Raw genomic sequence first — 55,866 nt, forward strand, 5'->3', positions numbered from 1 at the left:
CCACCGCGTCCCCTCCTCCGATGAGCGCGCGGATGGGCGCCATCGCCTCGGACACGGGGCGTTCGGAGAGGGCGTCCAGCGCGGCACCGCGCACGATGGGGCTCACGTGATTCAGATAGGGCACCGCGAACGCGGCGCCGGTGGGCTGCCCCTTGAACTGCGCCACCTCGTGCAGGCCCAGCGCGAGCCAGCGGGCTTCGGGGACGCGGCCGTAGCCGCACTGGCGCACCTGCTCCAGCGTGCCCTGCTGCCGGTCCATGGCCGCCGCGAAACGGCAGTCCAGCCAGGCGAGGTCCGCGTGGGCTTCCTCGGACACGGCCGCGCGGTCTGCTTCCGCCAGCGCACTCCTCAGGCGCGCCAACACCGGCCGGCCCTGGAGCGGAAGTCCCTGCTGCGCCAGCGCCAGCAACGCGTGGCCCTCCGCCGCCTTCCCCTCCGCCACCCGCTTCGCCCGGTGCGCCTGGCCTTCCAGTGAGAGCAGCGGTGCACAGGGCGAGTTGGCCTCGCACTTCGCGGCGAGCTTCGCCATCGCACGCGCCGCCTCCGCCGACACGCGGGGCGTGGGGTCGCCCATCAACAGGTGCAGCCCCATCGTGTCCCTCGGGCTGCCCACGTCGCCCAGGCCCTTCCCGCAGAGGGCCCTCACGTCCGGATGCGCATTGGCCATGCAGGAGCGGAGCGCATCCGCGGCATCCGGCCGCTTCGACGCAGCCAGCAGGTATGCCCCGGCGAGGTTCACCTCGATTCGTACGCGGGACTTCAGCAGCTCGCGAATCGTCTCCAGCGGGATGTTCGCCACGGCCGCTGCTCCGGCCTTGCGCGCGGCCACGCCCAGCGCCGTCGCCGCGGCCTCGGACCAGGGGCCATTGGCTGGAGACAGGCGGGCCGTCAGCACCTCCACCGCGCCAGGCGTCGCCAGCTTGCCCAGGGCCTCCAGCAGCGTGATGCGCACCCAACCGTCGGCTTCCGAGGCCTCCGCTCGCACCAATGCCTCGGTGAGCGTCGCGCGTGCGTCGTCCGGCAGCGGCTCCCACGATTGAGCCAGCTCGCCCGCGGCGAAGGCGGCCTCGTCGCGCACGGCCTTGTCCGGCGCCGTCAGCCCGGAGAGGACTGTGTCCAAGGTCGCCACGTCCTGGATGCGCGCCAGGGCCCGGAAGGCACGCACGCGCACGGCCACTTCCGGCGCGGAGGTGGCGAGCCGCACCAGCTCACCGCCTCCCAGCGAGCGGCGGTCCTCCCAGTCCTGGATTTGGGTGATGACCTGGGAGGGCTCGACCGGGGGCGGAGGCACGTCGGGCGTCGGCACCGAGCGGACACAGGCGCTCACGAGGAGGAAACCGGCGGACACGGCGGCGGGCAGGCGGGCCATGTCCGAATGGGCTAGGTCAATTCCCCGCGAAAATCCAGGGGTTATGGCGCTGAACGGGTTTGACAGCCCCGCGCCGGGGCCGGGAAGATGTCGGGCCGTTTCCCCCCTCCCGGAGCACCGGCCCTGAACTGCCCAGGCTGCAATCGCAAGGTCGCGGAAGACACCGCCATCTGCCCCCACTGCGACCACATCATCGACGAGTCCTTCCTTGGGGGAACCGGGGATGAGGGGGACTCCGGCGGCGATGACGAGAGCACCGGCATCCGTCCTCCGCCGCGCTCGCGGCCCCCTCCGGCCCGCGCCGCTCCGGAGCCTCGCGCACGCCCCGCTCCGGCCCGCGCCAGGACGGGCGCCCGCCCCGCCGCGCCGCCGCCGAGCGACGACGCCACCAACGTGCGGAGCATGGACGACATCGCCCGGGAGAAGGCCCAGCGCGCCGCGCCTCCCGCCCGGGGAGGTGGCGCCGCCAAGGCCGCTCCCGCCCGAGCGCCGGCCCGCCGCGCCCCGGCTCCCGCGCCCGTCGAGGAGGAAGAGGACGACGGGGGCGACGCGGTGGCGGACCCCTGGTCCCGCGAGGCCCGGGAGCTGGAGTCGCCCCGCTCGCCCATCGACGATCCGGAGGTCCTGCTGGACGACGCGCGCTCGTTCCTGCGCGAGCTGCAGGGCGGCGACCGCATCGCGTTCTGGGGCGCGACGCTGGTGGTGCTCTCCTGCTTCATTCCGTGGAAGGAGACGGCGGAGGGCGGCGATTTCCTGGGCCTCATCAGCCTGGGGTTCGTGTCCTTCATCTTCGCCGTCGCGACCATGGTCTTCGTGGGCCTGCGGGCGCGTGAGGTGATGACCTGGGTGAACCCCATGCTGCCGTGGGGCGCGCAGATGGTCTGCAGCGTGGTGACGCTCATCTGGTCGCTGGTGTTCTTGAAGCTCTCCTCGGACACCACCCTGGTGCCGTCGCCCATGGGCAACGCGGAGATGATGAACTCGTCGCCGAGCATCGGCTGTTTCCTGGGCATCCTCGGCGGCGTCATCGCGGTGCTGGGCACCTTGATGGGCCTGAAGCGCCAGGAGTAGGCCCGAGGATTTCGCTGCCGCGCCGGACGTGAGGCGGGCTACCGTCGCCCGCCACCATGTCCGACGCCACGCCCCTCTCCCGCCTCCTCGACGCGCTGGGCTCGGCCGTCGTGGGCCAGCCCCGCGTGCTGGCCGACCTGGTGACGGCCTTCCTCGCGCGCGGCCACGTGCTGCTGGAGGGCGTGCCCGGGGTCGCCAAGACGCTCACCGCGCGCAGCATGGCAGGGGCGCTGGGCCTGTCCTTCTCCCGCGTGCAGTTCACCCCGGACCTGATGCCCGCGGACATCCTGGGCACCAACGTCTTCCAGCCGCAGTCGCAGACCTTCCGTCTGATGAAGGGCCCCGTCTTCACGGAGGTCCTGGTCGCGGATGAGATCAACCGCACGCCGCCCAAGACGCAGGCCGCGCTGCTGGAGGCCATGGAGGAGCGGCAGGTCACCATCGACGGCGTCACCCACGCGCTGCCGCCGCACTTCTTCGTCGTGGCCACGCAGAACCCGCTGGAGCTGGAGGGCACCTATCCCCTCCCCGAGGCGCAGCTGGACCGCTTCATCATGCGCGTGCGCGTGGGCTACCCGGATGGCGACGCGGAGACGTCCCTCCTGCGCGCCTTCCACCAGCGCGAGGGCCGCCCGCCCGGCGTGTCCCGCGTGCTGGACGCCGCGACGCTGACGGAGTTGCAGGACCGCGCCGCGCGCGTCGCGTGTGACGACTCCATCCTCCAGTACGTGGTGCAGCTCGTGCGCGACACCCGCGCCCATCCCCGCGTGCGGCTGGGCGCGAGCCCCCGCGCCGCGCAGGCCCTGCTCGCGGCGGCCAAGGCGCACGCGGCGCTCCGGGGCACCGACTTCGTCACCCCGGACGACGTGAAGGCCGTCACGCCCAGCGTCCTCAACCACCGCCTCCTGCTCAAGGCCGAGGCGGAGGTGGAGGGCGTCACCGCGGACGACGTGCTGAAGCAGATGCTCGAACGGGTGCGAGTGCCCCGGTGAGCCTCGGGCGCCCCGTCCCCAGCGGCCTCGCCGTGGCGCTGTTCGCCGGAGCGCTGGTGCCCGCCGCGCTCGCGGTGGCGAGCCCCGCCTTCGGGTGGCTGGCGCTCGCGGTGGACGTGGCCGTCCTGCTCCTGTGCGCGGTGGACTTCCTGCGCGCGCCCCATGCCCATGACGTCGAGGCGCGCCGCGAGGTGGAGCCCATCCTCTCCTCCGGCGTGGACAACACCGTGCGCTGGGAATTGCGTTCGCGCACGGACCAGACCGTGCGCGGGGAACTGCGCGACGAGCCGCCCCTGGACGTGGAGAGCCACGGCCACCGTCAGCCCTTCACGCTGGAGCCGAAAGACGCCACGCGCCTGACGTACCGCGTGCACCCTCCTTCCCGGGGCGATGCGCGCTTTGGCGACGTGAACCTGCGCCTGATGGGGCCCCTGGGCCTGTGCTCGCGGCAGGTGCGGCTGCCCGCGGGCCAGGACGTGAAGGTGTATCCGGACCTGCGCGCCCTGTCGCGGGAAGCGCTGACGCTGGCGCGCGCTTCGGAGGCCGTGTCCGCGCGCACGCTCTTGCGCAAGTCCGTGGAGGGGCGCGAGTTCGAGTCGCTGCGCGAGTACCGCCCTGGCGACGACTACCGGCACATCGACTGGAAGTCCTCCGCGCGCCACGGCCACACGCTGGTGCGCACGTGGCAGCCGGAGCGAAACCAGCCGGTGCTGCTGCTGCTGGACTGCGGCCGTCACATGGCGGGCCGGGTGCAGGGCCGCCGGAAGCTGGACCACGCGGTGGACGCGGCGCTGCGGTTGGCGCGCGTGAGCCTGGACGCGGGCGACGTGGTGGGCGTGCTCGCGTTCGCCAGCGACGTGCGCGCCTTCCTGCCCCCGCGCAAGGGCGCGGAGCACCTGCGCCTCATCACCGAGTCCCTCTACCGCACGGAGGCCGGCCTGGAGGAGAGCGACTACGGCCGCGCGTTCGACTTCGCCTTCGCCCGCCAGACGCGCCGCGCGCTGGTGGTGCTCTTCACGGACCTGGTGGATCCGGACGCGTCCTCGGCGCTGCTCACGCGCACGCTGGCACTGCGTCCCCGGCACCTGCCCGTCGTCGCGTCACTGCTGGACGAGGACCTGGAGGCCGCCGCCACGGACGTGCCCGGCGACGCGACGTCCGCCTATGCGCGGCAGGCCGCCTCCCGCATGGAGTCCGAGTACCGCCGCACCGCCACCACGCTGCGCGACGCGGGGGCGCTGGTGGTGCGCGCACCGGCACGCGGCTTCGGCGCTGCTGCACTCAACGTGTACCTGGACGTGAAGGCGCGCGGGCGGCTCTGAGCGCTCGCGATGCATTCGTCAAGCCCTTTGAAACATTCCACCGCTCGCGCGCGCATGCGTCGTTCCGCCGAACACCACGCTTGCCAATCGCGCGGAGGCCGAGTTTTCGGCCTCCGGGAGGACCCCCTTTACAGATGCCGATCGCTGCCCAGAATGGCGCGCCTCAACTGTTCGCGCGCACGCGCGCACGCTCCAAACCGGACGGGAGGCGGGACTTGGCGGAGGTCGCGAGGGGTTTGAAGCTGGAAGTGGAGGCGGACGCCGCGGCCATCGCGGCCCGTGCCGCGGAGGAGCTCGTGGAGGCGGGGCTGACGCCCTTCCACGAGCGGCTCCTCGCCGAGGAACTGCTCGCGCGCAGCGGTGACACGCAGCAGCGGCTGGCGAACGCGCTGGCCGAGGCGAAGGTGGACCTCAACCCCCATCAGGTCGAAGCCGCGATGTTCGCGCTGGACGCCCTGTCGCGCGGCGGCTGCATGCTCGCGGACGAGGTGGGCCTGGGGAAGACCATCGAGGCGGGCCTCGTCGTCGCCCAGCTCATGGCGGAGGGCAAGAACCGCATCCTCATCCTGGTCCCCGCGGTGCTGCGCGCGCAGTGGAACGCGGAGCTGCGCGAGAAGTTCGACCTGGACAGCGTCCTCGTCGACGGCCGCGACGTGAAGAAGCACAACAACTGCTTCGACCAGCCCTTCCCCGTCATCTGCTCGCACCCGTTCGCGGCGAACAAGTCCGCGCTCGTGTCGGAGATCCCCTGGGACCTGGTCATCATCGACGAGGCCCACCGCCTGCGGAACGCGCACCGGGCCAACAACAAGACGGGCCAGGCGCTGCGCGCGTCGCTGGCGGGCCGCCCCAAGCTGCTGCTCACCGCCACCCCGCTCCAGAACGACCTGATGGAGCTGTTCGGCCTGATGTCGCTGCTGGACGAGCAGATCCTGGGCCCGGAGCACGCCTTCCGCAGCCGCTACCGCGCCGACGAGGGCGGCGGCATGACGGAGGCCGCCGCCTGCGAGCTGAAGGAGCGGCTGGCCCCGGTGGTGCAGCGCACGCTGCGCCGGCAGGTGCGCGAGTACGTCCGCTACACCAACCGCCGCAGCATCGTGGAGGACTTCCACCCGTCCCCCCAGGAGCACGACCTCTACGAGAAGGTCAGCGAGTACCTGCAGCGCTCGGAGGCCGCGGCCATCGAGCCGGGCAAGAAGACGCTCCTGACGCTGTGCTACCGCAAGCTCTTGGCCTCCTCCACGTTCGCCATCGCGCCCACGCTGCGGCGGCTGTCGGAGAACCTGGAGAAGCGCCTGACGGCCGCGCGGCTGGGACAGCAGGCCCTGTCGCTCTTCGAGCCGGAAGAGGCCAAGCAGTTCGTGGAGGAAGGCGAGGAGTGGTCCGACGACCCCGCCAAGGCGCCCCAGGTCCGCACGCTGGAGCAGGAGGTCTGGGAGCTGCGCCAGTACGCGGACCTCGCGGACTCCATCCGCATCAACGCCAAGGGTGAGGCGCTCAAGCGCGCGCTGGACCGCACCTTCGCGGTGATGCGCACGCACTCCTGGCCGGAGAAGGCGCTCATCTTCACGGAGTCCAAGCGCACGCAGCAGTACCTCTTCAACCTGCTGTCGGAGCACGGCTACAAGGACAAGATCTCGCTCCTGTCCGGCGACGCCGGCGGCACGCCCGAGGAGCGCCGCGCGCTGGTGGAGGAGTTCCGCCACAAGACGCAGATCCTCATCTGCACGGAGGCCGGTGCCGAAGGCCTCAACCTCCAGTTCTGCAACCTGGTGGTGAACTACGACCTGCCGTGGAACCCGCAGCGCGTGGAGCAGAGAATCGGCCGGTGCCACCGCTACGGCCAGCAGCGCGACGTGCTGGTGGTGAACTTCCTCAACCGGCAGAACGCGGCGGACGCGCGCCTGTTCGAGCTGCTGGAGAAGAAGCTCAACCTCTTCGACGGCGTGTTCGGCGCGTCCGACGAGATCCTGGGCGCGCTGGAGAGCGGCGTCGACTTCGAGCGGCGCGTGCTGGACATCTACCAGTCCTGCCGCGACCCGAAGGACATCAACGTCGCCTTCGACAAGCTGCGCGAGGAGCTGGAGGGCAGCATCAACCAGCGCATGACGTCCATGCGCTCGGTGGTGCTGGAGCGCTTCGACGGCGACGTACGCCGCCGGTTGCGCGTGGCGGGAGACGCGGCCAAGGAGGTCGTGGCCAAGCGCCAGCAGGAGGCGAAGGCGCTCACCGGCTCCGTGCTGGGCAGCCGCACCTCCGGACGGCTCCAGGTGGCCAAGGCCGCCTACGCGGTGCGCGACCGCACCCAGGACACCGTCAGCTACCTGCAGCTGGACGCGGCGGGTCTTCCCTCCCGGCTGGCGCGGCTGGCCGGCAGCGAGGGCTGGTGGTTCGTCTACAAGTTCGAAACCACGGGCCTGAAGCCGGAGGAGAAGCTGGTCCACCTGGTCCTGGTGAAGGACCGGGACGGCGGCTTCCGCGCGCTGCCGCTGACGGACGGTGTCCACTTCACGAAGCTCGACGCCAAGGAAGAGAAGCGCCGGCAGCCCGCGCCGGTGTCGGTCCAGCTCATGCAAGAGCAGTCGCTCATGACCGCCAAGGATGAGCTGATTCGGGCCGCGGAACGGCGCAACGCGTTGGAGCTGGACAAGGCCAAGGAGCGCGCGGACCGCTACGTCGAGGACTGCCTGATGGAGTCGCGCGAGGTGGTGGAGTCCGCCCGCCAGGCGTGGTTCGACGCGCGCAAGGAAGTGGCCGGCATCGAGGACGTCGCGGAGCGCGCGAAGGCCCGGGCGCACTCGGACCGGATGGAGCGCGACTACCGCCGCAAGCTGGCGTCGCTGCGCAACGAGGAGGAGAAGCGCTACGCCTCCAAGGACCGGCAGATGGCGGAGCTGGCGAACAAGGCGCGCGTGACGGAGAAGCGCACCCTCATCGCCTCCGCGTACTTCTGGCTGTCTTGAGGAGCGCGAGCCCCGTCACAGGGGCTTGAGCCGCACCCAGGTCGCGCCCCAGCCTCCGTCCGACTCGGAGGCGGTCTGGAAGCTTTCGACCTCCGGCAGCGTGGGCAGCAGGGACTGCACGGTGCGCCTCAGCGCGCCGGTGCCCTTGCCGTGGATGATGCGCACGTCGAGCACGCCCTTCTGGCGGCAGGCCCAGAGGTACTCGGTGACGAGGTCCTTCACCTCGCGAGGCTGGAAGAGATGCAGGTCGAGGTTTCCATCGACCGGAATTTCTACCGCTTCCAGCTCGCCTCCGAGCTCATCTGGCGGCGGCTCCGGACCCTCCGGCGGCAGGGGTGGGAGTGGCTTTCGGCGTGACACCGTAGCGGGCCTCCTCCTGGCGCTGCTTCTCCTCGGCCGCCAGGCGCTGACGCTCGCGCGCCAGCCGGAACTGTTCCTTGAGGCTGGTGATCTCCCCCTTGAGCGAGGCGACGTCCTCCTTCACCGCTCGCGGGTGGCTTTCGCCAGGCAGGTCCACGTGATTGCCCGCACGCTTGCCCTCCGAGCCGGCTCCACCGGCGGAGGTCATCTGCATCAACAGCGCGGCCAGGGTCATCACCTTCATGCCCATTCACGTAAGCAAGCGCCGTGCTCGCGCGCAAGTCATGTTGCGTGGACGGCGCCTCTCTGGCCGCCCTCCTCCTTGTGTGACACGACGCGTTCGGCGAGCCGGACGGCGGACAGGGGGGCGCTCCCTTCCGCCTTGTTGTTGATGGTCACGAAGACGGGGCGGTCGCGCCGCACGGCGGCCATGCACACGCGGGCCAGCACGTCGCGGGTGCCCACGTCCTCGTCCACCAGCCGGTTGAAGGGCGCGTAGCGGGCGTAGGCCTCCTCGTAGCCCAGGTTCGGCGGCAGCATCCAGCGCACCACCACGGCGCGGACCTCGAAGGCGCGCGTGAGCCTGGCCTGCCGCGCGACGGGCGGCATGTGGGCCCACACCGCGAGCACCGGGCTCACGCCCGTGTCCGCGAGCGCCTGGGCGAAGCCCTCCGTGAGCAGCTCCTCGTTGCGCACCTCCACCGCGTACAGCGGCCCTTTGGGCAGCGCGGAGAAGAACGCGTGCAGCCGCTCCACGAAGCGGCCCGCGCCGCCCAACGCCGCGGGGTCCTGCGGCGGGAACTGGAAGACGAGCGGCCCGGCCTTGTCGCCCAACCCCTCCAGGAACGGCGCCACCACGTGGTCCACGGCGTAGGCCGCCTGGAGGAAGCGGTCGTTCACCTGCCCCCGGTGCGCGCCGTACCGCTCGTGCACGGGGAAGCGCGCCAGCGTGCAGGCCTCGTGCGCCTTCACCAGGAAGCGGAAGCCGTCCGGCACCTGCTGGGCGTACTCGGCGAAGGTGGTGGCCGGCACCGGCGCGTAGAACGTCCGGTCGATTCCCACCGTGCGCAGCACCGGATGGTGCGCGTAGGCGGCCAGGCCCTCGCGCGCCAGCTGGGTCGTGCTGGCTTCGTGGTCGTAGACGAGCCCGTTCCAACCCGGGAAGGTCCACGACGACGTGCCCAGGTAGACGCCCCGAGGGAGCTGTTCGCCCAGCATGCGCAGGCTGTCCGACGGCTCGGCGGGCCCCACCGGCTGGGTCCTGCGCCGCGACGACGCGGGTGGCTCCTCCGCCGCGCCGGTGAAGAGGTCGAACTGCGCGGGTCGTCGCGGTGCGCTCATGCGTGCAGCTCCTCTCCCACGGAGGGGACGGCGGGGAAGCCCTGGGAGTAATCCCCGGGCCCAGACGATGCAGCAGGTTGCCTCGATTCGAGGAGACGTTCCAGGTTTCCGGCACGCCCCCCAGGCGGACGACCACGGACGGACAGTCCTCTTCCCAGCACCACGGTATGTGATTGGACCTCTGTCCAAATGCAAACGCAGTCGCGTCGCGGTAAGCTGCTTAAACCGAGGAATTCAGCACTACCCGCGTAAAGGTTGAGCGGGATTGCAACGGCCGGGGGGCCTCATGGACTGGTCGTTGACCGCATCGCTGCTCGCGGAGCGGGACACGCGTCCCATCGTCGTGATGGACCGGCGCGGCCGTATCGAGCTGGCGAACGGCGCGTTCACGTCGCTGCTGGGCCGGCCCCGTGAGGAGTTGTTGGGGCGCCGCTGGACGGATGTCTGCACGCCCCGTGAGCACGGACGCGAGGTGGGACAGGCGCTGCGGGCCATCTTCACCAGCGCGGAGACCCGGCTGGAGACGGAGGTGCTCACGCGCGATGGCGAGCGGCTGTCGGTGGAACTGGACGTGGCCGCCGTGGGCCGCCCTCCCCTGCGGCTGGTGGCCATCATCACGCGCGCCTCCGCGCCCCGCTCCGTCCCCGAGCGCACCGCCGCGCCGGAGGCCGCCCGGATCCAGGGAGCCCCCCGGGACCTGAGCTACGAAATCTCCACCGAGCTGTCGTCGTTCGGCACGCTCAAGGCGGTGTGGACGTCCGGAGAGGCGCGGCAGGAGGAGATGGTGGGCCGGCATTGCTTCGGCGCCTTCGCGCACCGCGACGCACCCTGTCTGGATTGTCCGTTGACGGTGGCGGCGCCGGCCACCTGGCCGCACACCATCGTGCGGCAGTCCTCCGAGCACGCCGAGGGCTACGAGGTCGTCACCGCCACGCCCACCGGTGCCGGCACCGCGCGCGTCAGCGTGCACACCATCGGGGATGAGACCCTCAGCGGCCTCTTCGAGGCGAAGGTGCGGCGCATGGCCAGCGCCGCGCGGCTGTCCGAACGGGAAGGCGATGTGTTGCGATATCTCGCGCTCGGCCGCTCCCCCACCGACATCTCGACCGTGTTAGGAATTACCGAGCGCACTGTGAAATTCCACCAGGCCAACCTGCTCCGGAAGCTGGGAGCGGAGACGCGCTACGACCTGCTCCGCCTGTTCTTCTGACCAGGGCGCCTTCCCTCTGGGACAGCTTTCAGTCCGTTGACTTTGGAGGATGCTGGACCTTCGACTCCGGAGTCTTGTGGGTCGGGGGGGCCGTTGCCCATGGGCAGCGCCAGTCAATTCCGTCTCATCAAACACATACAGTCTGTTTGGACTTTTGTCCAAGGGCGTCCTGTCCGTGGGTGACACTCCGGGCTGGGACGACGTGATGCGGGAGTTCCTCCTCGAGTCCCGCGAGCACGTGCAGAGCATTGAATCGACGGTGCTGGAGCTGGAGGCGCAGCCGGGCTCGCAGCCGTTGCTGGCGCAGCTGTTCCGGGCCCTGCACACCGTGAAGGGCACCTGCGGCTTCCTGGGCTTCAGTCGCCTGGAGGCGCTGATGCACGCCGCCGAGGAGATGCTCGGCCTGGCGCGCGACCGGCGCCTGGTGCTGGACCGCGAGCGCGTGTCCACGCTGCTGGCGCTGGCGGACGCGGCGCGCGCGACGCTGGAGCACATCGAGGCGACGGGGCTGGAGCCCGCGGTGGACCACTCCGCGCTGCTCGCGCGCATGGCGGGCGCGGCGGCGGGCGTGGCGCCGCGGGAGGTGTCCGAGCCCCTGACGCCTCCGGGCGCCCTGCCCTGGCGCGGCGCCGCGACGGGGGTGGACTCCAAGCTGCGCGTGGACGTGGCGCTGCTGGACCGGTTGATGAACCTGATGGGCGAGCTGGTGCTGGCGCGCAACCGCATCCTCCAGTGCGCGGCCTCGCCCACGCCGGGCGCGGACCTGACGACCGCGTCGCAGCGGTTGGACGTCGTCACCACGCAGGTGCAGCAGGTGGTGATGAAGACGCGGCTCCAGTCCGTGGGCCAGGTGTGGAACCGCTTCCCCCGGCTGGTGCGGGAGCTGGCGCACGGGTGCGGCAAGCAGGTGAGGCTGCAGTTGCAGGGCGCGGACACGGAGCTGGACAAGACGCTGGTGGAGGCGCTGCATGATCCGCTCACCCACCTGTTGCGCAACGCCGTGGACCACGGCGTGGAGACGCCCGAGCAGCGCCGCGCCGCGGGCAAGCCGCCCGTGGGGTGCCTGACGCTGAGCGCGTCGCATGAGGGCGGGCTGGTGCACCTGGGCATGTCCGACGACGGCGCGGGCATCGACGTGCAGCGCGTGCGGCAGGTCGCGGTGCAGCGGGGCCTGCTCACGGCCGACCAGGCGGCGCGGATGCCGGACGCGGACGCGCTGATGCTCATCTTCATGCCGGGCTTCAGCACCGCGGAGCGCGTCACGTCGCTGTCCGGCCGGGGCGTGGGCATGGACGTGGTGCGCTCGCAGGTGGAGCACATTGGCGGCACCGTGGAGGTGCACAGCCGGCCCGGTCAGGGCACGACCTTCACCCTCAAGATTCCCCTCACGCTGGCCATCATCCCGGCGCTGCTCGTCACCTGCCGGGGAGACCGCTACGCGCTGCCGCAGGCCTCCCTGCGGGAGGTGGTGTTCCTGGAGCCGGCCCAGGCGCGCAAGGACATCACCCGCATCCAGGGCGCGTGCGTCCTGCGGCTGCGTGGGGAGCTGCTCCCGCTGGTGGTGCTCGGCGCCGAGCTGGGCGTGGGTCCCGCGATGCCGGACCTGGACGAGGGCGCCACCGTCGTCGTGCTGCAGGCCGGTGAGCGCACCTTCGGGCTGTGGGTGGACGCCATCCACGACACGGAGGAGATCGTCGTCAAGCCGCTGTGGAAGCACCTGAAGGGGCTGGCCTGCTACGCGGGGGCGACGGTGCTGGGCGACGGGCGCGTGGCGCTCATCCTGGACGCCATGGGCCTGGGCCGCCGCGTGGGCACCGTCGCCGAGGCGCAGGCCCAGGTCGTCATTCCGGAGGCCGCTCTGGAAGCACCGGCCCCGGAGGAGCCGCGCGAGCGCGTGCTGCTGTGCCGCACGGGCGCGGAGGGCCGCGTGGCCATTCCGCTGTCGCGCGTGGCCCGGCTGGAGGAGCTGCCCGCGTCGAGCGTGGAGCGGCTGAGCGGCGGCATGGAGATGGCGCGCTACCACGGGCAGTTGCTGCCGCTGGTGCGCGTGGCCTCCGTGCTGGAGGCGAGGCCCGGCGCGACGGAGCGGATGGCGCGGAACCTTCAAGTTGTCCTGGGCGAGTCGCTGTCCGTCGTCGTCGCCCAGCACGCGGACACGCGCGTGGGGCTGGTGGTGGACGCCATCCTCGACGTCGCGGAGGTGGAGCTCGCGCTCCAGCGGGAGACGCGCCGTCCGGGCGTGTTGGGCTCCATGGTGGTGCAGGCCCGGGCCACCGAGTTCCTGGACGTGGAGGGCACCGTGCGCGCCGTGCACCCGGAGCTGCTGACAGGCGGTGCGCCATGAGCGGCTTCCGCCAGCTGTGCTCGTTCCAGGTGGGCGACCACCTGTTCGGCCTGGACATCGAGCGCGTGCAGGAGATCCTCCTGCCGCCTCCGCTCACGCGCGTCCCCGGCGCGCCTCCGGAGGTCGCGGGACTGCTCAACCTGCGAGGGCAGATCGTCCCCGCCATCGACCTGCGCCGCCGCCTGGACCTGCCCGAGGGCAGCGCTCCCGCGGACGCGCCCCACGTCGTGCTGCGCGGCGATGACGGCGCGGTGAGCCTTCGCGTGGATGCCATTGGCGACATCCTCCCCTTCGAGCAATCGGACCTGGCGCCGCTGCCGGACAACCTGCGCGGGCCGCTGCGCTCGCTGCTGTTGGGGGTCCATGCGCTGCCGGACCGGCTGCTGCTCGTGTTGTCCGCGGACGCGGTGGTGGACGGGCTCTCGCCCGCGTCCAGCGCCGCCGCCGCCCCTTCCTTCCCCGTGCTTCCCCAGGAGTCCCGCTGATGGCCCGCCCGACCGCGCCCGCCGTGAAAACCACCCCTTTCCAGCGCCTGGGCGGCAAGGCCCCCCTGACGGCCGCCGTGCAGAAGCTCTACGCGCGGGTGATGACGGACGCGCTGCTCAAGCCCTACTTCCGCGGCGTGGACATGGTCCAGTTGCAGCGCCAGATCGTCGCGTTCCTCACCCGGTTCCTGGGTGGGCCAGGCATCTACAAGGGCCCGTCGATGCGCGATGTTCACGCGCGCATGCAGCTCAAGCCCCATCACCTCGGGCGCGTCGTTGAACACCTGGCCACCGTGCTGGATGAGCTGGACGTGCCGGGTCCTGTCGCCCGCGAGGTGCTGGCGGCCATGGGCTCGTCGAAGGACGACAGTGTGGTGAAGGCCTCCCCCCGGACCTCCGCCGTGAAGCGCGCTCCGGCGCGCGCCTCCCGCACGGAGGGACGCCGGGTCGCCGCGGCGTCCGCTCCCGCCGCCCGTTCCTCTCGCCGCCGCGCTCCCACGCCGCTCGGAGGGGCCCTGAGCGAGGCGGTGCTGGACGCGGCGCGGGTCAACCTGTTCGTGCTGGACGCGGACCTGGCCATCGTCTTCTCGAACGCGTCCTCCTCGGAGGCCATCGAGCGCATCAGCCAGACGGCCGCCTTCCGCGACGGCGCGGGGGACGCGGGCAGCGACTTCCTCGTCCACTTCGAGCATCAGCTGCGGCTGGAGGAGGAGCGGCTGAGCGACCCGTCGTCGCTGCCGCACGAGGCCCACTTCGCGGTGGGCTCCACGCTGCTCAAGGCGCGCATCGACGGCATCTCCGGCCGGGGCGGAGCGATCACCGGCTACGTGGTGACGTGGACGGACGTCACGGACCAGCAGCGCGCGGACACGGAATTGGCGCGCCTCAGGGCCATGCTGGAGAACGCGCCCACCTGCGTGATGGTGGCCGATCTGGACCTGAAGATCGTCTACCTGAACCCCGCCTCACGCCGGCTGTTGCAGCGCGTGGAGAAGCACCTGCCCGTCGCCGCGGACCGGGTGCTGGGCTCACACATCGACGTCTTCCACCGGGACGTGACGTACCAGCGGAAGATTTTGTCCAACGACAAGAACCTGCCGGTGCGCGCGAACATCCCCATTGGCCCGGAGACCGCGGACCTGCTGGTGACGGCGGTGTACGACGGCCAGGGCCGCTACCTGGGACCCATGGTGACGTGGGAGCTGATCACGGAGAAGCTCGCCGTGCAGCAGCGCGAGAAGGAGCTGGACGCCACCCTGCGCGGCGTCTTCCAGGAGGTGACGCAGCACTCGCAGACGCTCGCCGCGTCGTCGCAGGAGCTGTCCAGCGTCAGCCAGCAGATGGTGAGCAACGCGCAGGAGACCGCGGCGCAGGCCACGCAGGTGTCCGCCGGCGCCGAACAGGTCAGCCGCAACGTGCAGAGCGTCGCGTCCGGCATGGAGGAGGTCAACGCGAACATCCGCGAGGTGGCGCGCAACGCGAGCACCGCCGCCAAGGTGGCCGCGTCCGCGGTGAAGCTCGCGGACTCCACGTCCAGCGTCGTCGGCAAGCTGGGGACGAGCAGCCAGGAGATCGGCAAGGTCATCAAGGTCATCACCTCCATCGCGCAGCAGACGAACCTGCTGGCGCTCAACGCGACCATCGAGGCGGCGCGCGCCGGTGAGGCGGGCCGGGGCTTCGCGGTGGTGGCCAACGAGGTGAAGGAGCTGGCGCGCGAGACGGCCCGCGCCACGGAGGACATCGGCCAGAAGATCGGCACCATCCAGGGCGACACCGAGGAGGTGGTCAACGCCATCCTGGAGATCGGCGCCACCATCAGCCGCATCAACGAGCTGCAGACGTCCATCGCCTCCTCCGTGGAGGAGCAGACGGCGACCGCGGGGGAGATCCTCCGCAACGTGGGCGAGGCCGCCAAGGGCAGCCAGCAGATCTCCGAGAACATGGCCGCCGTGGCGGAGGCCGCGCGCAGCACCACCGAGGGCGCGGGCAGCACGCAGCGCTCGGCGGTGGAGCTGGCCCACATGGCGCAGTCGCTGCAACGGCTGGTCGTGCAGGTGGATGCCACCGACAAGCAGGCGCGGACGAAGTAGCGCGGACGGCACCAGGCCCACGGAGCCACGGCAGATGCGAACCGGATTGAAGCAGCGGTGGGAGCTGGGCCAGGTGGCCCGTGCCTCCACGCAGGCGCGGACGAAGTAGTGCGCACGGCATCAGGCCCACGGAGCCACGGCACATGCGAACAGGATTGAAGCGGTGGTGGGAGCTGGGCCAGGTGGCCCGTGCATCCATGCGGGTGTGGACGAAGTAGCGCGAGCGGAATCAGGACCAGGGAGCCACGGCACGTGCGAACCGGATTGAAACGGTGGTGGGAGCTGGGCCAGGTGGCCCGTGCCTCCACGCGCCTGCGGCGGAAGTCCCGGCCCCAGGACGCGGAGCACGCGCGGCATGAGCTGGCCCAGCGGCTGTTGGGCCTGCGTGGGCTGCCCCAGAAGGTGGGCCAGGTGCTCACGCTCGCGGAGCTGGGCGCGGCCACGCCGGGGTTCGGTTCGCTCGCGGAGGCGCCCTCCCCGCTCGAGCCGGAGGCCGCGCTGGAGGAGGTGTCGTGCCGGTTGGGCCGTCCCTGGCGGGAGGTGTTCCAAGCGCTGGACGGCGTGGGCATCGCCGCGTCACTGGGCCAGGTGCACCGGGGTGTGCTGCATGACGGGCGCGCCGTGGCCGTGAAGCTGCGGCACCCGGGCATCGCTGAAGCCGTGCGGGATGATCTGCGCGCGCTGGGGTGGCTGGCCGCGCCGCTGGGTGGCTGGCGCGGGAAGCTGGACCTGTCCGCCTACCGCCACGAGCTGGCCCGCATGCTCCAGGGCGAGCTGGACTATCACCACGAGGCCCAGGCCCTGTGGGACGCGAACACGCGCATGGCGGACGTGCCGGGCGTCGTCGTCCCCGTGCCCGTGGACGCGCACACGCGGGAAGACCTGCTGGTGATGACCTGGGTGGAGGGCGCGTCACTCGCGGATGGCTGGCGTTGGAGCGAAGCGGACCGGCGCGCGCTGTCCACGACGCTGGTGCGGCTGTTCCTCCACGGCTGCTTCACCTGGGGCGCGCTCCACGCGGATCCGCACCCGGGCAACTACCGCGTGTCGCGGGGACCGGACGGCAAGCCCGTGCTGGGCGTGCTCGACTTCGGCTGCGTGAAGCCGCTGCCGCCGGAGCTGTCCGTGGGGCTGGGGCGGTTGATTTCGCTCCTCAAGTGTCCGGGCACGCCGCCGAGCCCGGAGCAGCTCCTGTCCGCGTGGGTGATGCTGGGCTTCGCGCCTGAGCTGCTGGAGCCCATGGCGGAAGCGCTTCCCGCCGTCAGCCGCGTGCTGCTGGAGCCCTTCCTCATGGACCGGCCCTTCCACGCGCGAAGCTGGCGCCTGGGCGAGCGGCTCACGGAAGCGCTGGGGCCGCACCGCTGGAACTTCCGCGCCGCGGGGCCCGCGTCGCTCCTGTTCGTCCTGCGCGCGTTCCACGGGCTGGTGCGCCATCTGGACGTGCTGGATGCGCCCATCGCCTGGGGACCGCTCCTGGACGAGGCCCGCGCCCCGTCACTGCCGCCTCCACCGTCGATGCCGAAGACACGGGTGGAGGGCACCGCTCGCTACTTGAAGGTCCAGGTGACGGAAGCCGGGCGCACGCGCGTCGCGCTGACCTTCCGCGCGGACGTGACGGCGCATCTGGAGGACCTGCTGCCGGAGGATCTGCCCGGCAAGCTGGCGGCTCGGGGCGTGGATCCCGCGGCCATTGGTAGCGCGGCGGTCGCGGCGGGGCTGCGGCCTTCGGAGCTGTTCCACCTGGACGAGGGCCCCCGGCGTGTCCGGGTCTGGCTCGAATGACCTACGGACAAGGAGGTGACGGATGGTCACCATCGGCATGAATTACGAAGTGCGTGAGGGCAAGGCGGACGCCTTCGAGCGGAAGTTCGCGCTCGTGCTGGAGGCGATGCGCACGCTGCCGGCGCACGTGCACACGGAGCTGTTCAAGAGCGTGGGAGCGCCAGGGCGCTACCTCATCGTCTCCGAGTGGCACAGCCGTGATGGCTTCGACGCCTTCATCGCGTCCGAGGCCTTCCACCGCGTGACGGACTGGGGCGCCAGCGCCATCCTCGCGAGCCGGCCGCGCCACGAGGTGTATGGCGAGAGTGCCTCCGGTGCCCCCATGGGCCGCTGCCCGGTCGCGCACGCGGTGCGGTGAAGCGGGTGCGAATGAACGCCATCCGGGTCCTGGTGGTGGACGACGCGGCCGTCGTGCGGCGACAGGTGTCGCTGTTGCTGGGCGCGGCGCCGGGCCTGGAGGTCGTCGCCACCGCGCCCAATGGCCGCATCGCCCTGGCGAAGGTGGAGCAGCTCCAGCCGGACGTCGTGCTGCTGGACCTGGAGATGCCAGAGCTGGACGGGCTGGAGACGCTGAAGCTCCTGCGCCAGCGCGCCCCTGAGTTGCCCGTGGTGATGTTCAGCGCGCTCACCGAACGCGGAGGTGTGCTGACCCTGGAGGCGCTCGCGCTGGGGGCCCGCGACTACGTGACGAAGCCCACGTCCGCGGGCGGAATGAACATCACCGTGGAGGCCGTGCGGGATGAGCTGGTGCGCAAGCTCAAGGCGCTGAACGTGCGCGCGCCGTCCACCACGCCGTCACCGGTGACGCGCGAACCTCCGTCCCGGCCGCGAACGCCCGCGCGGGTGGAGGCCATCGTCGTCGGTGCATCCACGGGGGGCCCGGGCGCGCTGGTGCGCCTGGTGTCCGCGCTGCCCGCGGACCTGCCGGTGCCGGTGTTCATCGTGCAGCACATGCCGCCCCTCTTCACCCGGCTGCTCGCGGAGCGGTTGCAGGGCGTGACGCCGCTCACCGTGCGCGAGGCGGTGACGGGCGCCGCCGTGCAGGCGGGCGAGGTGTGGGTCGCGCCCGGCGACTTCCACCTGGCCGTGTGCCGGGACGCGACGGGCGTGCGGCTGCTCACGCACCAGGGGCCGGCGGAGAACGCGTGCCGTCCGGCGGTGGACCTGCTCTTCCGCTCCGCGGCGGAGGTGTACGGCGCGGGGGTGCTGGCGGCGGTGCTCACCGGCATGGGCCAGGACGGGCTGCGCGGCTGCCGGCGGGTGATTGAAGCAGGCGGACAAGTGGTGGTGCAGGACCAGGCCAGCTGCGTCGTCGGCAGCATGCCGGGCGCGGTGGAACAGGCGGGGCTCGCGGATGCCGTGGTGCCCCTGGACGCGCTGGCCCTGGAGCTGGCGCGGCGCGTGGATGCGCGCGGACGGAGGACCTGATCATGCCCCTGCTTCCCGACGACTTCGCCTACCTGCGGCAGCGCGTACTGAGCCGCTCCGGGCTCGTGCTGGAGCCCGACACGTCCGCGCTGGTGGAGACGCGGCTCACGCCCCTCATGCGCGAGGAGCGGCTGCCAGACCTCTCCGCCCTGGTCGCGCGGCTGCGCTCGCAGCCCGAGGGCAGTCCGCTGCACCAGCGGCTGGCGGAGGCGCTGGCCAACCACGAGACGGCCTTCTTCCGCGACGCGCCCGTCTTCGACGCCCTGCGCACCACGGTGCTGCCAGGCCTGCTGGCCAGGCGCGCCCGCTCGCGGACGCTGCGCATCTGGTGCGCGGCGTGCGCCTACGGCCAGGAGCCCTACAGCGTCGCGATGACGCTGGCCGAGTCCGGGCTGCTCATCACCGGGTGGACGGTGCGCATCCTCGCCACCGACTTCTCCACCCGCGCGCTCGTCCGTGCCCGCGAGGCCCGCTACGACGCGAAGGAGATCCACCGCGGCCTGACGCCCGAGCTGCGCCAGCGCTACTTCCACCAGGAGCGCGACGGGTGGCGGCTGAGCGAACAGGTGCGCAAGCCGGTGGAGTTCCGGCCGCTCAACCTGATGGACGACTTCCCGCAGGAAGCGCCCGTGGACCTCGTCTTCCTGCGCAACGTGATGATCTACTGGGACGCGCCCACCCGGCGCGCGGTGCTCGCCCGCGTGCGGCGGATGCTCCACGCGGACGGCTACCTGGTGCTGGGCGCCGCGGAGGCCTCGCCCCTGATGGAGGACGGCTTCACGCGGCACCTGATTGGACAGACGAGCTGGTACCGCCCCACGCCCGCGTCACCTGGCGTCGGCGCGCCCGTGGAGGACGCGCGGCGCTCGCCCCGCTCCGGCGCTACACCTTGAGGCGGATGGCGCCCGGGAGCAGCGTCATGGTGCAGGGCAGCCGGCCCGGCGTCTCGCCGTCCACGTCCAGGAACACGTCGCCCGTCAGCGGCTCCGCGTGGAGGGTGCGGCAGCGCAGCCGCCGCGTGCCCTTCCAGGTGACGTGGTCGCCGTTGTAGACGCCCTTGGACTTGAGGACGAAGTCGGACAGGCCGTAGTTGGACCAGATGGTGACGTCGAAGAGGCCGTCGTGCGTCACCGCCTCCGGCGCCACGAACATGCCGCTGCCGAAGTAGCGGCCGTTGGCCACGGCCACCGCGGTGACGCTCACCGTCTCCGGCTCGCCGCCGTCCACCGTGAGGCGCACCTGCTGCTCCTGGTACTTGATGAGGCCCTTCACGGTGCCCCACATGAAGCTCAGGTTGCCGCCCAGCGCCTTGCTGCCCTGGTTCACCTCGCGAGCCACCACCGCGCTCACGCCGAACGAGGCGATGTTGGCGAAGAAGCGCGTGGCCGGCTTGCCGTCGTTGTCGGTGAACTCCAGCCGGCCCACGTCGAAGGGCTCCGTCGTCTCCGTGCGCAGCCGCTCCAGCGCGGACGTCAGCTCCAGGTCCCAGCCGAAGGTGCGGCGGAAGTCGCCGCCGGTGCCTCGGGGCAACAGGCCCAGCGTGGCCCGGGGGTTGATGACCTGTCCGTCGCGGAAGAAGCCGTTGGTGACCTCGTTGAGGGTGCCGTCGCCGCCCACCGCGACGATGCACTCATAGCCGTCGTCGATGGCCTGCCGCGCCAGACGCGCCGCATCCATGCCGCCGCTGGTGAAGCCGTACCCGAAGTCACCGAGCACCTTGCCCACCTGCGCGGAGATCTCCACCCATCGCTTCCCCGTCTGCCCGTTGGCGCTGCGCGGGTTGACCACGAGGAACGTCTTCATTCAGTGCCTTCTCCCTGCTGCCAGAACGGCCTGTTTACGCAATTGTGAGCCCAGGCTCCACTCCGTGACCCACGGGAGGGCCTCCGTGCCCGGGGTGTTTGTCACCCGGCACCGTCCATGCTGGGCTCTCCGCCCCCTGTTTCCGCCCCGGACCCCGAGTGAAAGCCCCGTCCCCCACCGAGCAGCTCGCACCCCACCGGGAGGCCACGAGCGCCCTGGACTGGGCGCTGCCCGCGCTCCGGGCGGACCTGGCGGCGGCGGCGCGGCAGCCCTTCCGGGAGACCGGGGCTCAGGAGGACTTCCTGTATCGCCATGACGCACCGGCCCATGAAGCCCAGGGGGCAGCGCGGACGGAGCGCTTCGAACGGGCCCTGACCCGGGTGCGCCAGCTCGCGGACGCGGGCGAGCCGCTGACCTTCGCCCGGATGGTGGAGGTCCAGTCGGAGCTCCTGGGCGGGCCCACGGGCTTCCGCAACGGGGACGCCTTCGCGTGGGGTGGCGCGCACCGCTACGCGCACGAGCCCGGCCTGGAGGCGGCCTTCCGCGACAAGGTGGAAGCGGATGCGCGGGAGGCGCGTCACCCGGTGGCACATGCCACTCGGTTGTACCTGGACCTGTGCTTCTTCCACCCCTTCCCGGACGGCAACGCCCGCGCGGCGCGGCTGTGGCTGGAATACATGCTGCGCCGGGGCCGGCTGCCCACGCCTCCGCTGGCTCCAGTGGTGCTGTGGCCCAAGCGCCCGGGAGACACGGTGAACTACACGCGGCTGGCGAGGCTGCTGGCCCGGACCATCGCGGGGCCGGACGCCCCATGCCGCAACGAGGCTCCCGAATGAGCAATGACGCTTTCACGTGGCGCCGCATCCGCGACAGCCTGGATGTCTACTCAGCGCAATCGCTGGCGTCCCGGCTGCGGGAGGCGTTGGCTCCCCTGCGGACCGGAAGCATCCACACCAGCCGGCTCAAGCAGGCGAAGAACGCCGTGCAGGACCTGCTCCAGGCCGAACTGGGGCCCTGGTACGTCGAGAGCGGCCTGCCCCTGGGCAATGAAGTGCTGGGCGGCTATTGCTGGTGCCACTCGTTCTTCAACCAGAACCCGCCGCACCGGACGATGGATGTGGATGAGAACATCCAGTTCATGCTGGACGCGCTGGAGCGGATCCGTTCGTTTCTGTACGCGCTGGACGGCGTGTTTCAGGCCTCGCGCCGTCAGCTTGAGCTGGCGGCCGACGACAAGGCTCTCCGGGCGAAGGCGCTCGCGGAAGGGCTGGTGCGGACCGTGGACCTGACGGCGGAGACAACGTCCTGCGAGGAGACCTGGTACCAGGTCGCGCAGGACGCGATGACGTGGTGCATCGAGGCGATGGGACTGCCCTTGTCGGACGCCACGCAGGAGCAGTTGGACACGGCCTTCGTCTTCACGTCCTGGATCGCGCCTCCTCCGGACGCCCTCCGGGACGCGGCGGCGCGGGTGGCGGCGGTGGCCGTATGAGCAGGTCGGCCCTCGGGCACTGGCTGCGCATCCGCGACAGCCTGGAGGGGTATGATCCGGAGAAGCTCATCCGGATGCTGCGCGAGTACCTGACGCCGCGCGTGCCCCCGGGGACGCGCAAGCTCACGGACGAGCAGCACGACACGATGGCGAAACACATCCAGCGGATGCTCAACCAGAACCTGGGGGCCTGGTACACGGAGACGGGGCTGTATCTGGGCAATGAGAGCTTCGGCGGCTACTGCTGGTGCCACCGCTTCTTCCGGCAGAAGCCCACCCCGAACATGAGCGTGGAATACAACATCCAGCTCATGATCGACGCGCTGGAGCGGTCGCGCGGATGGCTGTTCAAGCTGGATGCCCACTTCCAGGCGCTGAAGCGGGATCTGCCCTCGGGCCCGGATGACAATGACATCCGGATGCTGGCCCTGGCGGATGGACTCGTCACCACAATGAGCCTCACCATGGACGCCACGGGCTGCGAGGAGGCCTGGTACACCTTCGCGGACCAGGCGCTGTCCTGGATGTTCGACGCCATCGAGCTGCGCCCGGGCTATCAGGCCGGGAAGCTGATGCGGAAGCTGTTCGCCTTCGAGTCCTGGCACTCGCCTTCCGAGTGGGAGCTGCGCTCTTCGGCGGAGAAGGTGGCGGCGGCCGTCGTGGAGGACGAGGGCCGCCGGCACACGCACTGACGCAAGCGCCCCGCCCTCAGTGGATGGGCTTCCCGCGCGTCATCCGGCGGGCCTGCTCGCCTGAGCCGCCCTTCACCTCGATGCGCTTGCCCTGCGGCAGCGCCTCCGGGAGCTTCAGGGAGACCTCCAGTACACCGTTCTCGAAGTTCGCCTGGACCGACTCCGTGTCGATGCCTTCTGGAAGCGGAATGGCGCGGCGGAACAGCCCCGTGCTGCGCTCCAGGCTCCAGACGCCTTCGGCTTCCTCTTCCTCCTCCAGCTCGAAGGAACGTTCGCCTTCGATGATGAGCAGGTCCGGCTGCAACTCGACGTGGATGTCCTCCTGCCTCATTCCCGGCAGGTCGGCCTTCACGATGAGGTTTCCGTTCCGCTCCAGCACGTCCACCTGCGGGGACCAGAGGCCCTCGTCCAGCACGTCGCGCCGAGCGGTGAGGCCCCGGCCTCCCACGCCGGTGAAGAGCTGGTCCATGTCCTCGAGCATCCGGCGCAGCAGCCCGAACGGGCTCAGGGGCGCGGTCTCCCTTCCGATGGCCGGTGCGGATGACTCGCGGCGGGAGATGCCAGCGCCCGTCCTGGGGCCCTGTCCCTGCGAGGTGGCGCCCGGCACGTCAGCCTGGGCGTTCTTCACTGCGGGCGAGGAGGAGGGCTCCCCCTGCGCGCCTGGGTTCCTGTTGTCGGTTGCCATGACGTCCTCCCCCGGTGGAGCCGGCTGGCGCCCGGCCGCCGGACCGCACCGGTCACTAAGCGGGGATGGGATCATCCCAACCCCAAACGTGGAGGCGCGTGGCGGGGCCATCAAGGGTCCGCGGCCCGCGGTCTGGCATTCGCGGGAGCCTCGCTACGCGAGCAGCGTGGCGTCCATCACGGTGAGGGCCACCCCACCGACGCGGGCGCGCTCGATATGGCCTGGCCGGCCGGTGACCTGGATGTCGATGCGGCCCGGCTTGCCGAGCGTGTCGCCCTGCTCGATGCGGCTCGACACCGTGCCGCCGTGCTCCGGGAGGCGAAGGCTCCCGTGCTCAGCGAGCCAGGCCGCGAGCGGTCCCGCGGCGGAGCCCGTCACGGGGTCCTCCAGGATGCCGAAGCCCGGGACGAAGTAGCGCGCCTGGGCCACGCTCCCCTCCTCCTTCGCCTCACGGGTGAAGAGGTAGACGCCTCGCAAGCCGTGCGGCATCAGCAGCGCGTTCATCGCCGCGCCTCGCGGCGTCAGCGACTCCAGGTCCGCGAGCCGCCGGAGGGGCACCACCAGCCGGTGGCCCTGGCGGATCACCGGCAGCGACGGGTCCACTTGTGAGGCCGTCCCGCCCAGCGTGGCCATCAGTGCGTCCAGGGCCACGGTGTTGGGCTGCACGGGCGGTGGAGGCGTGGCAATCCACACGCGCGTCCCCTGCGTACCCTGGGGCTCCAGCTCGATGTGGAACGTGCCACCGGGGCACTCCAGCGTGTACGTCCCCGGGCTTCGCAAGAGCCCCTTCTCCGCGAGCAGGTGGAAGGTGGCCACGGTGGCGTGGCCGCAGAAGGGAATCTCGTCCACGGGTGTGAAGTAGCGCAGGCGCACGGTGGCATCGCCGGGCCGGGACAGCAGGAACGCGGTCTCCGACGCGCTGACGGCCGCGGCGGTCCGCTGCATCGTGGGGACATCCAGCGCCGAGGCGTCGAGCACCACGCCCGCGCGGTTTCCTGCACCGGCGGTGCGGGTGAAGGCATCGATGATGTGAACCTGCATGGGCGGACTCCGGAGAGCAGAAGGGCCTGGGAAACAGCGCAGGCATGCTCCGCTCCACCGTTGGCGTCAAGCGCTGGACCGACACACCGGAGCCCCCACAACGGGGTTGAACAAGGGCGCCCGAGCAGGCACAGCAAGGAAGCATGAATCTCGTGAAGTCGGGTGGGTGGGTGGTGCTGGTGGTGTTGCTCCACGCGAGCGGCGCGGCGGCACAGATCGTCAACGTGCAGGCGCTCTTCGACGAGAAGGCGGAGCCGGGGCCGGCCGCGGCCATCGAGCTGGGCGGCGACTGGCGCACGGGCAGCACGGAGCTGTTCTCCGTGCGGGGCTCCCTGGTGGGCCAACTGCGCTCCGAGCGCGACGTCTGGTTGGCCGTCATCCGCGGTGAGTATTCGTTCGCCAGTGGCGAGCGCATCGTCAGCCAGGTGCTGGAGCACGTGCGCTACCGGCGCAAGTTCACGGACACGGTGTCGGGCGAGGTCTTCGCGCAGCACGAGTACAACGAGTTCCGCCGGCTCCAGTTCCGGGCCCTGCTGGGCGCGGGTCCGCGCTTCATCCTGCTCAACGAGGAACGCATGGGGCTCACCTTCGGGGTGGCGCTGATGCTGGAGCACGAACGGCTGCGCAAGGACGGCGAGGTGGACGCGGGAGACCGCTACACGGACCCGAGAGTCTCCAGCTACCTGTTGGGCCGGGTGAAGCTGATGGAGAACATCAACCTCGTGGAGACGGTCTACTTCCAGCCGCGAGTCACCCGCCCCTCCGACCTGCGGGTCCTCAACGAGACGATCTTCGCGGTGACGCCCAATCCCCGCGTCACGGTGGGCATCGGCTTCAACCTCACCTACGACAGCGCACCGCCCGCGACGGTGCCGCCCCTGGACACGCAACTGCGCACCACGGTGGGCGTGAAGTTTTGAGTGGATGGCAAGCAGCGCGTTGACGAATCGGGCGCGCGAACAAGGCGCGGGAGGACGCATCTCCTCCAGTATCAACGACTCACCCACTGCCACCGCGCGAGTCTTGTTCCTCGGACGCTGGCCCCCAAGGCCCCGCGCAGCAAGCCACCGCAGCGCCTCGTACGCCGTGTCCCGACAAGCGTCATAGAGACGCGTCAGCTTCGCTTTCCCCATCCCCATCCCCTCCTCGTCCCAGCATCGCCATCCAACCACAGGGGTCTGACATGAGCGTGAAGGCCCACTGTCCGCATCGCCCGCCGGGCCCGCGCAGCCTCGGGCCGCATGCGGCGAAAACCTGTCCGACTGTCGGACAGGTTTTGGGGAAACCAGCCTCGGGCGAGCACCTCCGTTCGTGTCCCCACCTTGGAGTTCACGCACGCATGATGTTGCGCACCTGCAGAACCAGCGCGGCCCCGGGCCGCATGCGGCGGAAACCTGTCCGACTGTCGGACAGGTTTTGAGGGAACCGGTCCCAGGCGGGTGAATCTGTCCGAGCCCACACCTGGAGTTCACGCACGCAGGACATTGCTCGACCGACGGACCAGCACAGCCTCGAGCCGCATGCGTCGAAAAGCTGTCCGACTGTCGGACAGCTTTTGGGCAAGCCGGGACCAGGCGGCCCCTCTCCCCGTGTCACGACCTTGCGCTCGCGCACGCATGACGTCGCTGCATGGGTGGACTGGTGTGGCCTCGGACTGCTTGCCACGAATCCTGTCCGACTGTCGGACAGGTTCTGAGCGTACCGGGCCCGGGCGAGCACCTCTGTTCGTGTTCCTACCTTGGCGTTCGCGCACTCATGGCGTCGCTCACATAGGGGCCAGCGCGGCCCCGGGCTGGATGCGTCGAAACCTGTCGGACAGGTTTTGAGCGGACCGGGCGAACGACTCTGTTCGTGTCATCACCCAGGCGTCGGCACTCACGGCGTCGCGCATGGGCGGGGTGAGCGCGGGCTTGGGCCTCTGGCGGCGGAAACCTGTCCGACTGTCGGACAGGTTTTGAGGGTACCGGGCCCGACCTGCCCTCCGCTCTTGCATCCAGTCGCGCCACATTGCTGCACCCTCAAAGGCACGCGGGGGCACGGACCTTGTTGGCGAATTCCTGGCGGCCCGCTTGAGGGTAGGCTCTAGCGATGGCGTCCCATTCCATCTCTGCTCCCGTCGTCCTTCTCGGAGGCGGCAAGATCGCTGAAGCGCTCATCCTGGGACTGTTGCGCTCCGGCCACGTGCGTCCTTCAGACCTTCGCGTCACGGTGCGCCGGTCCGAACGTGGAGAGGAACTGCGCTCCCGGCACGGCGTGCACGTCCTCATGGACAATGCGCAGGCGGTGCGGGGCGCGAGGGTGATCCTGCTGGCGGTGCGGCAGGCGCAACTGCGTGACCTGATGGCGGTCATCTCGCCGGCGCTGGAGCCAGGGCAGACCGTATTGTCGCTCTCCGCGGACGTGCGGCTCGCGCAGTTGGAAGCGGCGTTGCCCTCCTGCGTCTCTGTCATTCGTGCCCTACCCCATACGCCCGTACGCGTGGGAGCGGGCGTGACGCCCCTGACGGCCGGTCCCGGGCGACAGAGGCCGCGAGACAGGTCGCCGAATCCGTCTTCGCGGCGACGGGACGGCCGATGTGGATGACCGAGGAGGCGCTCACGGTCTGCACGGGCGTGTGCGGCACGGGCCCCGCGTATGTCTTCCGCTTCGTGGAGACCCTGGCCCAGGCCGCCATGGCGCACGGGATGGACGCGGGTGAAGCGGCGGCGCTCGCGAAGGAAACGCTCATTGGCGCGGCGAAGCTCCTGGCCGAACCCGGCGCCACCACGCCTCGCCTCATCACGGAGATAGCCACCCCGGGAGGCATCACCGAAGCGGGACTGATGGCGATGGACGCCCACGGTCTCCCTCGCGCCGTGGGCGAAGCGGTCTCCGTGGCCATCCAGCGCACCCGTGAGCGCGCGGACGCGAACGCCACGGCCTACAGCATGCCGAAGTGACGCTTGAGCCCCCGCTGTCCTCCCGGCGTGACGATGAGGCCGCGCGAGTCGGGCTGACGTTCCACCCACCCCAATGAGAACACCCGGGCGGCGAGCGCCGCGCCCAGTGCCCCCGCGAGGTGATCGCGCCGCTCGCTCCAGTCCAGGCACCGGTGGGCGAAGTGGCGCCGCTGCTCGCGCACGGGTGCCAGGTCGATGCCGAAATCCTGGAACCACGCCTCGCCGCTCGGCGTGAGCGCGAACGCGCGTTTGCGAAGAGAGAGGTGCCCGGCCCGCAGCAGCGCGTCGGTGATTCCCATGCCCAAACGGCCCGCCAGATGGTCGTAGCAGTAGCGCGCGGCCCGCAGGGGCTCCGGAGTCGCTGACGCACGGGGCGCTCGGACCGCCACGGTCATCAGCGCCTCCACCATCCGCGCCACGGTGGGCGTGGCGATCCGGAACACCTTGTTGCGCCCCTGCCGGGTGGCGCGGACCAACCGGGCCTGCTCCAACCGCTGCAGGTGCGCGGTCGCCGTCGCGGGGCTCACGCCGGTGCCGAACGCGAGCTCCTTCGCGACGAGCGCCCGTCCCTCCATCAGCAACTCCAGCATCCGGATCCGAGTGGCGTCCCCGACGGCCGTGGCCAGCGTCGTGAGGTCCGGACCTGCATCCATTATTCGCTCCATGGCGAACCATCTCTAGCACACGGAAACGCCAACGGCAGCAGGGGGCCTGGCCACGCGGACCGATGACACCACCCACCGACCCGTGACCAGCGTCGTGAGGTCCGGCCCTGCATTTATCGTTCGTTCCATGGCGAACCGTTTCCTGGCGCGCGGACACGCCAGCGGCAGCAGAGTGCCTGACCACGAGGACCGATGACACCGCCCACCGACCCGTATCAGGCCGTCACACATGCCGACCCATATCCCTACTACGCAGAGCTTCGAGCCCCGTGCGGACTGCACCGCGTTCCCGGCTTCGCGCCGTGGATCGCGGCGGATGCGGCCACCGTCCGCGCGGTGCTCACCAGCGAGCACTGCCGGGTCCGGCCACGGTCGGAGCCCGTGCCTCCGCACCTGGTGGGCACCGCCGCCGGGGCCCTCTTCGGACGGCTGGTGCGGATGAACGACGGTGGCCCCTACCCCGCCGTGAAGCAGACGCTCTCACGCGCGCTGCCGGAGGCGCTGCGGGAGGTCGAAGCGGAGAGCCGCCGCCAGGTGGCACGGCTGTTCGCGACGCCGTCGCTGAAACGACTGCCGGACGCCGCACTTCAGCTCCCCGTGTTCGTGCTGGGGTCGCTGCTGGGCTTCCCGGAAAACACGCTGGAAGCGAGCGTGCGAGACGTGGATGCCTATGTCCGTTCGGTCGCCGGTCCCCCTGATGGCAGCGAGAGCGCGGCACGGCTGAACGACCGCGTGGCCGCCTGTTTCCAGTCCACGACGAGGACCGCGCTCACGGCCCGGCTCATGGAATGCCACGGTTCGGGGGACCTGCGCATCCCCAACGCCGTGGGCCTGCTCACCCAGGCGTATGAAGCGACAGCCGGTCTTCTGGCCGCGACGCTGCGGGCCTTCGCTCGCATGCCCGAGCTGCGCGAACAACTCTCACAGGGTGCGTGCACGCTGGACGACGTAGTCCAGGAAGCGGCTCGCCACGATTCCCCGGTCCAGAACACACGACGCTTCACCCATGCCGCCGCGACTGTCGCGGGTCAGGCGCTGGAAGCCGATGAGACCATCGTCGTCGTGCTCGCCGCCGCGAATCGGGATCCGCTGGTGAATCCCCAGCCCGACGCCTTCCTGTCACGGCGCGCAGCGCGCCAGACCTTCACCTTCGGCCTGGGCTCGCATGCTTGTCCCGGGCACCTGCTCGCGACCGCGATGGCCACCGCGGCGGCGGAGCGCGTGCTCGCGAGCGGTCTGGACCTGTCCCCGCTGTCGGGCCCCGTCACCTGGCGTGCTTCCACCAACACCCGCGTCCTGGGAGGACTGGAATGATTGCTGTCATCTTCGAGGTCTGGGCACACGAGTCGCATCGGCAGCGGTACCTGGACCTCGCGGCGGAGCTGCGCCCCCTGCTGGCGGACATCGACGGCTTCATCTCCATCGAGCGGTTCCAGAGCCTCAGCGAACCGGGGAAGCTTTTGTCCCTGTCCTACTGGCGCGACGAGGCAGCGGTGGCGGAATGGCGGCGACTGGAGGCCCACCGTGACGCCCAGCGCGAAGGCCGGGGAGGCGTGTTCAGCGACTACCGCCTGCGGGTGGCGCACGTCGTGAGGGATTACGGTTTGAAGGACCGGGCGGCCGTGCCCGCTGACAGTCGCACCGTGCACGGCTGAAGCGGCTGGCGCACGGCGGCTGTCTTCCCGCCCGTCCCTCCCATGCGGGCCATGACTCCCCCACCTTCTGTGGGAGGTGAACGATGAAGCGAGGCCAATGGAGACGTTGCTGGGGACTGGCTGCCGCGCTGCTCGGGCTTCCCGCGGCGGGACAACTGGAGGGCCCTCCCGAGGAGGATGCGTCGCAATACTCCTGCTTCGAGGAGGCGCGCCAGGGCGGCTCGGTGACGGAGAGCATCGCGGCGCAGCTCTGCCAGGGTGCCCGTTCCGACGCCCCGGCGAAGTGCTTCCACCGGGTCCAGGAGGGAGGCTTCCTCGCCGACCCGCAGGCGCTCCAGCTCTGCCAGTACGCCACGCCCCCGGATGATCCCGCGTCCTGCTACCTCAAGGCGCGGAACTCCTCGTTCCTGGACGAGACACAGCTCCTGGAGCTCTGCCGCCCGCCCATCGCGCAGATGCTGAAGATGTGTCCCTACGGTCCATGAGGCCTCGGGCCCGCGGGCTCACCGGGCGCGGAGGAACGCCTTGACGCTCGGGGACTGGAGCTTCTGGGACTCGATGCACAGCCGGATGGACTCCAGGGCCCGGGCGAGCGCGCGCGGGCCGCCTTCGATCTTGTCCACGCGGGGCGTGAGGAGCGTCTCCACCTGCGCCAGGTGGATGTCATCGCAGAGGCTCCCCGTCTGGCCAATCAACCGGCCCAGCTCATCCGAGCGCAGGCGCTGGGTCAGCGCATCGAAGTGCGTCTGGTAGAAATTCCACGCCAGCGACTGCGACTCCGGCGACATCAACGCCATCCGGAGGATGACCTGCGAGTCGCGCACGTCGAACTCCGGCGACACCACGAGCCCCAGCGCCCGCCACAGCAGGTCCGGGTTCCGGAACCAGGCAAGCGACGTCAGCAGCCGGGAACGCTCGGTGCGGTCCTGTTCCTTCTTCGCCGCCTCCAGCAGCGCGTCGAAGAGCGCCGCATCACCGTGCGTCGCCGCTCGAGGCAGCGCGGCACCGAACGCCTCCGGATCCACCGACTTGCGGTCCGCCAGCCAGGCGCGCACCAGGGGCAGCGACTCCTTCACCAGCCGGGGGTCATCGCCCAGACCGCCCGCCAGCCGGAGGAAGAGGGAGCGTGAGTCCTTCACGGAGTCGTCCTCGCCCGGCTTCGGCACCCAGCCCAGGGCCCTCGCGCGCGCCGAGTAGAGCGAGGCCACCCACGCGCGGAAGCGCTGGCGCTCCTCGGGCGTGAGCTGATCCAGGCGCACGAGCTCCAGCAGCGAGGCGCCGCTCTGCACCACGAGCCGGTTCGTCGACTTCGCGGAGGCAGGCACCGCCTTCAGCGCCTCCCCCAGCGGCAGGTCGCCCCGATTCACCGCCGCATCCACGTCCGCCCAGAGCGCCACCTGCTCCGCCGGAGTGAAGGCAGCGGCCGGAGTCGCGAGCAGCTTCGTCAACTGCTCGCGGGTGTAGCCGCCGCGGTAGTAACCCGTGCCGCCCGCGTTGAGCAGCACCCACGCCGGGCACTGCTTCGTGGGCAACGCGACCTCCGCGGACGGGCCCTGCAACATCGAGCACACCCGCGACGACTGCGTGCCCGTGCCCACGCGAAGGCACACGGGCACCTGCCACTCCTGCCGCGAGTCCGCCTTGGAGCCCACGGGCAGGTACCGCTCCTGAGACAGCTTCACGGACGGAGCGCCGCCCGCCGGGCACGACAACTGCGCGGTGATCCGAGGCGCCCCGCTCCGCTCGATGAAGCCGCCAAAGGACCGAGCCACCTCCGGCCCCGCCGCCTGGGACAGGTCCGCGAGGAAGTCCTCCATCGTCGCGACCTTCCACGCGTGCTTGCGGACATAGCCGCGGAGGAAGTCGCGGAAGCGCTCCGGCCCCAGCCAGGCCTCGTACATGGCGATGACGGACGAGCCCTTGTCATACGTCGTCCCGTTGTCGAACGAGCCCACGATGTCGTCGTTGCTCTCCACGGGCTTGCGCACGGGCAGCGCCGCCGCCAGCTCATCCGACGCCAGCGCGGAACGCGTCGCGAACATGGCGCGCTCCTGCTGGTAGTCCCAGGACGGCTCCAGCCGGTCCACGGTCTGCCGGTCCAACCACGCGGTGAAGGACTCGTTGAGCCAGATGTCGTTCCACCAGGAGCAGGTGACGACGTCCCCGAACCAGTAGTGGCCCAGCTCATGGTTGGCGATGACCGCGTACGACTTGCGGCGGGCCAGCGTCTCCTCGCCGGGCGGAATGAGCGTGAGCGGCTGCCCGAGCGCGACGATGCCGGGGTGCTCCATGGTGCCCCAGTACCGGGGCACGACCGCCACATCGAGCTTCTCGTACGGATACGGCTGGTCGAAGAAGTCCTCCAGGCCCTTCACGATACGGGGCGTGATGCTCGCGGCGTAGCGGGTCTCCGCGCCACGGCCCTTGGGGACGACGAAGCGCAGCGGCACGTTCGTGCGCCCCACGGTGCCGGCCTCCACCACGTCGAAGGGCCCCACCATGAAGGCCACGAGGTAGCTGGGCATCGGCTTGCTCTCCGCGAAGGTGACGCGCTCCAGGCCGTCCGCCAGCGGCTCGCGCGACACGACGGGATGGTTGGCCAGCGCCACATGCCCCGCCTTCACGGTGAAGCGCAGACGCCACGGCACCTTGAAGGTCGGCTCGTCGAAGCACGGGAAGGCGCGGCGCGCGTCGATGGGCTCGAAGAACGTGTAGAGGTAGGGCTCACCGGCCTCATCCACCCCATAGATGCCCTGGCTGCGCTCGCGGTCCACCTTGCCGGTGAAGTCCAGCAGGAGCTGGACCTTGCCCACCGGCAGCTCCTCCGGCAGCAGCAATCCCAGACGTCCTTCCGGCGCGGTGACAGGCTTCGCGTCGAACGTGCGACTCCCCACGGTGACGCGAGCCCGCGTCACGTCCACGTCCTGCGCATGCAGCCACACCTGGCGCACGGGCTCGCGGACCTCCACGTCGATGGTGACGCTGCCCGGATACGTGTCTTCCGAGGGCACGAGCTTCAGGTCCAGCGCGTAGTGCACGGGCCGCACGGTGTCCGGCAATCGCAGCGCGGGAGGCAGGGCCTCCGGCCACGAAACGGCGGGCGGCGCGGAGGCAGTCGGTGCGGCCTCGGGCGCGTGGGCACAGCGGACGGTCAACACCACCAGGGCGAGGAGTGAGAGCAGTCGCATGGGGACGCAGCGTAGACCATGAGGATGTCTCCGGGTCCGTGAAACAGTGCTTTCAACCCTGGGAGTCGCTACGGTCCGGCTCCCCCCGCATCACCCTCAAGCCGAGGAAAAACATGTTTCATCGCGGCAGCGGTCTCCCCTCCCTCTTCGTATCCCTGCTCTTCGTCGTGGGCTTCGCGTCGCAGGCCAGCGCTGACACCTACCAGACCTACGTGACGCCCAAGGTCAATGGCTATCAGATTGGCACCTACCTCCCGAACCAGCCCACCGGGAACTTCAGCAGCGCCGCTGACACGGCCCGCCGCTTCTGTCAGGACCAGGGCCACACCGGCGCGCAGAGCTTCACCACCGCCATCCGCGGCTCCGCGTATACGTACATCGTGGGCACCAATGGCGTGGGCAACTGGGGCACCACCGGCAACTCCAACGTGACGATGATCGAAACCGTCACCTGCTTCACCTCCAATTCGGGCGTCACGTACACGACGCCCACGGTCAACGGCTACCAGGTGGGCACCATCCAGCCCAGCCAACCCACCGGCAACTACAGCACGCCCGCCGACACGGCCCGCCGCTTCTGCCAGGACCAGGGCCACACCGGCGCGCAGAGCTTCACCACCGCCATCCGTGGCTCCGCCTACTCGTTCATCGTGGGCACGAACGGCGTGGGCAACTGGGGCACCACCGGCAACTCCAACGTGACCATGCTGGAGACCATCACCTGCTTCGACGCGACGGAGGTCACGTACACGACGCCGAAGGTGAACGGCTACCAGATCGGCACCATCCAGCCCAACTACCCCACCGGCAACTTCAGCACCCCGGTGGCGACCGCCCGCCGCTTCTGCCAGGACCAGGGCCACGTCGACGTGAGCAGCTTCACCACCGCCATCCGCGGCTCCGCGTATACGTACATCGTGGGGACGAACGGCGTGGGCAACTGGGGCACCACCGGCAATTCCAACGTGACGATGATCGAAACCGTCACCTGCATCACGCAGTAACCGACAGTCCGGACCGGGGCTCCTCGCGGCCCCGGCCCACCGGATGTCTTCCAGATGCACGCGGCGGTGGAGTGGGTCAGGATGCGGCCCATGTCCAACCTCCAAGGCAAGACCCTCTTCATCACCGGCGCCAGCCGCGGCATCGGCAAGGCCATCGCGCTGCGCGCGGCCCGTGACGGCGCCAACATCGTCATCGCCGCGAAGACGACCGACCCGCACCCCAAGCTGCCCGGCACCATCTACTCGGCGGCGAAGGAGATTGAAGAGGCCGGTGGCAAGGCGCTCCCCTGCGTGGTGGACATCCGCGACGAGGCGCAAATCCACGCCGCCGTCGCCAAGGCCGTGGAGACCTTCGGCGGCATCGACATCCTGGTGAACAATGCCAGCGCCATCAGCCTCACCGGCACGCTGGACACGCCGCTCAAGCGCTTCGACCTGATGCACGGCATCAACACGCGCGGCACCTTCGCGTGCTCGCAGGCGTGCATCCCGTACCTCAAGAAGTCCTCCAACCCGCACATCCTCAACAACTCGCCGCCGCTCAACATGGAGCCGCGCTGGTTCGGCCCCCACGTGGCCTACACCATCGCGAAGTACGGCATGAGCCTGTGCGCGCTGGGCATGGCGGAGGAGCTCAAGGACGACGGCATCGCGGTCAACACGCTGTGGCCCCGCACCGTCATCGCCACCGCCGCCGTGCAGAACCTGCTGGGCGGCGACGACACCATCAAGGGCAGCCGCAAGCCGGAGATCATGGCGGACGCCGCCTACGCCATCCTCACCAAGCCCAGCCGCTCCTTCACCGGGAACTTCTGCATCGACGATGAAGTGCTGCGCGCCGCCGGCGTCACCGACCTGGACAAGTACCAGTCCGTCCCCGGCGCGGAGCTCCTGCCCGACTTCTTCCTCTAAGCTCGCAGCAGCCCCATGCCCCCGCGCAAGCTCCAGCGACACCTGGTCTGGCTCGAGTCCTTCACCGCCGCCGTGGAGGCCGGCAGCATCGACGCCGCCGCGGAGCACCTGGGCGTCGCCCGCTCCGTCGTGAGCGAGCACATCCGCGCCCTGGAGGAGGCGCTCGCGGATGGCGCCGCCCTGCTGGAGCGGGGGCCGGGCCGGCGCCTGCAACTGTCCGCGCGAGGAGAGCGCCTCTACGCGGGCACCCAGACGCCGCTCCACCAGTTGGACATGAAGCGGCTGATGGACCTGGCCCGCGTGGAGCCCACCCTGCGCCTGGGCCTCAACCCCACGCTGTCCATGTCGCTCCTGGGCGGCATCGCGCAGGATGCCGCCGCCGCCGACCTCAAGCTGGTGGTGGGCTTCGGCGGCTCGCACGAGCTCATGCGGCAGGTGCAGACGCGGCAGCAGGACCTGGCGCTCGACTTCACCCCGCTGCCCCCGCACGAGGGCGTGGACACCGAATCCCTGCTGCGCATGTCCTTCGTCGTCATCGCGGGCCCGGACTCCGCGCTCGCACGGACGCACGCCTCCCGCCGCACCGTGGACGTGAAGGACCTCCAGGATCAGCGCTTCGTGGACTGGCTGCGGGACGACCCCTACGGCGGCGCCAACAGCGCCCGCTTCGCCGCGCACGGCGTCTCCGTCACGGAGGTGGGCCGCGTGGAGAGCTTCCTCCACCTCTACGAGCTGCTGCGCGCCTACAAGGCCTGCACCATCGCCCCCGACGTGCGCCCCACCCAGCCGTTCCCCCCCGACCTCCACGTCTGGCCCCTGCGCGAACAGGAGCCCCAGGTCGTGGAGGTGGTGGCCGTCTGGCCCTCCGGAGGCCTCAGCCCCGCCGTCCAATCCATCCTTGACGGGCTGCGTCGCCGCCTGAACAAACGGCGATAATTCGACGAAGACGTCGAATTCTGCCGGATTTCCGTCTTGCAGTGCGGTGCGTATTCTTCAGGAGTCCTGTTTCTCTTGAAGGAGCCGCTCGCGATGACGCCCACGGAACGGACCATTGCCCGCCTTCCCGCCCACCTGCGCCGCTACGTGGTGGGCCAGGACTACGCGGCGTACACGCCCCGCGACCAGGCGGTGTGGCGGCACATCCTGGGCCAGCTGCGCGAGCACCTGAGCGACAAGGCGCATCCCGTCTACCTGGAGGGCCTGGAGGCCACGGGCATTGGCGCGGAGGCCATCCCCAGCCTGGACGAGATGAACGAGAAGCTGTCCAAGCTGGGCTGGGCCTGCGTGGCGGTGCGCGGCTTCATCCCGCCCGCCGTCTTCACGGAATTGCAGGCGCTGGGCGTGCTGGCCATCGCGGCGGACATCCGCACGCACGAGCACATCCAGTACACGCCCGCGCCGGACATCGTCCATGAGAGCGCGGGCCACGCGCCCATCATCGCCAACGCGCGCTATGCGCAGTACCTCAAGGCCGTGGGGCTGGTGGGCTTCAAGGCCATCGCCAGCGTGGAGGACCAGGCCGTCTTCGAGGCCATCCGCAACCTCTCCGTGGTGAAGGAGGACCCCACCGCGACGGAAGAGGAGATCGCCCACGCCCAGGCCCGCCTGGAGGCCGCCAACGCCAGCCACCGCTACATCAGCGAGAGCACCCGCGCGAGCCGCCTGTACTGGTGGACCGCGGAGTACGGGCTGATTGGCGACCTGAAGCACCCGCGCATCTACGGCGCGGGCCTGCTGTCCAGCATCGGCGAGGCCCGGCACTGCCTGACGTCCGCCGTGCACAAGCTGCCCCTGGGCGTGGCGTGCGCGGACACGGACTACGACATCACCCGCATGCAGCCGCAGCTCTTCGTGGCGCGCGACTTTGAACACCTCTTCGAGGTCCTGGCCGAGTTCGAGTCCACGCTCGCGTGGAAGCGCGGCGGGGACCATGGACTGAACGAGGCGCTGCGCGCGCGCACGGTCAACCACCTGGTGCTCGCGGACGGCCGCGAGGTGACGGGCAAGGTCGTGGAGTTGCTGCCCGCCGCGAAGGACGTGGCCCCGGGCCTGTCCACCGCGCTGGCCCGGCTGGAGGGCCCCATCCTCACGTCCGTGAACGGCCATGCCCTGGACAAGCCGTTCAGCGGCGCGGCGCTGGTGGCCTTTGGCCAGGGGACCCTGCCGGAGCGCGGGAGCTTCCAGCTCACGCTCGACAGCGGGCTGGTGCTGGAGGGCTTCGCGGTGGGCGGTGGCGAGGTGATTGGCCTGCGCGGCACGCTCGCTGGCCGCGAGCTGACGCTGCCGTCCATGGCGCGCCTGTACCTGACGGAGCGGCTGCCGTCCGTGGCGGGCGGCCCCGCCGACCCGGGCACCTGGGACGAGTGGTTCGGGGAGATGGACGCCTTCACCGCGGGCGACGGCGAGGCCCAGGCGCGCGAGCGCAAGGCGCAGGCCCTGCCCCCGTCGCTGGCGGCCCTCTACACGGAGGTGCGCCGCATCCGCGAGACGGGGCAGCTGGCCCCCGAGCGGCTGGAGCAGATCGCCCGCGCGTCCACGGACTTCCCCTCGGACTGGCTCCTGCGCGCGGAGGTCGCGGAGCTGCGCGGCGAGGTGCCCTCGCGGCGCGAGGCGGCGCACGCGTAGCGCCTGGCGCTTCGAATCCCAGACGGACGAAGTGCAACGGCCCGGTCGACCTCCTCACGAGGTCGCCGGGCCGAGCCACTTCCGGGGGGCTTTCTTCCAACGGGGACTACGCGTTGCGGCGCACCATGGCCACGTCGTAGTGGCGGTCCGTCACGTAGCCGTTCGCGGCCTTGCCGGGGCGGTACATGTTCCCGGTCTTGTCATCCACGTAGAAGCGGTTGTTCGGGTTCGTGTCCTTGCCCTTGCTGGCGTTGGTCGTGCCCGGGTCGTGGAACGTGTAGTAGGTGCGGCCCTTGTCGTCGACGCCGCGGCCCGTGATGGTCACGAAGTGGTCCGTGAGGCCGTCCGCGTTGTAGCTCGCGTCCTTGTGGCTGACGCCCACGACCACCGGCTTGCCGGCCTCCAGCTGCTTGTCGATGTAGTTGCGCCCCTCGGCGGCCTTCTTCGAGTCCACCTTCAGCGCGCCGACGCCGTTCTCGCTCGTGCCCACCTGGATGCGGCGGTCCGGGCCCAGCACCGTGGCCTTCGCGTCGCGAGCCATCGCCGTCGCGGCCTTGAAGCACGCCGTGTCGCTCGCGGTGTAGCCGTGGCCGTTCTCGAACTGGCTGTAGTACGGCACCTTCACGTGCACCGCCGGCTTGTCCTTGGCCCCGGCCACCTGCTGCGTGTCCGTGCGGTCCGCCTCCGTGGTGGGCCTGGACGTGTTCGTGCCCTGCGTCGTGGGCTTGCCTTCCGTACGGCCCGGCTTCGAGTCGCCGCTCACGGACGGGGGAACCACGCCCGTGTTGGTGTTGGCCGGCTTCGTCGTGGCGCCCGACTTCTCCTGCTTCAGCATCGCGAGCGCGTCCTTCGCCTCCGACTTGAAGCGGTTGGCCACGCCCTTCTGCACGTCCTTGGAGCTGCCGGAGAAGTGCACCAGGGTGCCGTTGCCGTTGGTGCGGCCACGCTCGGCGTAGATGTCCTTGATGAGCTGCTCGTCGCTCACCTTCGCGGGGTCGCGGCCGTTGAGCGCCTTCTTGAAGATGTCATCCGCCTTGCCCGGGCCGTGCTGCACGGAGGTGGACCAGGCCACGTCGCGCAGCGCCGCGGAGCGCTGATCCAGGTCGATGCCCGTCGCCTTCTTGATGTTGGCGGCGCCCACGTCGTAGTGCGTGGCCTTGATGTAGTCGTGCTGCGCCTTGTCGAAGCCCTTCGGGTCCTTGGCCGCCAGCTGCTTCCACGCGGCGGAGAACTCCGGGGTGCCCGGCTTGCTGCCCGACAGCGCCTTGTGGAACTCCGGGTTCGTCTTCTTCAGCGAGTTGACGAAGGACTGCGCGGAGCCGTTCGCGGAGGCGAACTGATAGGAGCCGTAGGACACGCCGCCCTTGTCGCCCTTGCCCGTGGACACGGTGCCGGGGCCGCGCGCCTCGTACTTGCGGCTCAGCCCGCCCAGCTCCGCGCTCGACGTGCTGGTGGAGGACCCTTCCGTGGCGGGCGTCGTCTTCTGCGTGCCGCCGGTGGCCTGCGTGAAGCTGTCACCCGAGGTCTTCGTCCCGGCGCTCGACTTCGTCGTGGCCTGGGTGTCGAAGCCGTCCTGCACCTTCAGCGTCTTGCCGGCCTGGATCTTGTTCGGATCCTTGATGTTGTTCGCCTTGGCCAGCGCGTCGACAGTCGTGTTGTAGCGCTTCGCGAGGCCGGTAAGCGTGTCACCCGACTTGATGCGGATATTGGAGACGGTCACGGAGAAGACCCCTCTATGTCTGGCCGCGAACAACGGCGCGCGGACGTGCTTGGATTGCCACGATTATCGAAAGGCAATGCGCTCAGTTTCGCATTCCCAGTCACAATCATGTGAAACCAGTGATTCCGGCAACTTCAGTTTCAACGGATCGATCCGCCGGGACTGAAGAAGCTGCCCAGGAGGCCCAATCGGATGTTCAGGATCCAACCGGAATTCAAAAGTGCGGCATTGCTGTTTGCCATTTGCGTCACAAGCGCGGTCCCGGAGGCCTCGGCTCAAGGGTCCGAGGGGCTCACGGGGGTCTACTCGAACAAGGGCGGGACGCTGGCCATCGTCGAGGGGAGCAACGAGACGCTCGTGCACTTCTCCGGCTCGTTCCCGCAGGGAGAGAGCGCGGGCACCTGCGATTGCGCCCTGGTCGTCCAGAAGAAGACAGCCACGAATTGGTCACTTCAGCAGGCAGGCGAGCAGGACGCCTGGACGCTGCGCGTCAACCCCAAGCAGTTCGTGCTGGAGTCCGGTCCGTCACCGTCCTGTTGCGGAGCGGGCTATCCGGGCAAGGACACCTTCGCCCGGAGCACGTCCAAGCCGCTGGGCATCTGCAAGGTGAAGGTGTCCAAGGCGGGCTTCCACGCGTCGGACGCAGCCAACACGCCTCGCAAGGCGTTCGTGGTGTCCGGCGACGCGGTGGAGGCCTACGTCGACCCGGTGGAGCCGGACTTCCTCGCCGCGCGCTTCCAGGGGCCCCAGAAGGCCACGGCGGGGCTGCTCAAGCGCGAGGACCTGGACTGCGCGGCGGAGTCCGCGCCCACGGCCACGAAGGCGCCGGTGGCCGCGGACAAGCTCCAGCCCTTCGCGGGGACATGGGTGGAGCTGACGCGCCAGGGCAAGGGCTTCGTGGTGCTCAAGCCCTGCTCGGCCGCGACGCGCAGCTTCACCGTCAAGCCCGCGACAGGCGAGGTGGAGGTGCAGTTGGGCCAGGAGGCCACGACGCTGAAGGTGACGTCCGTGGAGCCCGGCAAGGGCGCCGGGGCCTGGGTGCTGGGGCTCACGGCCGCGGACGGCAAGCCGGAGGCGCTCCAGTGGAAGACGGCCGACGCCGCGAAGGGCACCGTGTCCGTGAACAGCCCGGACCTCTTCTCCCAGAGCCACGACTACGTGCGCCAGGAGAAGAAGTCCGCCTTCCCTTCCAAGCAGGAGACGGGGTGCGACGAGTACGAGCGCTAACGCGCCCGTGAGCGCCGCCGGGCCCGCAGGCCCCCACCGAGCAGCAGCGCGACGAGCGCACCGGACAGGGGGCCCCCCGCGGCCTGGCAACCCCCGTCATCCGAGGGCTTGCGCGGATCATCGATGGGGTCCACGGGCCTGCCCGCGTCGACGGTTCCCGCGTCAGTGCCGGCATCGGGCGTCCCGGCGTCGGTCCCGGCATCCGTGCCCGCGTCCGTCGACTCAAGCGGCGCGCAGGACGCGGCCTGGCCGGTGGCCGCGATGCACAGCCTGCCGTAGCGCCCCAGGCCTTCCATCCGGCCGTCCACGATCGCCACCATCACGCGCGTGGCGTCCTCCGCGGCCACCCGGGCGCGCAGCGCGTCCGGTCCGTCCACGGTCACCACGCGCAGGACGGCGTCATCCGTGACGGCCGCGAGGACCAGGTGCACCGTGGCCGGGTCGATGCCCGGCTCGGGCTCGAACGAGGCGCCCACGAAGGACGCGCCACCGGGGACCTCGAAGATGCGCGAGGCCGCCGCCGCGACGCGCACGCGCTCGATCGTGGTGGGCAACTCCGCCGCCGTCGTCGTCACCGGCGCATAGCCCTCCCCTCGCGCGTAGCCGAACCCCGGCGCCGCGCGCGCACCGGTGCCCAGGTTCCAGGTGGCGAACAGGGCGAAGGCCGCGTCGAAGCTGGAGGCGAAGTCGCGGCGCAGACAGGTGTCCAGGAGCACCGGCCAGCGGGCCTCCGGCTGCCGCACGGACTCCTCCAGCAGCGCGACGAGCGCGTTGTCACCGTAGCGCTCACCCACGAACTGGAAGAAGAGCCCCGCCCCGTAGCTGAAGGTCACGCCCGGCCCCGAGGGATCCAACACCAGGGTGCTGTCCGGGGTGATCATGTAGCCGCGGGTGAAGCGCTCCAGGTCGTCGAGCGCGGGCTCGAAGCGCTCGGTGGCCCAGACGGCGGTTCCTTCGGAGGCGATGCCGCCCAGGCCGGGCCGGTAGGCGGCCTGCACCGCGTGGAAGAACTCGTGGCTGGCCAGGATCTCCACGGCCTCGGCGTCGGACGGGTAGTTGTAGCCCGTGAAGTCGTTCTCCTGGAGCATGAAGCCCGTGCAGCGCGTGACGCCATCCAGACAGGTCTCCTGCCGGAAGGCGCCGTCGCCAATCCCCGCGAAGTCCACCAGGTACACGTCGAAGCGGCCGTCGCCGCCGTCGTCTCCGGCTGGATTCGCGTCGTCGGGAGGCAGGCGGAAGCCCAGGTCCACGTAGAACGTCGCCACGCGTTCGTAGGTGCGCGCGACAAGCTCCACGAAGTCGGGCACGCCACTGCCATCCGCGTCCGCCGCGGGCACGGCGTGGGTGCCCTGGCGGGTGAAGTGGATGCGGAAGCGCCCGCCCGGCGACACGACGGACTCCACCGTGTCCTCGGGCTCATAGCGCGGCGCTTGAGCGGTCGGAGAGGTGGGCCGCCCGGACTCGGCGGCCAACCCCACCACGGCCTCCCGTTCATGCGGGAGGCCGCGCGGGGTTCCCGCGCCGGCAAGCAACAGAAGCAGCGTGGGAACCCCGGGGGTCATCACGGCAGCCAGGCCCACCGCAGGCGGATCGACCCCGAGCTGGCCGTCGAGCTCACCTTGCTCGTCGTCCTGCACTCCTCCTGAATCGCGGGCTCGTAGAAGCTCTTGACCTGCAGCTTCACGTGACGACCGTCCGCCAGCTGGACGAGGTAGACCTTGTTCGTCATCGCCACGCAGCCGGGGTACTCCCAGTACGAGAGGGTCTGGGTCGCCGGGCTCTGGATGCCGTACGGGTCCCCGGTGAACACGCAGGTGTCAGGGGTGTAGTAGTTCTCCGCCACGAACTGCGCGTCCGTGGGCACGCCCGTCACCGATTCGAACGTCGCTCCTTCCGGCGTCTGCGCCACCGTCACGCACGACGGGCCCGACACGCCGCTGTTGAAGCGGACGACGTACCGGCGCACCGCGACGTCCCACGCCGTCGAGCTCATCGCGGACTGGTCATCGATGTTGACCTTCTCCAGCCCCGTCGCCGTGAAGCGCGCGTAGGTGTACGACTCCGGCACGCTCGTGCCACCGCCACGGCCGTCCAGGAGCGTGAGGTGCTCGCCCTCCGTGGTGCCCTCTTCCACCACGCCGCCGGTGGCGATGTTGGTGCGGAGCCGGAGCTTGTCGATGCTCTGCTCCGTGCAGACCACGGCGTTGCGGCACAGCTCCGCGCCGCCGTCCGTGGGAGGAGTGCCCGCGTCGGTCTCCGTGCCCGCGTCCGTCTCGCCGCCCGTGCCCGCGTCCGTCTCCGTACCCGCGTCGGTGCCGGTGCCCGCGTCCGTCTCTCCGCCCGTCCCCGCGTCGGTCTCGGGCTCCTCGGGCGGAGTCAGGGTGCGCAGCTCGCACTTCTTGTCCGCGTTGCAGGTCCAGGCCTGGCCCGCGGGGGCCGCGCCCTCGTCGCGGCAGTCGAATGCGTCCACGCACTCGTCGCCGCTGCATCCCGGCGCCACCACGGCCAGCGTGAGGGCCGCCAGGGCCCCCATGCCGAACCACCGTGCACCGCTCTTCCGGACCACCCCTCCAGGGTTGCTCATCGTCGTCACCTTTCGCCGCGGGGACCCGCCGCCGTTCGATGAGGACGATCTCTATTCGATAACGATTCTCATTTTCAATATCGACATTCCAACTTCAGGCGGAAGTGTCGCCTGACGGTTTCGGGGCGTTGGTGGCGGACAGGCGGGGTTGTCCGCCGGGGCCCAGGAGCCCCTGCATGGCGTCGAAGAGGTTGAGGTTGGAGCCGCTGGGGAGGAAGACGACCTTGTCCAGGCCCCCCACGACCGCGGCCTGGGCCTGCGCGGCCACGGCCTTCACGAAGTTCTCCCCTCCCCCCAGGGACTCCACGCGCTGGCGGAACTGCGTGGCCTCCACCTCCGCGAGGCGCGACTGGCGCTCCACCTCCAGGTCGTTGAGGCGCTGCTGGCGCTCCAGGGCCACCTGGGTGGTGAGCCGCTCGCGCTCGGCCTCCGCCTCCGAGCGGATGCGCGAGGCGCGGGCGTCGGACTCGGCGCGAGCCAGGGCCTCTTCGCTCTCCACGCGGGCGCGCTCCAGTTGGGCCTCCGCCTCCACCTTGGCGCGGCTGAGCGTCTCCAGTTGGTGGTTGCGGTTCTGCAGCTCGATGAGGGACTGGCGCTCCGCCTCCGACTTGCGGTGACTGGCGATGTCCGCGAGCTGCTTCTCCTCCTCGCTGCGGATGCGCTTGAGCTCCGCGGCGGCCTGGGCCTCCTGCCGTGAGGCGTCCAGTTGGATCTGGATGTTGGTGTCGATGGCCTCGCGCAGCTTCAGGGCGGTCTTCTCATCGACAGGGGCGATGTCCTTGATGTCGATGTCGATGATGCGCAGCTGGTTCTCGGAGAAGAGACGGTCCTTGCGCGCGCGGCCCGCGTCATCCATGCCGAAGATGGCGCGGCGGATGAGCACGCTGGCGTTCTTGTGGAAGGTCTCGAACTCGTTCTCCGCGGCGACCTGGCGGATGCGCGACGCGAGGTTCTCACACACGTACCCGATGAAGTCGTTCACCCGGAAGATGGCCTTGTCCTTCTCTGGATCGCCCTGCACGTCGAACTGCCACTTGTAGGAAAGCTTGATGCGCAGCCGCGCGTGGTCGCGGGTGGCCACCTCGAAGAGGTCCGTGGCGAAGTCCGGCCCCAGCCGCAGCATCAGCACCTTGAGCTGACGCGGGCGCTTGGGCGTGCTGCCGGACAGGTCCAGCACGGTGACGTCCTCGTACGGACGCAGCATCACCTTCGCGGGGCCGAACTCCACGCGCGCGTGGTTGGTCTCGAAGTCGTTGATGAGGACCGCCGTGTTGTCCTCGATGCGCAGCACGATGGCGCGCGTGCGGTCGCCCTTCTCCGTCGCGATCATCGGGCGAGGCGGGCGGGCGTCCTTCGCCTCCGCGAGCGGCAGCGGTGGAGTGAGCCCCAGCAGGGCCTCCGCGTCCGGAGACAGGCGCTTCTCGTGCAGCTCCTGATGCGCCTCCGGCATGAACTGGCAAGGCCCCTGGACGAGCGACACCTTGCCCGAGCGCAGGTCGCGCACGTACAGGCCTTCCCCCTGCCCCAGTGACAGCGCGGCAATCTCCCGATGGATGAGGACCTTCTCGCTGGGCACATAGGTGCGAGGGCCCCGGACGATCCACGTATCACCGGCCTTGCGCGCGCGAGGCTCACCGCCCTCGTTCTCGGAGAGGTCGTCCAGCGCCTGGAGCTTCAGGCCCTGGAGCTCCGACAGGACGTGCTTGCGGCGCACGTCGCCTTCGAGCGCTTCGCCGGGTTCGAGGAAGAAGACATCCGGGCCGGAGACGACCTTGCGGCGGCCCTCCTGGACGCGGCCGGTGGCGCGGTCCACGGGGTTGAGGATGACGCAGTACTCGGTCTCCTTGAGGACGCGGGCCTTCTCCAGGGAGACGACGGTGACGGACTCGCCGGGCACGTAGCGGCCGGGGCCGCGCACCAGCCACTCGTCACCGGCCTCGCGGCGGCGGGGGGCATCCGGGACGTGGGTGTCCGTGAACGCGGTGAGCGCGCGAAGCCGCAGCGCTTCGGACACGCCCAGGACGTATTCCGGGACGATGTCGCCCTCCAGCTCTTCGCCGGGGTACAGCGGAAAGACCTTGGGGCCCACGCGGACCTCGCGGTCGCCCACCGCGACGCGGGCCTGGCCGAAGTCGTCCAGCGCCACCTGGCCGTCCACGCGCACCACGGGGTTGCGCACCACGCACCAGCTTCCGGCGCCCACCTCCACCATCCGCTCCTTCGCCACGAGCGTCAGGTGCGCCTCCAGCGTGAGCACGCGCGGGCCCACTTCCATGAGCACGACGCCGCGGTTGGCGTCCTCGATGTACGCGTACTCGCGGTTCTTCAGGGAGATGCGCTGGATGGCTTCGGTGCTGGGGGCGGACGGCATGGCACACCTGCTCGCGGGGGTGGGGTTCGGCCGCGAGACATTGCGAGCCCCATGCCGTCACCGCCCCGCCCTGGAACGGCCCTGCGCTGCTCCGGACTGGCGCGGACGCTCGCTCCATTCCGGCGCGCGGTGCTCCAGACCGGAGCGCATTTCAAACGACCAGCGCGCCGGGGTTTCTCCGTATTCGCAGCCAGACAGACATGCGGAGCGCCATGACGGCGCCCGCCCTGCCTTATTTGGAGAAACCCTCATGCTTCAGCGCGCCCGGCTCGCGTCGTCGTTCCTTGTTCTTGGACTCTTGGGAGGCGTGGGCTGTGGCCCCATGGAGGAGCCCCCCGCGCCCCAGGAGCAGGCGCCCGTTGCTCCGTCGCAGGACGAAGAGCGCACGGTCACCGCCATGGCCACGACCGCCCTCTCCTGGAGCGACTTCGGGAAGACGACGGTGACGTACGAGGCCCAGTGCGTGACCGGGGCCTACACCCACTCGTGCCTCTTCTGCGGAAGCAGTCCGTTGTACTCCGCGGAATACAATCTGAGCGAGTGCACGTCGGTCAGCGACACTGATCACACCTGCCAGACGTGCGACCGGGAGATCCGCGAGAAGGTGGCCTACGTCGAGCTGCCGGATGGCGACGTCATCCTCGCGGAGGTCGAGCACAACGTGGCGGGTCCTGACGTCATCGAGTTCCGGCTCAACTCCGGCTCCAGCGTGACGTGGTGGAAACAGGTCGCGCTCGTGGGCGGCGGTGATGACTGGCGCGTCTGGAACCAGGACGGCAGCTCCTGGTGCAACTGGCCCAATGCCTCCACGAACAACTGCGACACCAACTCGCAGTGGACGGACATCGTGACGGCTTCGGGCACACGCTTCATCTTCAGCAAGGCGAAGCTCCTCGGCATCCACACGGAGATGTATTCGCTGGGCGGCCTGGGCGACCATCTCACGGGTGGCGACCGCGTGACCTTCCGCTGGATTCGCGACTGAGCGACCTTGGATTGCGTCGCGGCGTCTGTTCGAATGTCTCCCGTGCGCGGGCCGGGATGCTCTGGCCCGAGGGCACTCACCCCGGAGGAAGCATGAAGGCATCGCGACTGAAGCAGACGATTCCTGGATTCGCGCTGATCATCGGCATCATGGCGGGCACGGCCCTGGCCATGGTTCCCGGCTCGAAGGCGGAGACGACCGAGAATCAGACGTCCGCCATCCAGATGATCTGTTCGGCCAGCTGCAAGCCGTGCTCGAGCCAGTATGACTGTGGCTCGCGTGAGGGTTCCTGCGGGGTCTGGCGCTGCACCAACCCGCAGTAGGCACCTGAAGGAAAGCGCCTCATCAGCCTCCGAGCCCCCTGGCTCGGAGGCTTTTCAATTGTCGCGAAGAGATGGCCATGCGTCTTCGAACCTGCGGCGCCCTGGTGCTTCTGTTCGTCTTCTCGGCCTGCGCCACGACGGAGCCGCGCCCCAGGACGTCAGCGGCTCGCGGCACGAGGGAAGCCAACCTCCAACGAGCGGCGGCACTGCCCTGGAGGGATGACGGACGGTGCGTTGTCCGAGAGGCGTCCCAGCCCTGGCCCGTGCTGGTGGAGCGGTGCCATCCGGCGCTCGACCATGACCGGGTCGAGTTCCACGACACCACGGGAAGATGCACGGTCGCCTCCGCTGCCGCCGTGACATTGGGAATGCGTATGAGCTCCGCCACCTCTACCCCGAGGAAGCAGGGGCCTCACGGGGGACGAAGGTCACGTCCCGAGATGCGGAAGGGAAGCGTTATCCCGGGATGGACGTGCTCGTTGGCGGTAGACGCTTCGATGCGTTGCAAGTGGGTGTCCGCAAACTGTGGGAGATCAAGACCCACCGATTTGACTCGTACAACGATTTCATCCGGGATAGGGAAATCGAGAAGGAACTGATTCAAATAGGCAAAGAGCGAAGAGTCGCGGAGGCCTGTGGATATGACTTCATCGTTGGAGTGAGCACCGAGGCGCACAAAGCGGCGCTTGAGGTGGTGGACCCCTCCCTCACTATCGTCGTCACAGGGTGTCAACGATGACTACACAAAAATAGACTCACGCTCATTGTCTACGCGCCTGCGCTCATGCCTAACGACAGTCGCCCAGTCGCCATCGTCAAGGGGATGGAAAAAGCGCTGCCCGGCTTACGACTGGAGTGGGAAATTGGCGAAGGCGGGCGCCCCATTGCGTTGCCACAGCGCGACGCATGGCTCGTAGCGAGTATTGAGGACGGAGGATTCCCTCTCATTTGCAACGGGGACGAGAGTTATCCCGTGACGGTCAATGGAAGGGACCGGTCCGGGCTCTTCAGTCCTGGCGGTCAGGACCAGTTTGAAGCTCATGCCAAGCCGCCACTGGACGAACCCGTGCTCGCGGCAGCGCCGGCTCTGCTTGAGGCCGTGGCGGAAGGGGCACGTTCGTTCTGGGGCCATGCGTCGCCATATGGTTACGGCTCGGAAGTCGCGCAGCAGTTCCGCCGCTCGCCTGACGCCGCCGAACTCTCGCCCCGCGGGCTTCCCATGCTCAACCTTCCCGAGAAGAGTCCGAGGCCGGAGACTCCCTCTTTCCTAGGATGGATGAACTACTGGTCCGCTGCCGCCGCGGAGGTCATCGGGTTCCCGGATCCTGCTCGCGATGCCGAACTGCTCACGCGGGCGCGTCGCACTCCGTCAGGCGGCTGGATCGTGCAGCTCACGGATACACCTCTCGATTATGAAAACCCCCTGCACTTGGAAGCGCTCAAGCGGACCTATGAGCGCTTCCCGGAGATCGGTGGGCGCGGTCGTCAGTAGGCCGCGCTCAGCGTGGCGCTGGTGCCGTACGCGGCCGTGACCAGGTCGTAGCCGTAGTCCGCGAAGATGCTGTGGGCGTAGCTGGTCGGGTGGAGCGAATCCCAGAACAGGTACGTGTCCGGGTCCACGTTCTTGCCCTTGCAAGTGCCAGTCACGTTCGTCAGACCATACGAGGACGGCGACGCGATGATGGCGTTGAACTTGGAGAAGGCATTCATCCCGATGAACTTCACCGTCGGGAAGTCCTGACGCAGCTTCGTCAGCGCCGCCGTCCAGCGCGTGTTGAACTCATTCGTGGGCGGCGAAAGCACGGTGCTCCCCAGGCCGAAGGGAATGGCCAGCGCCACGGGCGTCTTGTGCAGCGGCGGCATGTTCACCCAGAGGACGTACTTCGCGCCCGCGGCCACCAGCTTGCGGATCTGCCCGTCGATGTTGGACGCGGCCTTGGTGGCCGAGGCCTTGATGGCCGCGGAGTCGAACGGGTTCTCCTGCGCCTTGTGGTTGATGTCGTTGCCACCGCCCCACAGGACGTAGAGCGCCGTGGGGGACGCCACCGGGTTCGCCCTCAGATAGGCGTTCACCTGGTTCGTCATGTCCGCCGTCACCGAGCCGCCCTGGGCGTAGTTCGTCCCGCCCTCGTCGGAGGCCACGAGCGTCAGGCCGAGCTGCTCCGCGAGCTGCTCCACCCACGGTCCTGAAATCTGGCTGGAGGGGTTCGTGTTCGGCCCGCTGGTGGCGGTGCTGTACTTGCCGTTGTCACTCAGGCTGTCGCCAAAGGCGATGACGCTCGTCTGCGCACCCGCGTGCAACGGGAGAAGCACGGCCACGACGGCCGAGAACAACAAAGAGGCTGACTTCATGGTGGGAGACTCCGAGGGGGATGGAGACACACGACGCTACGCAGTGTGTCACCAGTCTCGGAGCTTTCCCACGTCTTTCAACTCTTCCGTGTTTTAATCCGGATGTTTCAGCCCCGGGCGGCGCGGGCGTCACGGCCCCGGGCGCGGGCGGCCTTGGAGAGCAGGTCGCTCCCCTTCTCCTCGCCCTTCATCCACGCCTTCAGCGCGGGCACCACCTGCTTGCTCCAGGCGCGGCCGGCGCGCACGGCCAGGAAGTCCTGCACCAGCGCGTCCACGATGGCGGAGAGCTGCTCGGTCAGCTCCAGACGCTCGGAGAGCTGATCATCCTCTTCCTCCGTCATGAGCGCGGGCAGCTTGGCGGCGCGGATGTCCAGGAACTCGGAATCCAGCGTGACTTCGTATTCGCGCTCGCCGTGCGAGATGCGCAGCCGCGCCTGGGACACCAGCAGGCCCCGGTCCAGCGAGTGGCGCACGTTCTCCGAATACGGCGCCAGCGTTCCCTTGGCGCTCATCTCCGTGACGTCGCCGGCCACGCCGCGCAGCACCACCTTGCCCAGGTAGAGCACCACCACGCCCGCGCCGTCGTGCTCCACCAGCGGGTCGCCCGACTCCGAGCGCCACAGCAGCCAGGTCATGAACTCGCGACCCAGGTAGGCCCGGCCGCGCAGCAGTTGTTCGCGCGCCTTGCCTTTTTCGACTTCGGCTTCGTCCTTCTCCTCCTCCGTGGCGACACCGTCCACGCCCACGTCGCCCCGGGCGAACGCCGCCTCTTCCCTCGCCTGCTCACGCCTCGCCATGGGCGTCCTCCACCGAAGCCGTCGCCGGCAGGTCCATGCCAATGAGCTCCGCCGTGGGGCCCAGGGCCTTCTCGTCGATGCCCGCGCGCTGCGCCATGGACGCGGGCGTGATGCCAATCACCTTCACCGCGAGGGCGCCTTCCAGCGCCACGCAGATTTCATCCACCGTCTTGCGCGACGCGGCCCAGACCTGCACCGTGTGCGTCTTCAGGTTCCACGTCACGTCCAGCACGCTGGTGCGCGGCACCGCGCGCTGACGCAGGAGCTGCTTGAGCTCCGCGCGCTGCTTGTTCTTCTCCGCGCGCGCGGGCGGCCGACCGTTCTCCTTGCCGAAGGCGGCGGACCACTTGTCCAGCTCCGACTTCATCATCGACGCGGGCACCTTCAGCGTGTCGATGCGGAAGGCGAACAGGGCGTACTCGCCATAGAAGAGGTTGCCGGTGGCGAACTCGGAGGACTCCGGGTTCTCCAGCTCGACAAAGCCCGCGGCGCGCTCTTCTTCAGAGCGGCGGTCGATGGGCTCGAACGCATGGGACTTGAGTCCCTTGGTCATCCAGCGCTTCACGTCGGACGGCGCATCCTTGGCCGGCTCGGTCCGGAAGCGCGAAAAGGTCACGGCACCACGTAGGACAGGCATGGGGCGCGGCAGGATGGGGGTCCTGTGACGCCGCGTCAAGGCACTCGGTGTGGCTGGACGTGAAGCGCCGGGAATAGCCCGCGCCGAAAGCCGTTTGCCCGGGCGCCGTCCAACCGTGCACTTCTTCCGCCCCACCCCGCTGGCGGGAATCCATGACACTCCCTGGCACGCGACATACGGTGGCCGCCGCCATGCGCCGCGCTCTCCTCCCCGCCAGCGTCGTTGCCCTCTTCCTGTCCGCCTGCACCCACACGGCCGCCACGCCGGACGGCGCCCCGCGCGACACCCTGCCCGGGGTGACTCACGCCCTGCTGGAGACGCTGGAGGCGGACGGCGCGCTCGCGGGCGCGTACGTGGTGGACGCGCGCACCGGAGAGCCCCTCTTCACCCACCGCGAGAACGTGCGGCTCTTGCCCGCGTCCACCATGAAGGTGGTGTCCACGTCCGCCGCGCTGTCCGCGCTGGGGGCGGACTTCCGCTTCACGACGCCGGTGTTCCTGGAGGGCTCGCAGGCGGGAGGCCTGTTCCTGGGCGACGTGGTGGCGCAGGCGTCCGGGGACCCGTCGCTGGGCTCGTGGCGCTTCCCGGAGACGGCGCTCGCGTGCGACCGCATCGCGGAGGCCTTCCAGGCGCGCGGCATCCACCAGTGGCGCGGCAACGTGCGCATCTCCGGCACGGACGGCCTGGACGGCGGCATGGGCCCGGGCTGGGCCTGGGATGACGCGGCCTATGCCTACAGCGCGGCGCCCACGCCCTTCGTCTTCCGCGAGAACGTGGTGGACCTGGCGCTGGCGCGCGCCCCCGGCGCCACCTGCGCGGACGCGCCCTCCGTCCAGTGGACCCCCACCTTCGCCACGCTGTCCGCGGTGGTGAACGTGGACGTCAACGCCGAGCGCGCGAACCTGGCCTGCGTGCGGGGCGGCGGCGGCGTGCGCTGCACGTGGCGCTCGCCCACGGGCGGCCCCTGCCCCCAGGCCGCCGCCGTGAAGCTGTCCGTGGACGCGCCGGAGGCGCTCTTCGCCGCGTGCGTGGACGACGCGCTGGCGCGGCATGGCATCACCCGGCTGCCGCTGTCCCTGGAGGCCCCCACCCCGCCCATGCCCCCCATGCCGTCACCGCTGGTGGAGCTGACCAGCCCGCCCCTGTCGGAGCTGGTGCGCGTGACGAACAAGGAGAGCCTCAACCTGTACGCGGAGCGGCTGGGCATGCGCTTCGCTCGCGAGCGCACCGGCCAGGAGGGCTATGCCGCGCTGCGCACGGCCCTGGTGGCGGAGCTGGCGCGCCGGGGCGTGCCCACCAAGGACCTGCGTCCGGTGGATGGCAGCGGCCTGTCCCGCTACAACCTGGCGTCCCCCCGGGGCATGGCGCGCGTGCTGCTCACCAGCCTCCAGGAGCCGTATGGCGCCGCGCTGGTGGACAGCCTGCCGGTGCTGGGCGTGGACGGGACGCTGGCGGGCCGCAAGACGAAGCCGTCCACCGCGGGCCGCATCCGCGCGAAGACGGGCACGCTCACGGGCCAGAAGTGCTTCGTGGGCGTGGCGGAGCGGCCCAATGACACGGAGCACCCGCGCGTCGTCTTCGCGCTGATGCTCGGCAACATGGACGAGGGCACGAAGCCCAACGCCAACGAGACCTTCGACACCTTCTCCACCGCCCTGGTGGAGCTGCCCCTGCGATGAGCGTCCCGCAGGGGAACACCCGCATGCGAGGTGAAACATGAAGTCCAGAATCGCAGTCACGACCGCCGCGCTGCTGTTGCCGCTCGTGTCCGGAGCCGCGGGGAAGGCTCCCGCGAAGCCCGCCGCCGCGGAGAAGAAGCCCGTGGAGACGACCTACCACGGCACCACCGTGGCGGACCCGTACCAGTGGATGGAGTCCGCGACGGATCCGAAGGTGCAGCAGTGGACCGACTCGCAGAACGCGTTCACGCGCGCGTACCTGGACAAGCTCCCGGGCCGCGAGCCCCTGCGCCAGCGCATCTCGGAGCTCTTGTCCTGGAAGTCGCCCTCCTACGGCGGCCTGGACGAACGGGGCGGCACGCTCCTGGGGCTGAAGTTCCAGCCGCCCAAGCAGCAGCCCACGCTCATCGTGGTGGGCTCGCTGGACGACACGTCGAAGGAGCGCGTGCTGGTGGACCCCACGGTCGTGGACACGTCCGGCAAGACGACCATCGACTGGTTCCAGCTGTCGCACGACGGCAAGAAGGTCGCCGTCTCCATGTCCAAGGGCGGCACGGAGAGCGGTGACGTCAGCGTCTGGGACGTGGCATCCGCGAAGGCGATGCCCAACGAGCTGGTCCCGCGCGTCAACGGCGGCACGGCGGGCGGCAGCCTCGCGTGGAACGCGCAGGGCACGGGCTTCTTCTACACGCGCTACCCGCGCGGCGAGGAGCGCCCGCCCGTGGACCGAGAGGTGTACCAGCAGGTGTACTTCCACACGCTGGGCACGCCCACGGAGAAGGACACGTACGCGCTGGGCAAGGACTTCCCGCGCATCGCGATGACGGACCTGGAGTCCAGCGACGACGGCCAGTACACCTTCGCGCGCGTGGCCAACGGCGACGGCGGCGAGTTCGACCTGTACCTGCACGGCTCCAAGGGCACCTGGACGCAGGTGGCGAAGTACGCGGACAAGGTGGTGTCGGCGCGCTTCGGCAGTGACGGCGCGGCGTACCTGCTCAGCCGCAAGGACGCGTCGCGCGGCAAGGTGCTGCGCCTGCCGCTGGCCACGCCCACGCTGGACAAGGCGACCGTGGTCGTCCCCGAGGGCAAGGCGACGGTGCAGGCCGTGGTACCCACGAAGAGCCGCCTGTACCTGCTGGAGCAGCTGGGCGGCCCCTCGCAGCTGCGCATGGTGGACCTGACGGGCAAGGAGCTGGGGCTGGTGCCCACGCTGCCGGTGTCGGCGGTGGGCGGCCTGGTCCGCCAGGGCGCGGACGACCTGCTGATCGTCAACGGGAGCTTCACCCAGCCGGCCGCGTGGTTCCGCTACTCGGCGGCGGACAACAAGCTCGCGAAGACGGCGCTGGCGCGCACGGCGCCCATCGACATGAGCGACGTGGAGGTGGTGCGCACGGAGGCCACGTCCAAGGACGGCACCAAGGTGCCGCTCACCATCCTGAAGAAGAAGGGCACGAAGCTGAACGGGAACAACCCCACGTGGCTCACCGGCTACGGCGGCTTCAACGTGTCCATCAACCCGGGCTACAGCCCGCTGACGGGCATGTGGCTGGAGCAGGGCGGCGTGTTCGCGGTGGCGAACCTGCGCGGCGGCTCGGAGTTCGGCGAGGAGTGGCACAAGGGCGGCTCGCTCACGAACAAGCAGAACGTGTTCGACGACTTCTACGCGTGCGCGAAGCTGCTCACGGACCAGAAGTACACGCAGCCCAAGAAGCTGGCCATCCAGGGTGGCAGCAACGGCGGCCTGCTGATGGGCGCGGCCCTGACGCAGCACCCGGAGCAGTACGGCGCGGTGGTGGCGCGCGTGGGCATCTACGACATGCTGCGCACGGAGCTGACGCCCAACGGCCAGTTCAACGTGACGGAGTACGGCTCGGTGAAGGACCCGGAGCAGTTCAAGGCGCTGTATGGCTATTCGCCGGTGCACCGCGTGAAGGACGGGACGAAGTACCCGTCCGTGCTCTTCACCTCCGGCGCCAATGACCCGCGCGTGGATCCGTTCCACTCGCGCAAGATGGTGGCCCGGATGCAGGCGGCCACGGCGTCCCCCAAGCCCATCCTGCTGCGCGCCAACGCGGAGACGGGCCACGGCATGGGCACGCCGCTGTCCGCGCGCATCGAGGAGGAGGTGGACGTCTACTCCTTCGTCTTCAACGAGCTGGGCATGACGTACAAGCCCAACGCGACGAAGAAGGTCGTCGCGCCCGCGCCGCAGTAGTCCTGCTTCTCCCCGCGCCCGTCTCCCAGGCCACCCTGGCCTGGAGACGGGCGTTTCTTCTTCTGGGTTTCGTGGCAGCCTGCCGCCCCATGAGCCCGCTCATCCCCTACTTCATCCTTTCGCCCATCGTCGCGGGCGGCCTGGCCTGGTGGACGCTCACCCGTCTTGGAAAGAAGCGGAACGCCCGCGCGAAGGGTTCGCTGGACGCGGTGGTGACGCGGCTGAAGGGGCAGAAGGTGCTGGGCGCGGTGGACCTCTTCGTCCAGGACGTGTCCTGGTCCGGGGAGACGGAGCTGTCGCCGCAGAACTGCCGCATCCGCGTGGTGATGGGCGGCCGGGACGCCGAGGCCATTCCCCCGCGCTTCGAGGTGGAGAGCGCGCCGGGTGCGCCCCGCCCGCCCGCGGACGTGCTCGCGGCGCTGCGCGTGCTGGATGCGCAGGCGACGGAAGCATTGAAGGGCGGAGGCTGGAGCTGGCAGCGCCCCACGGTGAGCTTCGAGCCGGCGGCGGGCCCTACGCCTTGAGCAGTTGCTCGCTCAGCGCCCAGAGCCGTTGGAAGTGGCCCAGGTGGTTGGTCGCGAACCGGGCCTCGTAGCCGCGCGCGTCCCGAACCCGTTCCCTGGGCGCCTGGAGTCCAGCGCAGTTGTTCAGGATGTGGAGCGGACGGCCTGTCTTGAATGGATGGCACATTGAAAGCCCCCAAGAAGGAGCCGCCGTCGCGCGGCGATGTGGAGCGGCCGGTGCGCGCGGACGCGCGGCGCAACCTGGATGCGCTGCTTGAAGCGGCCATGGCGGTCTTCGCGACTTCGGGCGTGGATGCGCCCGCGCGGGAGATCGCGGACAAGGCCGGAGTTGGCGTCGGCACGCTCTATCGGCATTTTCCGCAGCGCTCGGACCTGATCGTCGCGGTCGTCCGGAACGAGGTGGATGCCTGCGCGGATGCGGCACGGGTCATCGCGGCTGAACATGCGCCCGGGGAGGCGCTCGTGCGTTGGACGCAGCGCTACGTCGACCTCCTCGGCACCAAGCGAGGACTCGCGGCGGCGCTCCACTCTGGCGACCCTGCGTTCAAGTCCCTGCCAGACTACTTTCTCGAGCGGGTCCGGCCCGAGCTGCAAGCGCTGCTGGATGCCGCGACCCGCGCTGGGGAGATCCGCCCGGACGTGGATGCGACGGAGCTCCTGTTCGCGATCGCCAGACTCTGCGCACCCGACGCTCATGGTGGAGGCGCGGACCCGGCACGCCGCATGGCGGCCCTGCTCGTGGACGGGCTGCGCTATGGGGCTCCCTCGGCGGCGCCCCCACCCGTCAAGAAACGCCGCTAGTCCTCACCGTGTCGCGCGGCCCTGGACCGAGGGCGTTGCCTGCCGCACGTCCGGCGGGATTCGTGTGACGTGGCGAGGAGCGCGGTGCCAGCATGCGCCGCATGTCCTCGACCTTCCTCGACTCGCTCGAAACGCCCGCGCCCCTGGTGGACCTGGACCGCGTGGAGCGGAACCTCCAGCGCGTCGCGAC

At 70.1% G+C, this 55,866-nt stretch carries 52 protein-coding genes (2 of these 52 only partly in view); 35 read left to right on the forward strand and 17 right to left on the reverse strand.

Annotation, left to right across the window (positions count from 1 at the left end; translation table 11 throughout):
- A protein-coding gene (locus ACX114_RS24370) for a peptidylprolyl isomerase (RefSeq protein WP_459288270.1) crosses the window boundary here: on the reverse strand, positions 1-1,369 show its 5' portion. It extends 728 nt beyond the left edge of the window; 1,369 of the gene's 2,097 nt are visible here — the first part of the coding sequence; the start codon lies at positions 1,367-1,369; the stop codon falls past the left edge of the window.
- Positions 1,370-1,456: 87 nt separating this feature from the next.
- Here ACX114_RS24370 and ACX114_RS24375 point away from each other — a divergent pair, with 87 nt between their 5' ends.
- The 4 genes from ACX114_RS24375 to ACX114_RS24390 all read left to right on the forward strand — a co-directional run bounded on the left by ACX114_RS24375 (position 1,457) and on the right by ACX114_RS24390 (position 7,717).
- Positions 1,457-2,440, forward strand: coding sequence for a hypothetical protein (locus ACX114_RS24375; protein ID WP_459288272.1), 984 nt, complete (start codon positions 1,457-1,459; stop codon positions 2,438-2,440).
- A 56-nt stretch (positions 2,441-2,496) separates the two neighbouring features.
- Positions 2,497-3,432 carry an AAA family ATPase gene (locus ACX114_RS24380; RefSeq protein WP_459288273.1) on the forward strand — a complete coding sequence of 312 codons (936 nt, stop codon included), beginning with the start codon at positions 2,497-2,499 and terminating at the stop codon, positions 3,430-3,432.
- Entirely contained in the window at positions 3,429-4,754 is a 1,326-nt protein-coding gene (locus ACX114_RS24385) for a DUF58 domain-containing protein (protein ID WP_459288275.1), read from the forward strand. The genes ACX114_RS24380 and ACX114_RS24385 overlap by 4 nt, the downstream gene beginning before the upstream one ends.
- Positions 4,755-4,996: 242 nt before the next feature.
- On the forward strand, positions 4,997-7,717 hold the full coding sequence (locus tag ACX114_RS24390) for an SNF2-related protein (RefSeq protein WP_459300264.1): 2,721 nt from the start codon (positions 4,997-4,999) through the stop codon (positions 7,715-7,717).
- Between the two features lie 15 nt (positions 7,718-7,732).
- Here ACX114_RS24390 and ACX114_RS24395 read toward each other — a convergent pair whose 3' ends face one another.
- From ACX114_RS24395 to ACX114_RS24405, 3 genes are read right to left on the reverse strand one after another with little or no spacing between them, the layout of a single operon-like run.
- Positions 7,733-8,077, reverse strand: coding sequence for a Smr/MutS family protein (locus ACX114_RS24395; protein WP_459288276.1), 345 nt, complete (start codon positions 8,075-8,077; stop codon positions 7,733-7,735).
- Complete coding sequence (locus ACX114_RS24400) at positions 8,016-8,321, reverse strand: hypothetical protein (protein WP_459288278.1); 306 nt, start codon at positions 8,319-8,321, stop codon at positions 8,016-8,018. Before ACX114_RS24400 ends, ACX114_RS24395 begins: the two co-directional genes overlap by 62 nt.
- A 38-nt stretch (positions 8,322-8,359) precedes the next feature.
- Positions 8,360-9,418, reverse strand: coding sequence for a DUF72 domain-containing protein (locus ACX114_RS24405; protein ID WP_459288280.1), 1,059 nt, complete (start codon positions 9,416-9,418; stop codon positions 8,360-8,362).
- A 286-nt stretch (positions 9,419-9,704) separates the two neighbouring features.
- On the opposite strand from ACX114_RS24405, the gene ACX114_RS24410 reads away from it, so the two are divergent.
- From ACX114_RS24410 to ACX114_RS24445, 8 genes are all read left to right on the forward strand, one after another.
- Positions 9,705-10,628, forward strand: a complete 924-nt coding sequence (locus ACX114_RS24410) for a PAS and helix-turn-helix domain-containing protein (protein WP_459288282.1) — start codon at positions 9,705-9,707, stop codon at positions 10,626-10,628.
- Positions 10,629-10,803: 175 nt separating this feature from the next.
- Entirely contained in the window at positions 10,804-12,972 is a 2,169-nt protein-coding gene (locus tag ACX114_RS24415) for a chemotaxis protein CheA (protein ID WP_459288284.1), read from the forward strand.
- On the forward strand, positions 12,969-13,457 hold the full coding sequence (locus ACX114_RS24420; RefSeq protein ID WP_459288286.1) for a chemotaxis protein CheW: 489 nt from the start codon (positions 12,969-12,971) through the stop codon (positions 13,455-13,457). Before ACX114_RS24415 ends, ACX114_RS24420 begins: the two co-directional genes overlap by 4 nt.
- Positions 13,457-15,547, forward strand: a complete 2,091-nt coding sequence (locus tag ACX114_RS24425; RefSeq protein ID WP_459288288.1) for a methyl-accepting chemotaxis protein — start codon at positions 13,457-13,459, stop codon at positions 15,545-15,547. Before ACX114_RS24420 ends, ACX114_RS24425 begins: the two co-directional genes overlap by 1 nt.
- Before the next feature lie 252 nt (positions 15,548-15,799).
- Entirely contained in the window at positions 15,800-17,329 is a 1,530-nt protein-coding gene (locus tag ACX114_RS24430) for an ABC1 kinase family protein (protein ID WP_459288290.1), read from the forward strand.
- A gap of 22 nt (positions 17,330-17,351) precedes the next feature.
- Entirely contained in the window at positions 17,352-17,687 is a 336-nt protein-coding gene (locus ACX114_RS24435) for an antibiotic biosynthesis monooxygenase family protein (protein WP_459288292.1), read from the forward strand.
- Positions 17,688-17,698: 11 nt separating this feature from the next.
- Positions 17,699-18,757, forward strand: a complete 1,059-nt coding sequence (gene cheB, locus ACX114_RS24440) for a chemotaxis-specific protein-glutamate methyltransferase CheB (RefSeq protein WP_459288294.1) — start codon at positions 17,699-17,701, stop codon at positions 18,755-18,757.
- 2 nt (positions 18,758-18,759) lie between these two features.
- Entirely contained in the window at positions 18,760-19,650 is an 891-nt protein-coding gene (locus ACX114_RS24445; protein WP_459288296.1) for a CheR family methyltransferase, read from the forward strand.
- Here the strand turns inward: ACX114_RS24445 and ACX114_RS24450 are convergent.
- The gene (locus ACX114_RS24450; RefSeq protein ID WP_459288298.1) at positions 19,640-20,560 is read right to left on the reverse strand and encodes a diacylglycerol/lipid kinase family protein; all 921 of its coding nucleotides are present in this window, start codon (positions 20,558-20,560) and stop codon (positions 19,640-19,642) included. The two genes, ACX114_RS24445 and ACX114_RS24450, sit on opposite strands and share 11 nt — an antisense overlap.
- Positions 20,561-20,718: 158 nt before the next feature.
- Between ACX114_RS24450 and ACX114_RS24455 the strand changes: the two genes are divergently transcribed.
- Genes ACX114_RS24455 through ACX114_RS24465 form a run of 3 tightly spaced genes read left to right on the forward strand, consistent with a single transcriptional unit; the run spans position 20,719 to position 22,744 of the window.
- The gene (locus ACX114_RS24455) at positions 20,719-21,396 is read left to right on the forward strand and encodes a Fic family protein (protein ID WP_459288300.1); all 678 of its coding nucleotides are present in this window, start codon (positions 20,719-20,721) and stop codon (positions 21,394-21,396) included.
- A complete protein-coding gene (locus ACX114_RS24460; protein WP_459288302.1) occupies positions 21,393-22,052 on the forward strand; it encodes a hypothetical protein in 660 nt (219 codons plus the stop codon). Before ACX114_RS24455 ends, ACX114_RS24460 begins: the two co-directional genes overlap by 4 nt.
- Positions 22,049-22,744 carry a hypothetical protein gene (locus ACX114_RS24465; RefSeq protein WP_459288304.1) on the forward strand — a complete coding sequence of 232 codons (696 nt, stop codon included), beginning with the start codon at positions 22,049-22,051 and terminating at the stop codon, positions 22,742-22,744. Before ACX114_RS24460 ends, ACX114_RS24465 begins: the two co-directional genes overlap by 4 nt.
- A gap of 16 nt (positions 22,745-22,760) precedes the next feature.
- Here the strand turns inward: ACX114_RS24465 and ACX114_RS24470 are convergent, their stop codons facing one another.
- Together ACX114_RS24470 and ACX114_RS24475 are read right to left on the reverse strand one after the other, a co-directional pair.
- Positions 22,761-23,429 carry an Hsp20/alpha crystallin family protein gene (locus tag ACX114_RS24470; RefSeq protein WP_459288306.1) on the reverse strand — a complete coding sequence of 223 codons (669 nt, stop codon included), beginning with the start codon at positions 23,427-23,429 and terminating at the stop codon, positions 22,761-22,763.
- Positions 23,430-23,582: 153 nt separating this feature from the next.
- Complete coding sequence (locus ACX114_RS24475; RefSeq protein WP_459288308.1) at positions 23,583-24,470, reverse strand: PhzF family phenazine biosynthesis protein; 888 nt, start codon at positions 24,468-24,470, stop codon at positions 23,583-23,585.
- A gap of 143 nt (positions 24,471-24,613) precedes the next feature.
- Between ACX114_RS24475 and ACX114_RS24480 the strand changes: the two genes are divergently transcribed.
- From ACX114_RS24480 to ACX114_RS24490, 3 genes are all read left to right on the forward strand, one after another.
- Positions 24,614-25,390 (forward strand): DUF481 domain-containing protein, encoded by a 777-nt coding sequence (locus ACX114_RS24480; protein ID WP_459288310.1) that lies wholly within the window; start codon positions 24,614-24,616, stop codon positions 25,388-25,390.
- A 1,168-nt stretch (positions 25,391-26,558) separates the two neighbouring features.
- A complete protein-coding gene (locus ACX114_RS24485) occupies positions 26,559-27,053 on the forward strand; it encodes a pyrroline-5-carboxylate reductase family protein (protein WP_459288311.1) in 495 nt (164 codons plus the stop codon).
- Positions 27,044-27,409, forward strand: a complete 366-nt coding sequence (locus tag ACX114_RS24490) for a pyrroline-5-carboxylate reductase family protein (RefSeq protein ID WP_459288313.1) — start codon at positions 27,044-27,046, stop codon at positions 27,407-27,409. Before ACX114_RS24485 ends, ACX114_RS24490 begins: the two co-directional genes overlap by 10 nt.
- On the opposite strand, the gene ACX114_RS24495 is transcribed toward ACX114_RS24490, so the two are convergent.
- Entirely contained in the window at positions 27,391-28,062 is a 672-nt protein-coding gene (locus ACX114_RS24495) for an ArsR/SmtB family transcription factor (RefSeq protein WP_459288315.1), read from the reverse strand. The genes ACX114_RS24490 and ACX114_RS24495 overlap by 19 nt on opposite strands.
- A gap of 204 nt (positions 28,063-28,266) precedes the next feature.
- On the opposite strand from ACX114_RS24495, the gene ACX114_RS24500 reads away from it, so the two are divergent.
- From ACX114_RS24500 to ACX114_RS24510, 3 genes are all read left to right on the forward strand, one after another.
- Positions 28,267-29,388: a cytochrome P450 gene (locus tag ACX114_RS24500; protein ID WP_459288317.1), complete on the forward strand. Its 1,122-nt coding sequence runs from the start codon at positions 28,267-28,269 to the stop codon at positions 29,386-29,388.
- The gene (locus ACX114_RS24505) at positions 29,385-29,729 is read left to right on the forward strand and encodes an antibiotic biosynthesis monooxygenase family protein (RefSeq protein ID WP_459288319.1); all 345 of its coding nucleotides are present in this window, start codon (positions 29,385-29,387) and stop codon (positions 29,727-29,729) included. The genes ACX114_RS24500 and ACX114_RS24505 overlap by 4 nt, the downstream gene beginning before the upstream one ends.
- Positions 29,730-29,812: 83 nt before the next feature.
- Positions 29,813-30,214 (forward strand): hypothetical protein, encoded by a 402-nt coding sequence (locus tag ACX114_RS24510; RefSeq protein WP_459288321.1) that lies wholly within the window; start codon positions 29,813-29,815, stop codon positions 30,212-30,214.
- 18 nt (positions 30,215-30,232) lie between these two features.
- On the opposite strand, the gene ACX114_RS24515 is transcribed toward ACX114_RS24510, so the two are convergent.
- Positions 30,233-32,917 carry a M1 family metallopeptidase gene (locus tag ACX114_RS24515; RefSeq protein WP_459288322.1) on the reverse strand — a complete coding sequence of 895 codons (2,685 nt, stop codon included), beginning with the start codon at positions 32,915-32,917 and terminating at the stop codon, positions 30,233-30,235.
- A 113-nt stretch (positions 32,918-33,030) separates the two neighbouring features.
- Between ACX114_RS24515 and ACX114_RS24520 the strand changes: the two genes are divergently transcribed.
- The 4 genes from ACX114_RS24520 (at position 33,031) to ACX114_RS24535 (ending at position 37,458) form a co-directional block, all read left to right on the forward strand.
- Entirely contained in the window at positions 33,031-33,921 is an 891-nt protein-coding gene (locus ACX114_RS24520) for a hypothetical protein (protein WP_459288324.1), read from the forward strand.
- 90 nt (positions 33,922-34,011) lie between these two features.
- The gene (locus ACX114_RS24525; protein ID WP_459288326.1) at positions 34,012-34,833 is read left to right on the forward strand and encodes an SDR family oxidoreductase; all 822 of its coding nucleotides are present in this window, start codon (positions 34,012-34,014) and stop codon (positions 34,831-34,833) included.
- A gap of 15 nt (positions 34,834-34,848) precedes the next feature.
- Positions 34,849-35,769, forward strand: coding sequence for a LysR family transcriptional regulator (locus tag ACX114_RS24530; protein ID WP_459288328.1), 921 nt, complete (start codon positions 34,849-34,851; stop codon positions 35,767-35,769).
- Positions 35,770-35,862: 93 nt separating this feature from the next.
- A complete protein-coding gene (locus ACX114_RS24535; RefSeq protein ID WP_459300266.1) occupies positions 35,863-37,458 on the forward strand; it encodes an aromatic amino acid hydroxylase in 1,596 nt (531 codons plus the stop codon).
- 106 nt (positions 37,459-37,564) lie between these two features.
- On the opposite strand, the gene ACX114_RS24540 is transcribed toward ACX114_RS24535, so the two are convergent.
- The gene (locus ACX114_RS24540) at positions 37,565-39,178 is read right to left on the reverse strand and encodes a LysM peptidoglycan-binding domain-containing protein (RefSeq protein ID WP_459288330.1); all 1,614 of its coding nucleotides are present in this window, start codon (positions 39,176-39,178) and stop codon (positions 37,565-37,567) included.
- Positions 39,179-39,406: 228 nt separating this feature from the next.
- On the opposite strand from ACX114_RS24540, the gene ACX114_RS24545 reads away from it, so the two are divergent.
- Positions 39,407-40,405 carry a hypothetical protein gene (locus ACX114_RS24545; protein ID WP_459288332.1) on the forward strand — a complete coding sequence of 333 codons (999 nt, stop codon included), beginning with the start codon at positions 39,407-39,409 and terminating at the stop codon, positions 40,403-40,405.
- Here ACX114_RS24545 and ACX114_RS24550 read toward each other — a convergent pair.
- The 3 genes from ACX114_RS24550 to ACX114_RS24560 all read right to left on the reverse strand — a co-directional run bounded on the left by ACX114_RS24550 (position 40,402) and on the right by ACX114_RS24560 (position 45,360).
- Complete coding sequence (locus ACX114_RS24550) at positions 40,402-41,967, reverse strand: MXAN_6640 family putative metalloprotease (RefSeq protein ID WP_459288334.1); 1,566 nt, start codon at positions 41,965-41,967, stop codon at positions 40,402-40,404. The two genes, ACX114_RS24545 and ACX114_RS24550, sit on opposite strands and share 4 nt — an antisense overlap.
- Complete coding sequence (locus ACX114_RS24555; RefSeq protein WP_459288335.1) at positions 41,967-42,989, reverse strand: HmuY family protein; 1,023 nt, start codon at positions 42,987-42,989, stop codon at positions 41,967-41,969. Before ACX114_RS24555 ends, ACX114_RS24550 begins: the two co-directional genes overlap by 1 nt.
- Before the next feature lie 94 nt (positions 42,990-43,083).
- Complete coding sequence (locus tag ACX114_RS24560) at positions 43,084-45,360, reverse strand: hypothetical protein (protein ID WP_459288337.1); 2,277 nt, start codon at positions 45,358-45,360, stop codon at positions 43,084-43,086.
- A 250-nt stretch (positions 45,361-45,610) separates the two neighbouring features.
- On the opposite strand from ACX114_RS24560, the gene ACX114_RS24565 reads away from it, so the two are divergent.
- From ACX114_RS24565 to ACX114_RS24580, 4 genes are all read left to right on the forward strand, one after another.
- Positions 45,611-46,345: a hypothetical protein gene (locus ACX114_RS24565; protein ID WP_459288339.1), complete on the forward strand. Its 735-nt coding sequence runs from the start codon at positions 45,611-45,613 to the stop codon at positions 46,343-46,345.
- A gap of 92 nt (positions 46,346-46,437) precedes the next feature.
- Positions 46,438-46,668 carry a hypothetical protein gene (locus tag ACX114_RS24570; RefSeq protein WP_459288341.1) on the forward strand — a complete coding sequence of 77 codons (231 nt, stop codon included), beginning with the start codon at positions 46,438-46,440 and terminating at the stop codon, positions 46,666-46,668.
- 466 nt (positions 46,669-47,134) lie between these two features.
- Complete coding sequence (locus ACX114_RS24575) at positions 47,135-47,407, forward strand: DUF6310 domain-containing protein (protein WP_459288343.1); 273 nt, start codon at positions 47,135-47,137, stop codon at positions 47,405-47,407.
- A 45-nt stretch (positions 47,408-47,452) separates the two neighbouring features.
- Complete coding sequence (locus ACX114_RS24580) at positions 47,453-48,160, forward strand: DUF5953 family protein (protein ID WP_459288345.1); 708 nt, start codon at positions 47,453-47,455, stop codon at positions 48,158-48,160.
- Here ACX114_RS24580 and ACX114_RS24585 read toward each other — a convergent pair.
- The 3 genes from ACX114_RS24585 to rdgC form a co-directional block, all read right to left on the reverse strand.
- Positions 48,154-49,020, reverse strand: a complete 867-nt coding sequence (locus tag ACX114_RS24585) for an SGNH/GDSL hydrolase family protein (protein WP_459288347.1) — start codon at positions 49,018-49,020, stop codon at positions 48,154-48,156. The two genes, ACX114_RS24580 and ACX114_RS24585, sit on opposite strands and share 7 nt — an antisense overlap.
- Before the next feature lie 107 nt (positions 49,021-49,127).
- The gene (locus tag ACX114_RS24590; RefSeq protein ID WP_459288349.1) at positions 49,128-49,817 is read right to left on the reverse strand and encodes a hypothetical protein; all 690 of its coding nucleotides are present in this window, start codon (positions 49,815-49,817) and stop codon (positions 49,128-49,130) included.
- On the reverse strand, positions 49,804-50,454 hold the full coding sequence (rdgC, locus tag ACX114_RS24595) for a recombination-associated protein RdgC (RefSeq protein WP_459288351.1): 651 nt from the start codon (positions 50,452-50,454) through the stop codon (positions 49,804-49,806). Before rdgC ends, ACX114_RS24590 begins: the two co-directional genes overlap by 14 nt.
- 191 nt (positions 50,455-50,645) lie before the next feature.
- Here rdgC and dacB point away from each other — a divergent pair, with 191 nt between their 5' ends.
- The 3 genes from dacB (at position 50,646) to ACX114_RS24610 (ending at position 54,875) form a co-directional block, all read left to right on the forward strand.
- Positions 50,646-52,133 (forward strand): D-alanyl-D-alanine carboxypeptidase/D-alanyl-D-alanine endopeptidase, encoded by a 1,488-nt coding sequence (gene dacB / locus ACX114_RS24600; protein ID WP_459288353.1) that lies wholly within the window; start codon positions 50,646-50,648, stop codon positions 52,131-52,133.
- A 37-nt stretch (positions 52,134-52,170) separates the two neighbouring features.
- A complete protein-coding gene (locus ACX114_RS24605) occupies positions 52,171-54,351 on the forward strand; it encodes a prolyl oligopeptidase family serine peptidase (RefSeq protein WP_459288355.1) in 2,181 nt (726 codons plus the stop codon).
- Positions 54,352-54,440: 89 nt separating this feature from the next.
- Entirely contained in the window at positions 54,441-54,875 is a 435-nt protein-coding gene (locus ACX114_RS24610) for a hypothetical protein (RefSeq protein ID WP_459288356.1), read from the forward strand.
- Here the strand turns inward: ACX114_RS24610 and ACX114_RS24615 are convergent.
- Positions 54,865-55,041, reverse strand: a complete 177-nt coding sequence (locus ACX114_RS24615) for a hypothetical protein (RefSeq protein WP_459288358.1) — start codon at positions 55,039-55,041, stop codon at positions 54,865-54,867. The genes ACX114_RS24610 and ACX114_RS24615 overlap by 11 nt on opposite strands.
- Between ACX114_RS24615 and ACX114_RS24620 the strand changes: the two genes are divergently transcribed.
- Together ACX114_RS24620 and ACX114_RS24625 are read left to right on the forward strand one after the other, a co-directional pair.
- Positions 55,041-55,676 (forward strand): TetR/AcrR family transcriptional regulator, encoded by a 636-nt coding sequence (locus ACX114_RS24620; RefSeq protein WP_459288359.1) that lies wholly within the window; start codon positions 55,041-55,043, stop codon positions 55,674-55,676. The genes ACX114_RS24615 and ACX114_RS24620 overlap by 1 nt on opposite strands.
- A gap of 101 nt (positions 55,677-55,777) precedes the next feature.
- On the forward strand, positions 55,778-55,866 hold the 5' end (the start) of the coding sequence (locus ACX114_RS24625; RefSeq protein ID WP_459288361.1) for an alanine racemase. Its footprint extends 997 nt past the window's final position; only the first 89 of its 1,086 coding nucleotides appear in the window; it begins with the start codon at positions 55,778-55,780; its stop codon lies off the right edge, out of view.

It is taken from the genome of Corallococcus sp. M7 (assembly GCF_054512695.1).

Bases quoted from the DNA above. Each gene is read 5' to 3' on its own strand.
- ACX114_RS24375 (WP_459288272.1), top strand. From the start codon at position 1,457: ATGTCGGGCCGTTTCCCCCCTCCCGGAGCACCGGCCCTGAACTGCCCA.
- ACX114_RS24380 (WP_459288273.1), top strand. From the start codon at position 2,497: ATGTCCGACGCCACGCCCCTCTCCCGCCTCCTCGACGCGCTGGGCTCG.
- ACX114_RS24400 (WP_459288278.1), bottom strand. From the start codon at position 8,321: ATGAAGGTGATGACCCTGGCCGCGCTGTTGATGCAGATGACCTCCGCC.
- ACX114_RS24405 (WP_459288280.1), bottom strand. From the start codon at position 9,418: ATGAGCGCACCGCGACGACCCGCGCAGTTCGACCTCTTCACCGGCGCG.
- ACX114_RS24410 (WP_459288282.1), top strand. From the start codon at position 9,705: ATGGACTGGTCGTTGACCGCATCGCTGCTCGCGGAGCGGGACACGCGT.
- ACX114_RS24420 (WP_459288286.1), top strand. From the start codon at position 12,969: ATGAGCGGCTTCCGCCAGCTGTGCTCGTTCCAGGTGGGCGACCACCTG.
- ACX114_RS24425 (WP_459288288.1), top strand. From the start codon at position 13,457: ATGGCCCGCCCGACCGCGCCCGCCGTGAAAACCACCCCTTTCCAGCGC.
- ACX114_RS24435 (WP_459288292.1), top strand. From the start codon at position 17,352: ATGGTCACCATCGGCATGAATTACGAAGTGCGTGAGGGCAAGGCGGAC.
- cheB (WP_459288294.1), top strand. From the start codon at position 17,699: ATGAACGCCATCCGGGTCCTGGTGGTGGACGACGCGGCCGTCGTGCGG.
- ACX114_RS24445 (WP_459288296.1), top strand. From the start codon at position 18,760: ATGCCCCTGCTTCCCGACGACTTCGCCTACCTGCGGCAGCGCGTACTG.
- ACX114_RS24450 (WP_459288298.1), bottom strand. From the start codon at position 20,560: ATGAAGACGTTCCTCGTGGTCAACCCGCGCAGCGCCAACGGGCAGACG.
- ACX114_RS24460 (WP_459288302.1), top strand. From the start codon at position 21,393: ATGAGCAATGACGCTTTCACGTGGCGCCGCATCCGCGACAGCCTGGAT.
- ACX114_RS24465 (WP_459288304.1), top strand. From the start codon at position 22,049: ATGAGCAGGTCGGCCCTCGGGCACTGGCTGCGCATCCGCGACAGCCTG.
- ACX114_RS24470 (WP_459288306.1), bottom strand. From the start codon at position 23,429: ATGGCAACCGACAACAGGAACCCAGGCGCGCAGGGGGAGCCCTCCTCC.
- ACX114_RS24475 (WP_459288308.1), bottom strand. From the start codon at position 24,470: ATGCAGGTTCACATCATCGATGCCTTCACCCGCACCGCCGGTGCAGGA.
- ACX114_RS24480 (WP_459288310.1), top strand. From the start codon at position 24,614: ATGAATCTCGTGAAGTCGGGTGGGTGGGTGGTGCTGGTGGTGTTGCTC.
- ACX114_RS24485 (WP_459288311.1), top strand. From the start codon at position 26,559: ATGGCGTCCCATTCCATCTCTGCTCCCGTCGTCCTTCTCGGAGGCGGC.
- ACX114_RS24490 (WP_459288313.1), top strand. From the start codon at position 27,044: ATGTGGATGACCGAGGAGGCGCTCACGGTCTGCACGGGCGTGTGCGGC.
- ACX114_RS24495 (WP_459288315.1), bottom strand. From the start codon at position 28,062: ATGGATGCAGGTCCGGACCTCACGACGCTGGCCACGGCCGTCGGGGAC.
- ACX114_RS24500 (WP_459288317.1), top strand. From the start codon at position 28,267: ATGACACCGCCCACCGACCCGTATCAGGCCGTCACACATGCCGACCCA.
- ACX114_RS24505 (WP_459288319.1), top strand. From the start codon at position 29,385: ATGATTGCTGTCATCTTCGAGGTCTGGGCACACGAGTCGCATCGGCAG.
- ACX114_RS24510 (WP_459288321.1), top strand. From the start codon at position 29,813: ATGAAGCGAGGCCAATGGAGACGTTGCTGGGGACTGGCTGCCGCGCTG.
- ACX114_RS24515 (WP_459288322.1), bottom strand. From the start codon at position 32,917: ATGCGACTGCTCTCACTCCTCGCCCTGGTGGTGTTGACCGTCCGCTGT.
- ACX114_RS24520 (WP_459288324.1), top strand. From the start codon at position 33,031: ATGTTTCATCGCGGCAGCGGTCTCCCCTCCCTCTTCGTATCCCTGCTC.
- ACX114_RS24525 (WP_459288326.1), top strand. From the start codon at position 34,012: ATGTCCAACCTCCAAGGCAAGACCCTCTTCATCACCGGCGCCAGCCGC.
- ACX114_RS24530 (WP_459288328.1), top strand. From the start codon at position 34,849: ATGCCCCCGCGCAAGCTCCAGCGACACCTGGTCTGGCTCGAGTCCTTC.
- ACX114_RS24535 (WP_459300266.1), top strand. From the start codon at position 35,863: ATGACGCCCACGGAACGGACCATTGCCCGCCTTCCCGCCCACCTGCGC.
- ACX114_RS24550 (WP_459288334.1), bottom strand. From the start codon at position 41,967: ATGACCCCCGGGGTTCCCACGCTGCTTCTGTTGCTTGCCGGCGCGGGA.
- ACX114_RS24555 (WP_459288335.1), bottom strand. From the start codon at position 42,989: ATGAGCAACCCTGGAGGGGTGGTCCGGAAGAGCGGTGCACGGTGGTTC.
- ACX114_RS24560 (WP_459288337.1), bottom strand. From the start codon at position 45,360: ATGCCGTCCGCCCCCAGCACCGAAGCCATCCAGCGCATCTCCCTGAAG.
- ACX114_RS24565 (WP_459288339.1), top strand. From the start codon at position 45,611: ATGCTTCAGCGCGCCCGGCTCGCGTCGTCGTTCCTTGTTCTTGGACTC.
- ACX114_RS24570 (WP_459288341.1), top strand. From the start codon at position 46,438: ATGAAGGCATCGCGACTGAAGCAGACGATTCCTGGATTCGCGCTGATC.
- ACX114_RS24575 (WP_459288343.1), top strand. From the start codon at position 47,135: ATGGACGTGCTCGTTGGCGGTAGACGCTTCGATGCGTTGCAAGTGGGT.
- ACX114_RS24580 (WP_459288345.1), top strand. From the start codon at position 47,453: ATGCCTAACGACAGTCGCCCAGTCGCCATCGTCAAGGGGATGGAAAAA.
- ACX114_RS24585 (WP_459288347.1), bottom strand. From the start codon at position 49,020: ATGAAGTCAGCCTCTTTGTTGTTCTCGGCCGTCGTGGCCGTGCTTCTC.
- ACX114_RS24590 (WP_459288349.1), bottom strand. From the start codon at position 49,817: ATGGCGAGGCGTGAGCAGGCGAGGGAAGAGGCGGCGTTCGCCCGGGGC.
- rdgC (WP_459288351.1), bottom strand. From the start codon at position 50,454: ATGCCTGTCCTACGTGGTGCCGTGACCTTTTCGCGCTTCCGGACCGAG.
- dacB (WP_459288353.1), top strand. From the start codon at position 50,646: ATGCGCCGCGCTCTCCTCCCCGCCAGCGTCGTTGCCCTCTTCCTGTCC.
- ACX114_RS24605 (WP_459288355.1), top strand. From the start codon at position 52,171: ATGAAGTCCAGAATCGCAGTCACGACCGCCGCGCTGCTGTTGCCGCTC.
- ACX114_RS24610 (WP_459288356.1), top strand. From the start codon at position 54,441: ATGAGCCCGCTCATCCCCTACTTCATCCTTTCGCCCATCGTCGCGGGC.
- ACX114_RS24615 (WP_459288358.1), bottom strand. From the start codon at position 55,041: ATGTGCCATCCATTCAAGACAGGCCGTCCGCTCCACATCCTGAACAAC.